We start from the raw sequence: 57671 nt of genomic DNA on the forward strand, positions 1-57671 counted from the left end.
CCACCACCTTTTTCTTATTTTTCGTAAGGTGATGGAGAAGCATGCATGAGAATTATTCAACTTTTAATGATTTTTTTATGATTAAATATTGCTCAATTTCTCTCATAAGCTGGTATAGCTGAGCTCTTGCTTCAAATTCTCCCCTTGTTTGAGGAAGGCTTGCTCCTTTAAACTCCTCCTGTAACTGTCGTAATTTGATGAGAAATAGCTGCGCCGTATTTCCCGGGTGAATACATAAGCTCAATTCTTCGAGAAAATCTGCAATCATATAACGCTGTTCGACAACGGACTCAATCGATGTCACTAACGGCAACACACGTTCAATGATTTCAAACTGTTTTTCACGTGTTTTAAAGTAGTGATAATAATAGTTTTCTGTACGTAAAAAGTGGTTTTCAACATCCCTGAATGCTAAACTTTTCGCTTCTTCAATAAGGCGTGCCGTTTCCGTAATTTCTTTTCCTACCCACTGACTTTCGCTCGTTCGTAAATACGCAACTATCTCTTCAAAGATTTTACGGAAGTTTTGTTCAATTTCTTTTTGATATTGTTTTAGCTTCGTATCAAGGCTTGGCATATATAAATTAACCACGAGAGCCGTTCCAATCCCGATAACAATAAGAGCAATTTCATTCAAGACGATCCCTGCCGTCACATTTTGTTCTGAATAAATATGGAGGATGATAACGGAGCTGGTGACGACTCCTTCATTAATTTTGAGCATAACCGTCGTTGGAATAAAAAGAAGAAGCATTAATCCAATCACTATAGGATGGTAAGTGATTCCTTCAAAAAAGATGAGCGAAAAAACAATCGCCAATAAGCATGCAAAGAACCTTGCGGAGGCACTTTGAAGAGACTTCTTCTTTGAATTTTGAACACATAATATCGTTAAAATGCCTGCAGAAGGAAAGTAATTCAAGTTAAAAAATTGTGCGATCATAATCGCTGCAGCTGTTCCGATTGCTGTCTTTGTAGTCCGATAACCAATTTTAAATTTCATCATGCTATGAACCCCTAATAATTCTATTGTTTTAATTAATTTGTACTGCATTCTTTTATAGCATGAATGAGCACATTATAATGAAAAAAGATGACCTTAAAAAGGTCATCTTTTTTCATTATAACATCTTTTCTAAGAAAATCTTTGCTCTTTCGCTTTTTGGTGTCGAAAAAAATTCCACCGGAGCCGAATCTTCTACTAAACGCCCTTCATCTAAGAACAGTACCCGATCGGCTACCTCTCTGGCAAATCCCATTTCATGCGTCACAATGGCCATGGTCATTCCGGTATGTGCCAATGATTTCATAACTTCCAATACTTCTTTTACCATTTCCGGATCGAGTGCCGATGTTGGTTCATCAAACAAGATCACTTCAGGATTCATTGCAAGTGCCCTTGCAATGGCAACACGCTGTTTTTGTCCCCCTGACAGACGGTTTGGATATTCATTTGCTTTTTCAGCGAGTCCAACTTTCTTCAATAACTCATGTGCCTTTTCCTCAGTTTCCTTCTTTGACACACCTTTTACTGTCATTGGAGCATATGTTAAATTTTCAAGCACCGTCTTATGGGGAAAAAGATGGAAATGTTGAAACACCATTCCAACATTTTGTCTTACCTTCATGATATTTGTTTTTGGATCCGTGATATCTTGATCGCCAATCCAAATATGACCGCTCGTCGGTTCCTCAAGCAAATTCATGCAACGTAAAAATGTGGATTTTCCCGAACCTGAAGGACCAACAATCGCTACAACTTCCCCTTCTTTAATAGTTGTCGAGATGCCTTTTAATACTTCCAGCTTTCCAAACGATTTATAGAGATTCTCAACTTTAATCACTTTTTCTCATTCTCCTCTCGACCGCTTTGCCAAGGAGTGTTAAGCCGATTACCATTATATAATAGATGAGACCGGCTAAAATAAGCGGCTCAAAATAGCGATATGTTTGACCGCCTACAATATAGGCACGGCGCATAATATCCATCGCCCCGATGACTGTCACTACGGCCGATTCTTTTGTAAGAGTAATAAATTCATTCATTAAAGCAGGTAAAATATTTTTCATGGCCTGCGGCAAAATGATATCCTTCATCATTCGCTTATATGGAATTCCCAACGCAAGCGATGCTTCACGCTGCCCCTTATCCACCGCCAAAATACCTGCCCGAATAATTTCCGAAATATACGCCGCGGAGTTCAAACCAAAGGCAAGTACAGCTGCAGGGTATGCATCAATTTCAAAACCGATAAGTTGCGGTAACCCAAAATAAATGATTAATAATTGCAATACTAACGGCGTGCCGCGGAATACAGAAGTATACGCATCTGCAAGCCATGTTAACACCTTCACCCGGCCAATTTTAAATAATGCTAAAATAATCCCGAGTGAAAATCCCAGCAATGCAGCTGCCAGGACAATTTTTATCGTTACCCATATCCCTTCTAAAATATAAGGGATTGAAGGCACGATTTGTGTAAAATCCAAATTCATGCCCGATCCATTCCTCTCTTCTCCGTTAAAAATTCAGCTTATTGCTCTCCGCCAAACCATTTCACGATTAATTTTTCTAACTCGCCATTTTCCTTCATTTCGTTTAACACGCGGTTAAAGTCCTTTGTTAACTTGCTTTCTTTCGGAAACGCGATTGCTGAACCGGCTTCATCCGCACTTGCATCAGAAATATTAAATCCTGTTAATTCTTTTTCTTTTTCAAAGAATCCTTTTGCTACTGTATCTTCAATAATGGCAGCATCAAAGCGGCCAGACTTCATTTCTTGCACTAATTCAGGAATACGGTTGCGGTTTTCAACTTTAAAGTCCACTGTTTTTTTCAATTCTTCTGCTTTACCTTCTTGGATAGATCCTACTTGTACCCCTACCGTTTTTCCTTTTAAATCTTCCACTGTTTTAATGCCGCTGTCTTTCGGTGTGACAATCATATGTTTTGCCGTATAGTAAATATCTGAAAAATCAACGTTCTTTTTGCGTTCTTCTGTTGGTGTCATCCCTGCTAATACAAAGTCAACTTTGCCGGCCTGAATGGCAGGAATAAGCCCGTTAAAATCAATGTCTTGCACTTTCACTTCGTAACCAAGCTCTTTGGCGATAGCTTTGGCCAAGTCAACGTCAAACCCGATGATGTCCTCGCTTTTTGCTGTATCAATATACTCAAATGGCGGGTAATCAGCTGATGTACCCATTGTTAACACTTTTTCCCCTTCTGTTTTTCCACCTTCTCCGGCAGATCCGTTTGCTGAATCATCGCTTGTCCCGCACGCTGCTAACATACCAACAACAAGCATGCTCATCATGAGCAATGATAACCATTTTTTCATATTTATTCCCTCCTTAAACTTTTTTTCTGAAATTAATTAATATTATGAAATAAGTTTGTCACTATTACAAGTAGCACACCAAGTTTTAATATATATTCAACAAAATGTATTTTAACACGTATTTATAAATATGCAAGTATTTTTTTTAATATCAATTAGTTATATACCGTTGTATTAATATTATTATTCTACAAAAATAAAAAATCTTCCTTTCCCACTTCTATTCTCTTCTGCACAAAAAAAGACCGCACAGGAACGGTCTTCTTTCGCATCATTTTAAACTTCTTCACAATATTGATCGAACGCTTTTTGTAGCTTTGTCACAACAGACATCGGGTCATGCCCTTCAATTTCATGGCGCTCTACCATTGTCATCAACTTTCCGTCTTTTAATAAAGCAAAAGATGGAGATGATGGCGGATAGCCTACGAAATACTCACGTGCCCGAGCCGTTGCTTCTTTGTCTTGTCCTGCAAATACTGTTACTAAATGATCTGGACGTTTATCATAATGGACAGAGTGGGCTGCAGCCGGTCTTGCAATTCCTCCTGCGCAACCGCAAACAGAATTTACCATAACAAGAGTTGTACCTTGTTTTTTAAATGCTTCTTCTACCTCTTCTGGTGTTTTGAGCTCCGTATAGCCTGCCGCCACAATTTCTTGGCGCGCTTGTCTTACCACATCATTCATAAATAAATTAAAATCAATGTTCACTTCAATTACCTCCTTCTCCTATGTGTAATCTTATCATACCAAGTATAAGTAACCATTTTCAAACAAACAATCTTTGAAAAAACAGGTTTAAAACCTTTTTTAGCCGGCAATAGTAATAATACATCTAAATCCATACCCCTAAACTCCCTATGAAGAAGGGTTATGCAAATCATTGCATAACCCTTCTTTTTTTATTTACGTTGCTCATACATACGGATTAACTGATCGGCAGCCTCTGAAACCGTTATTTCCTTATTCATCATTTTTCGCTCCAACATCGGCCTTGTTCTTTTTACATTTTCATTTCCATAAAATGAAGCATACAGGTAATCAGAAATCATCGCCCCGAGCCAGTATTTCATTTGGGCAGCTCTCTTTTCCTCCAAGAAGCCGCGCTCTTTGCAATGTGTGATGAACTGTTGGATCATGTTCCATACTTCTTCTATTCCCTCTTTATAAAGAGCCGAACATGTCATCACTTTTGTTTGCCAGCCTTTTGTCGCGGACTGAAGGAAGTGTAAAATCGACTCGTATTCTTGTTTGGTTATCAGTGCTTTCGACAAATTGTCCCCATCTGCCTTATTAATGCAAATTAAGTCGGCCAGCTCCATGATTCCTTTTTTCATTCCTTGAAGCTCATCTCCCGCCCCCGTTAAAGCGAGAAGCAAAAATACATCGACCATATCTTTTACAATCGTTTCTCCTTGGCCAACACCTAAGGTTTCCACGATAATAACATCAAACCCTGCCGCTTCACAGAGGAGAATGGACTCTCTTGTTTTTCGGTGAACCCCTCCGAGCTTTCCTTGAGAGGGAGAGGGCCTAATAAAAGCATTGGGATGACGGGACAACTCCTCCATACGCGTTTTATCTCCAAGAATGCTTCCACCTGTGATTGTGCTGCTCGGATCGATGGCTAAAATGGCTACTTTGTGTCCCAACTCGCATAAATACATCCCAAATGCTTCAATAAATGTGCTTTTTCCTGCTCCCGGCACTCCTGTAATGCCGATTCGTACTGACTTTCCCGTGTACGGAAAAATCAGCTTCAGTACATCTTGCGCTTTTTGAAAATGGCGGGGAGCATTGCTTTCGATTAACGTGATAGCCTGGGCAAGCATCACGCGGTTATGCTGTAAAATACCATCTGCATATTCTTCAACGGTTTTCTCTCTTCTCATCGTGCCACTCCGTTTCTTCATGGCCAAGCCGTTTCTTGATCTCTGTCAGCACTTGTTTAGCAGCAGTCGGAATGACGGTACCCGGACCGAAAATAGCAGATGCACCGTTTTGTAATAAAAACTCGTAATCTTGCTGCGGTATCACCCCGCCAACGACCACCACAATATCTTCACGTCCATGTTTTTTCAATTCTTCGATTAGCTGCGGTAATAATGTCTTATGTCCCGCCGCCAATGAACTCATTCCAATAGCATGAACGTCATTTTCAACAGCCTGAATCGCTGTTTCTTCCGGTGTCTGAAAAAGCGGTCCGATATCAACATCAAATCCTAAATCAGCAAATGCAGTAGAAATGACTTTGGCTCCCCGGTCATGTCCGTCTTGCCCCATTTTTGCAATTAAAATACGAGGACGGCGGCCTTCTTCTTCTAAAAATTGTACCGTCATGTCTTGTACACCTTTTATTTGTTCTTCATACGCGAACTCTGAACTGTAAACGCCGCTAATGGAACGAATGGTAGCTGTATGGCGTTTCGCCACTTTTTCAACCGCCTCAGAGATTTCGCCAAGAGTTGCCCTTGCACGGGCAGCTTCTACCGCTAACTCCAACAAATTCCCCTTGCCTGTCTCTGCCGCTTCCGTGATAGCCTCTAATGTTTCCGCTACCCGTTTATTGTCTCTTGATGCGCGAAGCTCTTTTAGTCGTTTCATTTGTTTTAAGCGAACAGCTGTATTGTCAATATCTAAAATATCGAGCGGTTGCTCATCTTTCACTTGATATTTATTGACACCGATAATTGTCTCGACCCCGGAATCAATTTTTGCTTGACGTCTTGCTGCTGCCTCTTCGATACGCATTTTGGGAATTCCTGTTTCGATGGCCTTTGCCATACCGCCCAGTTGCTCGATTTCCTCCAGATGCTCCCACGCTCGATTCATAAGCTCATTTGTCAACGATTCTACATAATAAGAGCCGCCCCACGGATCAATGACATTACAAATTCCTGTTTCATCTTGCAAATACAGCTGTGTATTACGGGCAATTCTAGCTGAGAAATCAGTTGGAAGGGCAATCGCTTCATCCAATGCGTTCGTATGAAGCGATTGGGTATGGCCAAGTGTAGCCGCCAGTGCCTCTAAACAAGTACGAACTACATTGTTGTACGGATCTTGTTCCGTCAGGCTCCAACCAGACGTTTGGGAGTGTGTTCTCAACGCAAGGGATTTTGGATTTTTGGGAGTGAACTGTTTCATCAGCTTTGCCCACAGCAGACGGGCGGCTCTCATTTTGGCTACTTCCATGAAGTAGTTCATGCCAATCGCCCAGAAAAATGACAATCTCGGAGCAAACGAGTCAATATCAATCCCTGCCTTTAAACCCGTACGAACATATTCGAGACCGTCAGCCAATGTATAAGCAAGTTCCAAGTCGGCAGGGGCTCCCGCTTCCTGCATGTGATAGCCGGAAATACTAATGCTATTAAATTTCGGCATATGTTGGGAGGTATATTCAAAAATGTCCGCAATGATGCGCATTGACATATCCGGCGGATAAATGTAGGTGTTACGCACCATATATTCTTTTAAAATATCATTTTGGATTGTACCTGACAGCTGGTCCTGTTTGACCCCCTGTTCTTCCGCCGTCACAATGTAAAAAGCCATAACAGGCAGCACTGCCCCATTCATTGTCATCGAAACCGACATTTGATCTAATGGAATTCCGTCAAATAAAATTTTCATATCTAAAATGGAGTCAATTGCTACGCCGGCTTTTCCTACGTCCCCCACAACACGAGGATGGTCGGAATCGTAACCGCGATGAGTTGCTAAATCAAAAGCAACCGACAATCCTTTTTGACCCGCAGCCAAATTGCGGCGGTAAAAAGCATTGCTCTCTTCTGCTGTCGAATAGCCGGCATACTGCCGAATCGTCCACGGCCTATTTACATACATTGTAGGATACGGCCCTCGCAAAAATGGCGGCAATCCCGGCAAAAAGTCCATGAAATCGAAAGACTGAGTATCTTCTTTCGTATAAAGAGCCTTTACCTTGATTTGCTCGTTCGTTTGAAACAAATGACCTTCATAGTTATAATGCGGCGTGCTCTCGCAACCAGTGCCCTGTTGTTTATCCTGAAATGAAATCCGATTGAAATCAGGTTTTTGATACATTTAGTTCACCCCCAGCTCATTGACTAACTCGTTTAATACATGGACAGCATTCGTATGCAGTTCGATTATTTCCTTTGCACCAGCACAAATAAAAGCATCACGTTGGTTAGCTGGCTGTTTTCCGGCCACATATACGCGATGATGAGCAGATGCCAACTGCTGAATCACCTCTAATCCCAATTCCTCATAAAGCTCATCTGTTCCACAAAGAACAAACACTTCGCCTTGTTGTTCATTACACCATTGTACTGCTTCATTTGCAGAAGAAAGAGAGGTGCTTTGATCTACTTTAAATCCTCCTGACTGAAAAAATGATCGGGCCAGCTCAATTCGCGGCTTGCAGGCTTTTTCTTGACCGAGCACAACAAGATGAACTGTTAGCGGTTTTTGATGTACTTCCTCCATTTTTTCTACTCTCAATCTTAACTCTTCAAATTCGGCACTCTTTCGCCAATTACGAATAGGCTCCACATATTCCTTCGTGGATGAATCAGCTAATTGGTTCATCAATCCACTTATTGTCGCTCCCTGTAAAACAGCATCAGCAAAAGCCGGGATGGACGGATGTTCGACCTTGATAGAGTTGCGGATCATTGCCTGTAATTGTGTTACACGCTTGTCGTAAAAATCTGTAACATTTAACGGCAGCTGATCATTCAAGCGTTCGGCTGGCTGGACATAATGTGTGATGCCAACTACCCGTTCTATGCGCGTCTGAACATCTTGTTGCCGCTTGACGAGCACATTTGAAAGCTGTTTTTGCACAAACTGCTGCTTCAACGCCTGAAACATGCCGCCTTGTTCTTCGATCTTCTGAAATAATTCCCATGCTTTCTCCGCTATCTCCTTCGTTAAAGCTTCAACATACCAAGAACCTCCAGCCGGATCAATGACTTTCGTCAAATAAGCTTCCTCTTTTAAGATATGCTGTGTGTTACGGGCAATCCGCTGTGAAAATTCATTGGACGGACGGATAAGACCGTCAAATGCTGTAACAGCCAGGCTATCTACTCCTCCTGTAACCGCAGCAAACGCCTCTATCGTCCCTCGAAGCATATTTGTATAGGCGTCATATTTCGTTTTTGTCGTCATGGATGTTTTCGCGTGAATATAAGGCCTGTACTGCCCGCTATCTCCCCCGAAAGCTTTAACCATTTTAGACCACAATAGTTTAAATGCCCGAAGTTTGGCGCTTTCCATAAATAAATGTGAACCGACGGCAAAGGAGAAAGAAATGCGCGGCAATACTTCTTGTAATGATAATCCTTCTCTTAGGCAAACATCTATATATTCAACAGCTGTAGCGATGGCAAAGGCTAACTCTTGAACAGCATGAGCGCCGCCGTTATGATATGCTTCCATATCTACCACAATCGTCTTTAAGTTAGGGGCATTTGATTTAGTCCATTTCACCGCTTCGACCATCTGTTTATACATGTCAGGAAGAGAGAGCGGAGAACAGCCAGCTCCCGCTAAAGAGGCAAGCGGATCCGTTCCAACCGTTCCCGTTATACTTTCCATAGAAAGATGATGTTTGCGAGCATAAGCTGTTATGAATGATAGGAAAGGCAAAACAGTAAAGTTAGTCAAAATATGAAGGGGCGTTTTCTCTAAATCAATATTTTTAAACAAAATCTCTACATCCTGTAAACAACTGACAGGCACTCCGTCCCCTGCACGCTCTACAGGTGCTTGGTCAGAATCTTTCCCTTGTTTTGTTGCCGTATCGAGTTGAATGGCTAACATTGTTTGCCCTCTGCTTAATGCCGAAACAGCCAGCCGATTTGTCTCCTCAATAACAGGATGATTCATTTCTTGAGCAACGTCCCAAGCTTTTTCCACATACCCCGTTTCCCTGCTTCCCCTCACAAGACACCCTTCTCCCGGCAAATCATGAGTATGTATGAATGATTGTGTGTCTTCCGCCAAGTAAAGCGATTTCAAAAATATCTCTTCATAAGTCTTTGTATAAAGTGCTGAAACAGGTTTTCCCTTTAAGGTTCTTTCGACTTCTTTTTCCCACTCTTCGACACTAAGGGCAGTAAATTCGTCAAACGATAACCCGCCTTTTGTTTTCATCCCTTTTCCCCCTTTACCAAAAAATAATCAGAATAGTTTTTAATATTCTATGTTTTTATCTTAATATAAGAGCAATAAGGATATCAACGAGCAATTGCAATGTCCAATCTATACTTTGTCATACAGTAAAAAAAGAGAGTGGACGAGGGGCAGAAAATCCCCTTTCATCCACTCTCCCATATTCTTCTGCCAAGCTTTCTTTTTTTTGCAAAGGGCCATACCGGTTTTAGTATTTTTGACTCATTTGTGCGAAGCGGCTTCATGTCCAGCTGCAGCGGCTAGGGACTCGCGTCACTTCACCTTCTTCCTCAGAAGCAAAAAGCGCTTCTGGTGAAGAAGCTTCCAGCGCGTGTCGTCCCTGGACGAGCCGCTTCCGCTTTTCTTTTTAATAAATGGACGTGTGCTGTGGCGTGATGTTTTCAATAATTTCTTTCACCCGAGCCAAAAATCTTCCGCAAACTAATCCATCTAACACACGGTGATCCAAAGACAGGCACAAGTTGACCATATCTCGTACCGCAATCATTCCATTGTTCATCACAACAGGACGCTTCACGATGGATTCTATTTGCAAAATAGCTGCCTGGGGATAGTTGATAATGCCCATCGATTGGACTGAACCAAACGAACCGGTATTATTTACCGTAAATGTGCCGCCTTGCATATCTTCAGGACGCAGCTTGCTGTTTCTGGCTTTACCCGCCAGTTCAGTAATTTCACGGGCAATTCCTTTTATCGTTTTTTCATCTGCATACTTAATGACCGGAACAAATAATGCATCCTCCGTCGCTACCGCAATGGATATATGAATATCTTTCTTTTGGATGATCGTATCCCCTGCCCACATAGAATTAATTTGCGGGAATTCTTTTAATGCCTGGGCAACAGCTTTCACAAAGAAAGCGAAATACGTCAAATTGAATCCTTCTTTTTTCTTGAATTCATCTTTGACAGCATTGCGGTATTCCACCAAATTTGTAGCGTCTACTTCTACCATGGTCCAGGCATGAGGAATTTCATGTTTACTGCGCAGCATGTTGGCCGCAATGGCTTTTCGAACACCTGAAACAGGGATTTCCGTATCTCTAGCCTGTGATGTTAAAGCAAGAGAAGGAGCAGCCGGTTGTTTGGCAGGCTCTGTTCTTACAGGGGCCTCCGCTCTTTCCACAGGCTTGGCAGGATGGTGTAATGTCGGGATTTGTCCGGATTCGATCAGCTTCAATAAGTCCTTCCTTGTAATCCTTCCCCCTGCTCCCGTTCCTTCTACCAATCCCAAATCAATGGAATGTTCCTGAGCTAAGCGCAGTACAGCAGGAGAATATCGGTGTTTTTGCGAAACGTCCTTTTTTTCTTTCACTGCCGCAGCTGTCGTTTCTTGTTTTTCTGGAGCAGCCGGAGCTTGAGAAGTGCTGTCTGCCACTTCCACTAAACAAATGACTTCTCCAACCGAAAGTGTGTCGCCTTCTTGTGCGACAAGCTCTTTAATAACACCGGAAAAAGAAGATGGAACTTCCGCGTTCACTTTATCTGTCATGACTTCAGCAATCGGATCATATTTGTTTACTTGGTCCCCTGGGGAAACAAGCCATTTACTGATTGTTCCCTCCGTGACACTTTCTCCAAGCTGAGGCATTGTCAATTTTTCAGTCGCCATCCGTAAAACCTCCTTTTGTTAAAACTCTGCTAATTCCCTCATTGCTTTTTCAACTTCATCCGGATTGACCATAAAGAACTTTTCCATTGTAGGAGCATATGGCATGGCTGGAATATCAGGACCGGCTAATCGTTTGATCGGTGCATCCAGATCAAACAAACAATGTTCGGCGATAATGGCAGCCACTTCACTCATGACGCTGCCTTCCTTGTTATCTTCTGTTACCAATAATACTTTTCCAGTCTTGGAAGCCGCTTCGATAATTGCTTCTTTATCTAAAGGGTAAACGGTGCGTAAATCAACAACATGCGCAGAAATTCCATCGGCAGCAAGCTTTTCTGCTGCCTGCAAAGCAAAGTGGACACATAATCCATATGTGATAACCGTGATGTCGTCACCTTGACGCTTTACGTCCGCTTTTCCAATTGGAAGGACATAATCATCTTCCGGTACTTCTCCTTTAATCAATCGATATGCGCGTTTATGCTCGAAGAATAGAACCGGATCATCGTCTCGGATGGCTGCTTTTAACAACCCTTTCACGTCATAAGGGGTAGAAGGCATGACAATTTTCAACCCGGGCTGGCTGGCAAACATCGCTTCAACAGATTGGGAATGGTAAAGGGCTCCGTGTACTCCTCCTCCATACGGCGCACGGATGGTAATCGGACAATTCCAATCGTTATTGGAACGGTAGCGGATTCTCGCTGCCTCCGAGACGATTTGGTTAACAGCCGGCATAATGAAATCAGCAAATTGAATTTCTGCTATCGGTCGCATTCCGTACATCGCCGCACCGATTCCCACTCCGACAATCGCTGATTCAGCCAATGGTGTATCAATGACGCGCTGCTCACCAAATTGTTCATACAAACCATTTGTCGCCTTAAATACCCCTCCTTTTCGCCCGACATCTTCGCCAAGCACAAATACCTTGGAGTCTTTTTCCATTTCTTCGCGTATGGCCATTGTTACGGCATCAATATATGAAATAACCGGCATCTTCTTCTCCCCCTTACTCTCCATATACATGTTTCAACGCGTATTCAGCTTCCGCATACGGCGCACTTTCTGCATAATCGGTCGCTTCGTTTACCGTTTCCGTCACTTTATTGGCCAATTCCGCTTCCTTTTCATCCGTCAAAACCCCTGCCTCTTTCAAATAAGCCGCAAATTTGATAATCGGGTCATTTTTTCTTGCTTCAGAACGTTCCTCTTCCGCACGATAAGCGCGGTCGTCATCATCGCTCGAGTGGGCAGTGAGCCTATAGGAAACCGCTTCGATAAGGGTCGGCCCCTCACCTTTCCGTGCTCGATCAGCCGCTTCTTTGACGGCTTGATACACTTCAAGAGGGTCGGTCCCATCCACTGTAATCCCGGGCATTCCGTATCCAACGGCACGGTCGGACACTTTCTCACAGGCTAATTGCTTCTCTATCGGTACTGAAATCGCATATTTGTTATTCTCACACATAAAAATGACAGGCAGCTTATGGACACCCGCAAAGTTAGCTCCTTCGTGGAAATCTCCCTGGTTTGAAGAGCCTTCGCCAAATGTTACAAAACTCACCAAATCTTTTCCTTCCATCTTACCTGCCAAAGCAATGCCTACTGCATGTGGAACTTGTGTTGTAACAGGCGATGAGCCTGTTACGATACGATTCTTTCTGTGACCAAAGTGTCCCGGCATCTGTCTTCCGCCGGAATTGGGATCCTCGGCTTTGGCAAAACCTGATAGCATTAAGTCTCTTGCCGTCTGACCGAATGTTAAAACCACACCCATGTCCCGGTAATAAGGAAGAACGTAATCTTTCTCTCTATCTAACGCAAAAGCAGCTCCCACTTGGGCTGCTTCCTGCCCCTGGCAGGAAATCACGAACGGGACCTTCCCTGCACGATTCAACAGCCACATGCGTTCATCAAGCTTACGTGCTAATAACATCGTTTCAAACATACTTAATACTTGATCATCGTTTAATCCAAGTGTCTCGTGACGTTTTGTCATAGTCATACCCTCCTTAGGTCGCTTTTAAAAATGGATAGCCTTTCCGTCAACCGCCAATGCTGCTTCTCCAATCGCTTCTGATAAGCTAGGGTGCGGATGAATCGTATGAGCCACTTCCCACGGGGTGGCATCTAACACTTTGGCCAATCCGGCTTCTGAAATCATATCGGTCACGCGGGGCCCGATCATATGGATACCTAAAATATCATCCGATTCGCTATTGGCTATGATTTTTACAAATCCTGCCGCATCACCGTAGATAAGTGCCTTGCCAACTGCCTTAAAAGGAAATTTCCCGACTTTTAACTGATATCCTTTTTCCATTGCTTCTTGTTCCGTCAGTCCTATGCTAGCCACTTCCGGGCTGCTGTAAACACATTTAGAAATAGTTTCATAGTGCAGCGGCAATGGATTGTTGCCAGCAATGTGTTCAACGGCTACAATTCCTTCATGTGAGGCGACATGGGCAAGCTGCATTCCTCCAATCACATCACCAATAGCATAAATATGAGGCTCTTTCGTTTGATAAAAGGCATTCGTTTGAACAAATCCTTTCTCCACCACAATATCTGTATTCTCAATTCCCAAGTTCTCAATATTCGCCTGTCTCCCAACTGAAACTAGCAGTTTATCGGCCTTAAACTCTTTTTTATCCTCGTTTATCTCAGCCTCAATTGAAACTCCCCCTTCTATTTTGAGCGTTTCTGGAAGTACTTGGGCACGTGTAACGATCTTAATTCCTCTTTTCTTTAAAACCTGCTCCATCTCTTTAGAAATCTCTTCATCTTCTGTCGGTAGAATGCGAGGGCTATACTCAATTACGGTTACGTCAACATCAAAATCACGCAGCATTGAGGCCCACTCGATACCAATCACACCACCGCCGACAATAACAATGGATGAGGGGAGTTCAGACATTCGGAGCGCTTCGTCCGAAGTCATGACATATTGACCGTCCACGTTTAATCCTGGCAGCGTTCGAGGCCTTGAGCCTGTCGCAATCAACACGTTTTTTGGTAAAATCATCTCATTCTCTTCCCCATTGTTCATTTCAACAGAAATGGTTCCAGGCATCGGAGAGAAAATAGATGGGCCTAAAATACGTCCTATTCCTTCATATACATCAATTTTCCCTTTCTTCATCAAATGCTGGACACCTTTGTAAAGCTGGTTGACAATGGCTTGTTTCCTCTCCTGCACTTTTGAAAAGTTCAAGCCTACAGAAGGGGCTGTAACCCCGAATTCTTCTGCCTTTTTGGCCGTTACATATACTTCTGCGCTTCTTAGGAGCGCTTTACTCGGAATGCATCCGGCATGGAGACATGTTCCGCCAAGTTTGTTTTTCTCAATGACAGCTACCTTTAACCCAAGTTGGGCAGCACGAATCGCCGCCACATAACCTCCTGTTCCCCCCCCGAGAATGGCTAAGTCATATTCAATCGTCATGACGCAATCCCTCCTTACGGCTAAAATATGGTCGTTTTCACTTTGTTTCCTGTATACTCTTTTGCTTGTTCTTCACCGCGCAATACACGCAAGGCTCCTTCGGCTAATGCCTGTAGCTCGTTTTCTCCTGGATGAATCATCACATCGGCGATCCAATTCACCCGCTCCATGATAAGATGAACGAATTCTTTTGTATAGGCAAGACCGCCTGTCAAAATGATGGCATCCACCTTTCCGTTTACAACGGTGCTTACCGCTCCGATTTCCTTGGCAACTTGATAAGCCATCGCTTCAAAGGCGAGACGGGCTTTTTTATCTCCTTTTCGAATCATCTCTTCTACTTTCCTTGCATTCGACGTTCCTAGATAACCCGCAAGGCCCCCTTGACCGACAAGCATTTTCATCACTTCATCACGGTAATACTTACCGGAAAAGCAGAGGGAAACTAGATCTCCAGCCGGCACCGTTCCTGCACGCTCGGGGCTGAATGGCCCGTCTCCATGCAATCCATTATTTACATCAATGACTTTTCCATGTTTATGTACACCAACTGTAATCCCTCCGCCCATATGGACAACAATCAACTGCAAATCCTCGTACCGCTTATTCAATTGTTTGGCCGCCCTCCTTGCTACAGCTTTTTGATTCAGCGCATGAAAAATACTTTTTCGTTCGATAAGGGGCATGCCGGATAAACGGGCAATCGTTTCTAATTCATCGACTACAACAGGGTCCACGATAAAAGCAGGAATATTAAGGCCCGATGCGATTTCAAATGCAATGACCCCTCCTAGATTAGAAGCATGCTGTCCTGCAAACCCTTCTCTTAAATCATTTAACATCAAGTCGTTTACTTCGTATGTTCCTCCTTCAATGGGCCGCAATAATCCGCCCCGTCCACATACAGCATCCAGCTTTGAGAGATTAATTCCTTCTTGGTCAAGTGCTTCTAGAATGGTTTGCTTACGAAAATCGTGCTGATCAAAAATAGTCTTATATCCACTTAATTCGTCAATGTCATAACGAATGATTCTCTCAAAAATTGGGACTTCATTTTGAAAAACCCCGATTTTTGTAGACGTGGAGCCCGGATTCATCACGAGGATGCGATAATCTTTCGTATCCAACTTTCATCCTCCTAAACATTAAAATACGACGGGAAAATGGGGATGACCCACAACCACAAAAAACACATGATTTTAGGTCACCCATCAAATGAATCGTCCTAAAAACACAGTAGAATCAAGAGTTTTATCGACGGTTCATTTCAGTTTTAAAACAGGATATCTTTTTTAAAAACTTATGGGTCAGCCCCACTTCCGTGACAGGAACTGCCATATAACTCAGCTGTTGCGACGGCGACTCAAAACATGGTGGCTGTTTTGTAAAAATTGACTGCGTGAATTTCTCACTCTCTCGATCCGTTCCTCTGCCAAACGATCAGCTGCAGCATATGTTGGGATATCATCACGTTTCGAAATTTCTAATACCCGTTCGATATTATGATAAATTCCTTCCACCTTTTTCAACGCACGCTCATGATTATAGCCATATAATTCGTCAGCTACGTTAATAACACCTCCGGCATTAATAACGTAATCCGGAGCATACACAATTCCCATTTCATGGATTAAATCCCCATGCCGCGTTTCTTTTAATTGGTTATTGGCTGCACCCGCGATTACCTTTGCTTTTAGCTGCGGAATTGTTGAGTCGTTAATCGTTGCACCTAGTGCACATGGAGCATAAATATCACAACTCACACTGTAAATTTCATTTGGATCCACCACTTTTGCGCCGAATGCTTCAACAGCACGTTGAACGGCTTCTTTGTTAATATCTGTTATAATGAGTTGCGTTCCCTCTCCATGCAAATGTTTGCAAAGGTTGAATGCAACGTTCCCTACTCCCTGCACAGCAACTACTTTTCCTTCCAAAGAGTCTGTTCCAAATGCCGCTTTGGCCGCAGCCTTCATTCCTTTATATACCCCGTATGCCGTGACAGGAGAAGGGTTACCCGAGGAACCGAAAGCGGGTGATACTCCTGTAACATAATCCGTCTCCTGGTAAATAATATCCATATCTTCTACTGTTGTACCTACATCCTCAGCGGTAATGTAACGGCCATTTAACCCTTGAATATAGCGGCCGAATGCCCTAAACATTTCTTCACTTTTATCTTTTCGAGGGTCGCCGATAATAACGGTCTTCCCTCCACCCAGATTCAGTCCTGCAGCTGCATTTTTATAAGTCATTCCTCTTGCCAGGCGAAGAGCATCTTCAATGGCCGCTTCTTCTGATTCATATGTCCACATCCTTGTTCCCCCAAGAGCTGGACCTAGCGTTGTATCATGGATCGCTATAATTGCCTTTAAACCCGATTGTTTGTCTTGGCAAAAGACCAATTGCTCATAATCATATGTCTCCATATATTTAAAAATTTCCATGTTCATTCCTCCCAAATTCGTTTATTGGCGGCTCTTTTTGCTGCGCAAATTGCGAGTGCTATTGAATATAATTTACTCTTTGCTGAATCTGATCTTGATGTGAATACGACAGGAGCCTTAGCCCCGTCAATAAGACCGGCTACACTCGCTTGCCCAAAATAGATCAATGACTTGTATAAGATATTTCCTTCTTCAATTCCAGGCATAAGCAGGATATCCGCATCTCCCGCTACTTCACTTGCTATTCCTTTATGCCGAGCAGCTTCCATCGAAACTGCATTATCTAACGCTAAAGGACCATCCACTATACAGTTTTTTATTTGACCTCTTCTATTCATTTGAGTTAAGGCTGCAGCATCCATTGTTGCCTGCATATTTGGATTGACTACTTCCACTGCCGCAATCGGAGCCACTTTCGGAATTGATATTCCGATGCCTCTCGCTACTTCTACAGCGTTTTGAAGAATTTGTACTTTTTCAGTTAGACCGGGAGCGATGTTCATTGCCGCATCCGTTACGATAATCGGCTTTGAAAAGTGGGGGGCGTCAAATAAAGCGACGTGCGACAATAAGTTTTCCGTTCGTAATCCATATTCTTTATTTAACACCTCTTTTAAAAGGGTTGCGGTTGGTACATTTCCTTTCATCAACACCGTCGCTTCCCTTAAATGAACAGCTCTCACTGCCGCTTTGGCAGCATATTCATTTGATAAGGAGTGGAAAATTTGAACTCGGCCATCTTGGAATAGTTCCGGGGCATACTGCAAGATTGCTTTTTTTATTTTTTCCTGGTTCCCATATAAAATAAATCGACCGAGCTGTTGTTGTAGAGCTGTTAAAACAGCTTCTATCACTTCTTGATCTTCTGCTGCGGCGACAGCAATGACAACATGGGACTGCTGTCTTGCTTCATTCAGTATGGTTTCAAAGAATTTCATCGCTCTACCTCACATTTAGTTTTAATGGTCTGCTCATTTTTATAATCATGCAAGAATAATGCCAATCTTATTATGTGGTTTTTTCGTCATCTCATTAATAAGATAGCATGCAATAAATTGCATGGTGTGCATTTTATTGCATGCTATTATTTTCAGTATTATACTTTTCAAGTTTATAATATAGCGCCCTGATGGAAACACCTAAATGTCTTGCTGTTTTTGTTTTATTTCCGTTATATTTCTCTAAAGTTAGACGAATAATATTTGCTTCATATTTTTCTAATAACTTGGCTAAGCTTTCTCCGTCATCCAAATCCACAGGTTCCATGAAACCGGAACTTGTTTCCTTTGTACGCGCTTCGAGCGGCGGGATATGATGCACTTCAATCAATGTTTCACTGTAATTCATATATATGATGGCTCGTCCTAATATATTTTCCAATTCTCTTACATTTCCCGGCCAGTGATATGTTTGCAATAACCGAAGAGCACCTTTGGTTAACCCTTCCACATTCCGCCCGTAATCTTGATTTATTTTCGCGATTAAATGGTTAGCTAATGCTTCAATATCTTCTTTGCGCTGACGCAGCGATGGAATGAAAATAGGAATTTTATTAAGACGATAGTACAAGTCTTCCCTAATCTTCCCTGATGCCATACCTTTCTCCAAGTTTACGTTAGTGGCCGCAATAATTCGTACATTGATGGAAATCGGCGTTGTCCCTCCGACACGTACAATTTCATGTTCCTGCAGTACCCTCAATAATTTGGCTTGCATGTGAGCGGATAATTCACCGATTTCGTCCAAAAAGATACTTCCATTATTGGCTTCTTCGAATAATCCTCTTTTTCCGCCACGGCGTGCACCGGAAAAGGCTCCTTCTTCATATCCAAACAATTCACTTTCCAACAAAGATTCTGAAAGGGCAGCACAATTAACGCGAACAAATTTGTTATATTTTCGGTCGCTGTCATTATGGATGGCATGGGCAAATAGCTCTTTTCCTGTTCCCGACTCCCCGCGCAGCAATACAGTAGCCGGAGTTTTGGCGGCCAACTTCGCCTGCTCGATGGCAAGCTGAAATTCTTCGGATGTGCCGATGATATCCTCAAAAGAGTATTTTGCTTCTAATGTACGGATGATTTGACGCGCCCGATTCAACTCGTTTGTCAGTGATTGAATTTCGGACATGTCATGAATAACGCCAACACTACCTTTTAATTTTCCGTCAACAATCACAGGAGCTACATTAACAATGACATCCTTCCGTTTTGCCCCAACCTTCATTCGAGCTCCGCGCACCGGCCTTCTCGTTTTCAATACCTTCATATGCATGCTTTCACCCTCGGAAATATCCGTGGCCGCTGGTTTTCCAATTACATCGCCCGCTTTTAAACCCGTTAACCTTGTATAGGCCGGGTTAATCAGAATGCCCCGCCCTTGCTCATCCACTACAGAGATGGCTTCTTCCGACGATTGAATGATGGCTTCAAGCATTGTCTGGATTTCTCTTAAGTTTGTTAGTTCTTCTGCTAAATCAACTACCTCTGTAATGTCCCTAAAAACGGAAAAGGCTCCAAAGAGTTCTCCTTCCTCGTTTAACATCGGAATTCTTGATGTAATAATTTTTTTTCCATTTTCTAATAAAAACGCATGGTTACGATCCACTTTCTTGGTTTTTAAAGTATTAGGCAACTGACTGCTTGGAATACATTCGTGAATGTGCTTTCCGAGAACGTCTTCCTGTCTATGCCCTGTCATTCTTTCTGCACTGCGGTTAAATAATGTAATGATTCCATCCTGATTAATAACAATCATCCCGTCATGTGTCGAATTAAAGATCAGGTCATGTTTGTAAGAATCATCTTTCAGCATACGAATAAGCCCTTCTTTTTCTTCCATTAAAACGGCTGTACTATATACCACAGACCTTGGGATAACCACCATGTTTTCATGCCGCATTCTCTGTACTTCTTCAAACACAACTGGATTTCCCGTTGCTTCTACTACAACATCTACTTCGTTCGTGAAAAAGGAACGCCAGTTAGTTCCCGTCTTAATATTGTGCTGTTTTGCCAGAGCCATGGCAGGAGCAAGTTCGTTGCGGTCCGTTACGGCGAACACCTCGACCGTATCTGTTTCAAGCATGATCTTTAAAATGGCGAGACCGCATTTTCCCGCTCCAATAATTAATGCCTTTTGCATGATACCCCCCCATCATCCTCTAACCTTACGTTTGAATTTTTATATAAATCCCACTTATTTTTTAAGATCAATCCTTGCCTTGGATCTGTTGTATGGCTCTTTTGTTCTCTCATCGTGAATGAGCTTATACGTAACCATTTGACATGGGCAGCTTTGCTCCTGTCAAATGATTTATGTGGATTCACATATAATGATAGCGTTTTAGAAAGTTGCTTGACAAATTTTTTCATTCTTATATGATTCAGTTGAAGGATATTTTTCAGAAAGGATTTACTGACCATGGTTAGGATCATCGCTCTTATCGTCCTCCTTATTCCCGGGGCGTTTGCTGCATACGGAATCAAACTGATGCGTGATATGGTGTTTGGCATATTACAGCCTCCATTCACCTCGCTTTTCCTGCAATTTACGGCAGGCTTCCTTTTATTTCTTCTCGGCCTGGGATTTGTAGCCGGCTTTATTCTGCATCGTGATCGCAAGCGAAACAAAGTTCAAGACCGTTTTCAAAAAGGAGACCGTTATAATTCATAACGGTCTCCTTTTTTGCTTGGTTTTCCTTAAGAGCAATACTAGCCTTTACTTTTTTGAATTCTTTGTGGGAATAGTCGTTTCACACGCTTTGAACTGAACGTGAACGGGTCAAGAATGAACTCCATTTTTTAACATGGGTGTTTGGTTAATGTGACTTTAAAAGTTTTACTCCTCGTTCAGGATAATCGGTAATCACAGCATCACAGCCAAGATCCCTCATTTTTTTCATCACTTCCGCATCGTTTACCGTATACGGACGAACAGCCAATTGTTCACTCCGAGCAGCTTGAACAACAATATCATTTAATGTACGATAATTCGGATGGAGCCCTTTTACCGACAGATGCTTTGCGTAATTCCACGGCTCAAACATTTGCCAAGAATATAAAATAGCTGTTTCAATCGTAGAGTCCAAGCTCAAAACCCTCATGATACTATTATGATTAAACGAAGAAAGAATGACATTCTCTTTCATGTTTAATTTGTATATTAAATCAATGACCTTCATCTCTAAATACGGATATTCAAACACATTATTTTTCAACTCTATGTTTACTTTAAGCGGTAACTCCGCAGCCCACTCTAATACTTCATTTAAAGTCGGAATAGGACAAACCCCATATTTCTTTTTGAATTTATAACTTGCATCCATCTTCCGAATTTGGTCATACGTTAAATCTCTAACGAATCCTTTTGCGTTTGATGTTCGGTCCACCGTTTCATCGTGAATCACAATCAGCTCGTCGTCTTTTGACATATGTACATCCAGTTCAATCCCGTTTGCTCCTACCCTTGCAGCCTCTTGAAATGAAATCATTGTATTTTCAGGAAATGTTCCTGCCGCTCCTCGATGACCAAAAATCTCCAAAAATCTCCCCCCCTTTACTGGCATTCATATTGATGCTTTTAAATTTTTATTGAGAAAATTTCTTTCTTTTTAGACAATCTTTGCTATACTTACATGTACATTTTACTATAGAAAGGAATTGAATACGCTTGAGACCATTACAAATTTCTCCGGAAACAGCCGTCAAATTAGCGGAAGCATTGAATATTCCTCTTGAGCAATTGATGCACATGCCTCAACACATTTTATTACAAAAAATGGCTGAACTTAACAAAAAAGAAGAAGAAAAATAATAAAAGGTTCTGTCCGCACCCGGACAGAACCTTTTATTGATTCTTTCAAGAAGCTTTATGTTCTAAGGTAATTTATCCGCGACCATCGCGATAAACTGAGAGTTTGTCGGTTTAGCCTTAGACATGCTGACTGTATAAGCAATGTTATATCAATGTGTTTATTCTCGATGAACGAAATATGTGACGAAATCCAATCGATTAAATGCGATTTCTTGCGAGTACTGGAGCCTAACGCAAGGAAATAAAAAATAGCCCTCGGCGTACTTCCGAGAGCCTCAAAAAGAAAAACACCTTCGCTTTTCAGGCGCAGGCGTCAAAGTGCGGAATTAAGATTACCTTGTACATTAATTATCGCGCAATTCGTAAGCGGTTTCAACATGTAAAAAATGTAAATGTCTTTGTTGAAAGATGTTTACAGGTGCCATACAGCATAAAATTTTCTATTTGTAGATCAAATTCACATAACAAAAAACACCACCTTTTATTGATTTTTATCAACCAATAAATGACGATGTTTATCATACAATCTGTCTGTTGTTTGTTGGTATAAAAAGAAGTTTGTTGATCACATTACATTTAGTTAATTTTTATCCTTTTTTACAACAAACCCTTGATATACCTTAACCCTAACCATTTCAAGAAGCCTTATGTTCCAAGCGCAATTTATCCGCAACCATTGCGATGAACTCGGAATTGGTCGGTTTTGCTTTGGACATGCTGACTGTATAACCAAAAAGGGAAGAGATGGAATCAATGTTCCCACGGCTCCACGCCACTTCTATCGCATGGCGAATGGCTCTTTCCACACGGCTGGCTGTTGTGTTGTATTTTTTGGCGATATCAGGATACAACACTTTTGTAATCGAGCCTAATAGTTCAATATCTTTATAAACCATTGAAATGGCTTCCCGTAAATATAAATAACCTTTAATATGGGCCGGCACTCCAATTTCATGAATAATGCTTGTAATGTTTGCATCCAGGTTGTTCGCTTTTCCTTCACGCGAAACCTTCACTGTTGATGTCATAGAGCGTTTTACGACCGTGGAAGATTTACCGCTTACTTGTCGAATATGATTAACGAGGTTTTCCATGTCAAATGGCTTTAAAATAAAATAAGCAGCCCCTAAATCGACCGCTTTTTTCGTCACATCTTCTTGACCAAAAGCAGTTAACATAATGACATTCGGATAATTATCTTTTTTCATTTCTTTTACTTGGCTTAATACAGCTAAGCCGTCTAAATGAGGCATAATAATATCAAGAACAAGTACATCAGGATCTTTGTCTCTTAGCATAGATAGACATTCTTGGCCATTGTAAGCAACCCCGATGACTTCCATATCATCCTGTTCCGAAATATAATCTTCCAGAAGCCCAATTAACTCTCTGTTGTCATCCACTAAACATACCTTTATCTTTTTCACAACAGATTCCTCCTCAATCCCTTTAATCCTCACATTTTGTCCTATCTTTATTCTAATTGATGATTTCGACAATGCAACACAATTTCCTTTTATTTTTTTATAAAAAGTAAAATTACGGAAGTTTCTGGTGTTTTCTCTACTTTTCTCCTTTTTTTGACGCAAGTTATACTTTGACAAAGTGAAAAGTATCTTCTCTCCGTATCCTCTAAAATTATTATACACATAAAAAATCGAAAGAAAAAGACGAACTCTGTTAGCTCGCCTTTTTCGTATCACGTTCATAAATATCAATACCCGCTTCATTAAGCATCCATTCAATATGAACACCATACCCTGATGTCGGGTCATTGACAAATACATGTGTCACTGCACCAATTAATTTACCTTCCTGGATAATCGGACTGCCGCTCATCCCTTGAACAATACCGCCTGTTTTCTCAAGCAATTCAGGGTCTGTAATTTTGATGACCATTCCTTTCGTTGCCGGGAACTTCTGGGGAACCGTACTGACGATTTGTACATCAAATTCCTCTACTTGATCGTTGTCGACAACGGTTAAGATTTTAGCCGGCCCTTCTTTTACTTGATGTGATAGAGCAATTGGTATCGGTTTATCCATCGTCCCATTTTGAATACCTTGATTTAATTTCCCGAAGATACCAAAAGGACTATTTCTTGTAATATTACCAATAATGTTTTTGTCCGTTGAAAATCTTGCAAGCTTTTCACCTGGAACTCCATTGCTTCCTTTTTCAATGGAAGTTACGGTTGATTTGACAATTTGGCCGTTCTCCACGACAATCGGTTTTTTCGTATCCATATCAGAAATGACATGCCCTAAAGCACCATATTTTTTAGAAACCGGATCATAAAAAGTCATCGTACCAATTCCCGCTGCTGAATCCCGAATATACAGACCGATGCGATAAGCATATTCCTGTTTGTCTTGAAGCGGAAATAATTTTGTGTGAAATTCTTTTTCATCACGTGTGATGACTAAATTTAGTGGTTTTCCCGTTTTTCCTGCCTCTTGAATGAATGGAGTCACATCACTCATTTTTTCGATTTTTGTTCCATTAATGCTCGTGATCATGTCTCCCACTTGAATGCCGGCTATTTCACCGGGCGACTTTTTCCCCTGCTTAGTATCAACTTGATGGTATCCAACTACCAGTACGCCGCGAGAGTCGAGTCGCACGCCAATGGACTGTCCGCCAGGAATGACCTTAAAATCGGGTAATACTCTGACATCTACTTTTTTGATGGGTAAACCGGCTAATTCGAGCATTAAGTCCTCTTTCCCGAATTGTTGGCCGGATATGGTGAGTTGTGCATGATTATCTTTATCGGTTTTATAAACCTTCTGATTGTGTGGACTTGCCGTCACAGGCAAGGCTGTGGAAACTGTTTCAGTTTGTCCTTCAAATAATACAATACTTTTAGGAATATTGACGTAGTGACGAATACTTGGAAAAAAGCCTAAACTAATGAGCGAAACAAGGAGAATAACGCCTATTATCTTTCTGTATTTATTTAGCATTTCTGTTAATTCACTCTCCTCGCTTCCTACCCCACACCATCCATTTATGGCTACACTTTTAATGTTGCCTTCTTCGTCGTCATTTATAACTGTAAACCATATATAAATCCACCTAAAACCTTTTTAGCTTATCCAGGATGAAGGAGCTGAGAGCTCATGTAAATCATGTTAAAATGGTGAGTTGACGTTAACGCAACGCCCCTTACAGTTTAAGACGTTTGTTTGATTCGAGAGGCGAGCTCCAACAACTCTTTGGCATGTTCTTTCGTTAAATCCGTAATTTCTACACCGGCAATCATTCGACCGATTTCTTTTATCTTTTCTGTGGCAGTAAGCGGCTTGACAGATGTTTTCGTTCGTTCACCGATCACTTCTTTTGAAATGAATAAGTGAGTATCCGCCATGGCGGCGACTTGAGGCAGATGGGAAATGCAAAGCACCTGGGAATCGGAAGAAATATGGTAAATCTTCTCTCCAATTGCTTGCGCTACCCGTCCACTCACCCCTGTATCCACTTCATCAAAAATGATAGAAGTGACACCTTGATGTTTCGAAAAAATGCTCTTTAACGCCAACATAATACGGGACAGCTCTCCACCTGAGGCAACTTTGGCAAGCGGTTTTAACGGTTCTCCCGGGTTTGTCGAAATGTAAAATTCAACAACATCAATCCCGTCTTTGGCAAACTTGACCGGCTCGCCATCCAATACTAAATCGTCAAAGGAACCGGTTCTCTTTGAAAACTCCACATGAAAGACCGTTTTTGCCATATAAAGCTCTTTTAACTCACGATGAATATTCTCCACCAGCGTCTCGGCCAGTTGCTTTCTTAAGTGGGATACATGGTTTGCTTCCACCAATAAATCTTTTGCAACGCTATCCAGCTGTTGTTTAATTTTCGTCACATGAGTATCACGATTTTGAATGGTATCTACTTCATCTTCAATTTCAGCCGCATATGTTAAAATTTCCTCGACTGTCTGACCATATTTGCGCTTTAGATGATTGATTTCATTTAACCGTGTCTCAATAAAGTCAAGGCGCTGAGGGTCATATTCCAATAAATCCAATTGTTGGCGAATTTTATAGGAAATATCCTCCAGCTGATAAAAGCTATTAGAAACCGTTTCGGCGATTTCCTGATATGTAGACTCTAAATTAGAAATTTCTTCCGTGTGATTCATGGCAAGCCCAATCCAGTCCAATCCGCGACGCTCTCCATGCAAAGCATTGTACGCATCCTGAAGAGCATTGTAAATCTTTTCGAAATTGGCGATTTTCATCCGCTCCTCCATAAGTTGATGATCTTCATTCGGCGTTAAATTCGCCGCTCTGATTTCCTCTAATTGGAATTGGATTAAATCTAATCGATGGGCCATCTGCTGTTCATTTTCCGTTAATTTATCCAACTGTTTTTTTAAGCTCATATATTTTTCAAACAGTGCCTGATACTCTGTTAACGCTTGGTCTATCCGCGCCCCGCCGTATTGGTCCAGTAAAGATAAATGACGGTCCTCATTCATTAAGTCCTGATGTTCATGCTGGCCGTGAATATCTATTAATGTTTGTCCAATTTCCCGCAAAGTGGCTAATGTGACCAATTTTCCGTTTACACGGCATACGCTTTTTCCGTTAATCGTAATATCACGACGCAAGACTACCATGCCATCCTGGATTTCAATTCCAAACTGCTGCGCTTTTTCAAGACAAGTATGATTATGTTCGTCTAAGAGAAACAGCCCCTCAATTTCTGCCTTCGCTGTTCCATGACGAACAAACTCCGCAGATCCTCTTCCTCCTACCAACAGGTGGATCGCATCAATAATAATGGACTTCCCGGCTCCTGTTTCCCCTGTCAGGACCGTCAGCCCTTTTTCAAAAGAAACGGCTAAGGATTCAATAATGGCAAAGTTTTTGATTGACAATTCAGCTAACAAAGCAATTCACACCTTTTACAGCATTTCTATAAAACGTTTTGAAATGACTTTTGTATCTTCAGGAGTGCGGCAAATAATTAAGATCGTGTCATCACCGCAAATCGTTCCTAAAATGTCTTCCCAGTCTAAATGATCGATCAATGCTCCGATTGCATTCGCATTTCCAGGGAGCGTTTTCATCACAAGCATATGGCCTGCTGCATCAATTTTAACAAATGCATCCATAAGAGCCCTTTTTAATTTTTGCAAAGGGTTAAAACGTTGATCGGCAGGCAAACTATATTTATAACGTCCATCCATGAGCGGTACTTTTACTAAGTGCAATTCTTTAATATCACGTGAAACAGTCGCCTGAGTCACATTGAAACCCTGCTCTTTTAAAATGTCTACTAATTCATCTTGTGTCTCAATATCGTTATTTGTAATAATCTCACGAATTTTAATATGTCTTTGTCCTTTATTCATTATGACACCCCACACTGTTTGTCAAATGCCTGATATTTTTATGTTACTTAAATCCTGTTTGTAGCGCAATTCATTTTCTTCAATTATTTATTATTCACTACTGTCGCACATTTTAATAAGAACGAAGACTAAGTATGCGACGTCCTTTACATTGACAGGCTAAAACGATTCCATCCTACAAACCATGACACGAAATCAAAGCACTGCCATCTAGAGCAGTGCTTTTTACTGTTTATCAGCTTTTTACTGTTCACCGGCAAAGAGGTTTATTTCTTTTCTTTTAATGTTTCATGAGCCTTTGCCACCACTTCATCCGTTGACATACTTAATCGGTTTTCACCTTGTTCCTTCATTCCTGCCCACTTCAAATGGAGAAGAAACTCGATATTTCCGTCCCCTCCTGTAATGGGAGAAAAAGAGGCATTCATCACATCGTAGCCTTCCTTAAGAGAGAAGTCCACCATATCTTGCAGAACTTGCCGATGAACACGAGGATCACGAACAATCCCTTTTTTCCCTACTTGTTCCCTTCCTGCTTCAAATTGAGGCTTTACCAGCGCCACGACATCACTGCCCGAGACGAGCAGTTTCTTTAACACAGGTAAAATAAGTCTCAATGAAATAAATGAAACATCAATGGAAGCAAAATCCGGCATTCCTTCTTGCAAGTCAGCCGGCGTCACATAGCGGAAATTCGTCCGTTCCATGACGACCACTCTTGGATCTTGGCGCAGTTTCCACGCCAATTGATTATATCCTACATCCAAGGCATAAGACATTTTGGCTCCGTTCTGAAGCGCACAGTCTGTAAAGCCGCCTGTTGAAGCCCCGATGTCTAACAAGATTTTCCCCTCTACGCTAAGATCAAATTCTTTTAATGCTTTCTCCAGCTTAAATCCTCCGCGGCTTACATACGGCATTATCGTTCCCTTAATTGTTAGAGGAATATCGCGGTCCACTTTTTCACCTGGCTTATCCATTCTTTCTTCATTGGAATATACTAAGCCGGCCATCACAGCCCGCTTTGCCTTTTCTCTTGTTTCCGACAAGCCGCGCTCAACTAATAATACATCGACTCTTTCCTTTTTTGTCACCTTACCTCAAGTCCTCTTTGTTTAGATTGCACTAATTGTTCAATGCGTTTAACTACATCGGTTGTGGTTAATTCGATTTCCTCCAGCAATTTGCTGACACTTCCATGCTCAATGAAACGATCTGGGATTCCCATACGGTCAATGATCGTCTGATAGTAACGATGATCAGCCGCAAACTCTAATACCGCACTGCCGAAGCCCCCTTGAAGCACCGCTTCTTCAATCGTTAAAACCGGTCTTTCCGATGCAAAGATTGCATGAAGCATTTCTTCATCTAAAGGCTTGATAAAGCGCGCGTTAACCACTTCCACCGAAATACCTTGTTTTTCCAGGCAGGCTGCTGCTTCTATCGCCATCGGAATCGTTGTACCGAAAGTTAAAATAACAGCATCATCCCCTTCTTTCAGCACTTCCCATTTCCCGATTGGCAGCTGCCTTAATTCTTTATCGAGCGGCACTCCCAATCCGTTGCCTCGTGCATAACGCATCGCGATCGGCCCGTCATTATATTGAAGGGCTGTATACACCATGTGCTGTCCTTCATTTTCATCTTTTGGCATCATCAATACCATATTCGGAATGTGACGCAAAAAGGCTATATCAAATACACCTTGATGTGTTTCTCCATCCGCTCCGACCAACCCGGCTCGATCAATTCCGATAAACACATTTAAATTTTGACGGCAAATATCGTGTACAACTTGATCGTAAGCACGCTGTAAAAAGGTTGAGTAAATGGCTAAAAATGGTTTCATGTTTTGTGTCGCTAAACCAGCTGCCATCGTTGCGGCATGTTGTTCCGCGATGCCCACATCATACATTCGATCGGGAAATTCCTGCTGAAATTTTTCCAATTTCGAACCAACCGGCATCGCAGGTGTAATTGCTACGATGCGTTCATCTTCCCGCGCTAATTTTAATACCGTATCGCTAACTAGCTTACTCCAGCCGATTGGGGCACTTTCCGGTTTAATGAAATCACCGGACTCGATTTTATAGGGGCCTGTTCCATGCCAGGTACCGATTTTATCCGATTCAGCCGGTAAATAGCCTTTTCCTTTTTTCGTAATAACATGCACTAACACAGGGCCTTTTGTCTTTTTGGCATAATGTAAGTTTTCAAATAAATCATCGAAATTATGCCCATCAACAGGACCTAGATAAGTAAAGCCCAGATCCTCAAAGAACATCCCTGTCACAAACATGTATTTCAAGCCGTCTTTTACCCGTTCAGCCGTAAAAGCCAGCTTTCCGCCAACAGCAGGCACCTTTTTCAATAATGTTTCAAGCTCATCTTTTACCCAATGATACTTCCCGGCTGTGCGAAGACGGCCTAATATGCTGTGAAGCGCTCCCACATTCGGTGCAATGGACATTTCATTATCATTTAAAATCACGATCATGTCTTTTTGCTCATGACCAATATGGTTTAACGCTTCAAGGGCCATTCCGCCAGTCAATGCTCCATCACCAATAATCGGAATGATGTATTCTTTTGATTTCTTTAAATCTCTCGCCGTTGCCATTCCCATTGCAGCCGACAAAGAAGTGGAACTATGTCCTGTTTCCCAAACATCATGTTCGCTTTCCGTTCTTTTTGGGAATCCACACAATCCTTTATACTGTCGAAGGGTAGCAAATTCGCATGCGCGCCCTGTGAGGATTTTATGAACATACGACTGGTGACCAACATCCCACAAAAATTTGTCTTTCGGGCTGTTAAACACTTTATGTAAGGCTATCGTTAACTCCACAACCCCCAGGTTCGGCCCGATATGTCCCCCAGTCACGGACAGCTCGTTTATGAGAAATTGGCGGATATCTCCGCTTAACTGAATTAACTCCTCTTTAGACATCTTCTTTAAAAACTGAGGGTTTCTTATCGATGTAAGATCCAAGTGGATCACTCGCTTTCGTACATTAGTTATAAGTTACCTTTATTCATTGTGACAAGTTTTATGCGTATATATCAAAATCGCCATTTTAAAAACTGTAAGTGAAAAAATAGCCGCTAACACAAATGTGATAACGGCCACCGATAAATTCTTCTTTTATAAAACCTATGCACTATTTTCCACAAAATAGCACCTTAATTATAGCATAGTTTCATACTATACTCAATGTAAATTTATAAAATGGACGTTTAGCTATTTCTTTTCTCAATATAGGTACAAATTTTCTCTAGAATCTCATGTTGGATATTCGCATTTCGCAAACATTGTTTTGCTTTTTCAATATGGAAACGCAGCTTTTCTTTTGCCGCTTCCATTCCAAGCAAGGCCGGGTACGTTGTTTTTTCATTTTCCGTATCACTGCCAACCGGTTTACCTAATTGCTCTTCGTTTCCTTCTATATCGAGAATATCATCACGGATTTGGAAGGCTAAACCTAAATGGGTACTAAATTCGCTCAATTGTTCCATCTGCGCTTCAGGCGCATCGGCTAAAATCGCTCCTGCTTTCACACAAAAAGAAAGCAGTTTGCCGGTTTTATTTTTATGAATATACTCCAATTCTTCCAGAGATAGCTTTTTTTGTTCCCCTTCCATATCCGCTACCTGGCCGCCGACCATCCCTTCTGCACCAGCAGCTTTTGACAACTCGATTACTAATCGCAATTTCATGCTGTCCGACACATCGGGATGACGGGCTTGGGCCAATACTTGAAAGCTGTTTGTCAGCAATGCATCGCCGGCCAAAATGGCCATGGCTTCCCCAAACACTTTGTGATTGGTCGGCTTTCCGCGCCGCAAGTCATCATCATCCATACTCGGCAGGTCATCATGAATGAGGGAATACGTATGAATCATCTCTACTGCACAAGCCGCCGGAATTCCAATCTCCTCTTCTTTCCCGAATGCACGTAACGTGGCAAATATTAATAGCGGGCGAATACGCTTTCCTCCAGCTGTTAACGAGTAATTCATGGACTCTATCAAGGTTTTGGGTGAAGATAGACCGGAAACAATCGCTGGAAATTCTTTTTCAACTTTCCCCTTTACCTCCGCTAAATAAGCTTGAAACTCCCCATCATTCACAATTATTCTTCCTCCTGCACTGCAAATGGTTCAAGCTGTCCATCTTCACGTAAAACATGCTCCATTTGTTTCTCGATTTGTTGTAGACGCTCATGACAAAATTTGGAAAGTTCCATTCCTTCTTGGAAGTGCTGAATCGCTTTTTCTAAAGGAACATCCCCTTCTTCCAGTTTTGTCACAATCTCTTCTAATTTTTTCATCGCTTCTTCAAAAGAATATGCTTTTTGATCACTCATTTATAAAACGCTCCTCCACTTTTGCAACTTCACAGTGTAAATCCCCATCAGTTAAACGAACACGAACCATCTCACCTGCGGAAACATGCTTTGTACTCTTCACCAGCTGCTGCTGCTCATTATAAACGAGACTGTATCCTCGCTCCATTGTCTTTAACGGGCTTAATGCATTTAACTTGGAAGCAGTCGAAACAAACAACATTTGATGCTGTTTTAAAATCGCCTGCATGTCTTTCACTAACGCTTTCGTCAAGATTTGATGTTGTTCCGTCAAACGCTTGACCTTCTCTTTTGGATGATTGCGAAGAAGCAAATGGGCAAGTTGCTGATACCTTTCCTTTTTGCTTTCAATATTTCTTCTGCTTTCACGATGCAATCGATCAATTAATTTGTCTAATTCCTGCTCTTTTTGCTCGCACAATTTTTGGGGATAACGAAAAGCATACGATTTTTGCGCACGATTCAATCTTTCTTTATTAAAGGACATAATTTCTCTCATGACACGCATCATCCTGATTTTACGCTGTTCAATGCGCTCCATCACCTCTGTTAAATGAGGTACTGCAAGTTCAGCGGCTCCCGTCGGTGTCGGAGCACGTAAATCCGCTACAAAGTCGGCAATGGTAAAGTCTGTTTCATGCCCAACCGCCGAGATGACGGGGATTTTCGATTCGTAAATCGCGCGGGCAACCATTTCTTCGTTAAACGCCCATAATTCCTCAATGGATCCTCCGCCACGTCCAACAATGAGAACATCTAAATCTTCAAGATGATTGGCCCTTTGGATGGCCTTTACAATGGATGGAGCCGCATTTTCCCCCTGCACTAAAGCCGGTATCAAAATAATATCGGCAACCGGATAGCGTCTTTTCAAGGTCGTAATAATATCTCGAATCGCCGCTCCTGTCGGTGACGTAACCACACCAATGCGATTTGGATAGGAAGGAAGGGGCTGCTTGTGAGCAGGATCGAACAACCCTTCATCTTGTAGTTTTTTCTTTAACTGCTCATAAGCCAAATATAAATTACCAATGCCATCAGGCTGCATTTCTTTTACATACATTTGATAATTTCCACTTGGCTCGTAAACAGAAATTTCCCCACGTATGATCACCTTCATCCCATCTTCAGGCCTAAACGTCAAGGCACGATTATAACCGGCAAACATGACCGCCTGAATGCGGGCATTTTCATCCTTCAATGTAAAATACATATGACCGCGGCTATGTAACTTAAAATTGGAAAGCTCTCCCTTAATCCAAATATCTTGCAAGTGGGGATCCACATCAAATTTCCGCTTAATATATTTTGTTAAAGCTGTAACGGTTAAATATCTAACCTCACTCATCTTTTTCCATCTCCCTTAATAAAGAGATCCGTACATTTCATTTCTGTCACAAAAAAAACAGTACATTTTATTCATTATTTCATGGTTTGCAGCACTTTTGACAAAACACCGTTAATAAATCGGTTCGATTGAGAATCACTGAATTTTTTTGCAAGTTCAATCGCTTCATTTAAACTTACGTTTGTTGGAATCTCTTCTTCATACATCATTTCATACACAGCTAGACGTAAAATCGCGCGATCCACTGCCGCCACACGTTCAAGCGTCCACTTTTCCAGATGCTTGCGCAATGTCGCATCGATTTCCTCTAAATGCTCTATCGTTCCTAATACAACCTTTTGTAAAAACGGATCTATTTCGTCGGTTTGAAGCACATTTCGGATGGCCTCCATCGGCTCGATTTGTCCTAAATCATATTGAAACAAAGCTTGTAAAGCTTTTTCACGCGCTGTACGTCTTTTCATTCCTTACATTCTCCTTTTGTCTAAACTTATCGAAATGTCTAACAAGATAATAGCATAATTTTTCCGCTATCGTACACATTCTGTATTTTGAGACTTTTTACGTTTCTTATATTTATTTCCTTTCCCCGTCTCAAAAAATCATGCCACACTGCTTTTTCTATGGTACAAGGACAGTATTTTACACTCTTCCTCTGAAAGCAGGTGAAATGTCTATTGCACCTGAATAAGCCAAAAATATTGAATATCAGCATTGCTCTTTAGCACAACCAAAGAAAAAAGACTGCTTATTTATATAAGCAAGTCTTTTTTGTCATATAAGAAAATATAAATTGAGCGTTGAAATTGTCCAGTAAGCAGGCTTTCTCCGCTTTTCTTCGTTATTTAGATGGAGTCGACAGATTCTCCCTCTTGCTTTTGTGTGTCGAATTGAACACCAACAATATGGATGTTGACTTCATCAAGCTCTAACGCCGTCATGTTTTTCAAGGCTTGACGAATGTTGTCTTGCACTTTTTGGGCTACAGTCGGGATGGAAACCCCAAATTTCATAAAGCAATATACATCTACTTTAATGCTGTTTTCCGCTAGTTCGACCTTGACGCCTTTACCATGGTTTTTCTTGCCTAGCTTTTCAACAACACCAGCTGCAAAGTTGCCTCGCATCGCTGCTACACCGTCAATTTCAGAGGCAGCAATTCCTGCAATGACTTCAATAACCTCAGGAGCGATCTCTACTTTGCCCAACGTGTTTTGATCTTGCCCCATTTGTAACAAGTTGTTTTCACTCATGGACGACACCTCCTAATACATTATACTATACTACGAATTCATGACATCGTGTAACTCAAGAAACTTTGTATTGAACTCGCCATCAACGAATTTTTCGTGATTCAATAATTTTAAATGGAACGGAATGGTTGTCGCTACCCCTTCGATCACAAATTCGCTTAATGCACGCTTCATTCTTGCCACCGCTTCCTCGCGTGTTGGGGCATGGACAATGAGCTTTGCAATCATAGAGTCGTAATAAGGCGGGATGGAATATCCCGGATAAACAGCTGAATCCACCCGAACTCCGTAACCGCCCGGCGGTAAGTACATATTAATTTTCCCTGGAGATGGCATAAAATTCTTTTCAGGATTTTCAGCGTTAATGCGGCATTCGATCGCCCATCCGGAAAATCGGACATCCTCTTGTTGATAAGCAAGTTTTTCGCCATTTGCTACTTTAATCTGCTCTTTAATCAAATCAATGCCTGTTACCATTTCCGTAACAGGATGCTCTACTTGGATCCTTGTGTTCATCTCCATGAAATAGAACTTCTTCTCACGATAATCATAGATGAATTCTACGGTTCCCGCACCTGTATATTGAACAGCCTGCGCTGCTTTTACAGCCGCTTCGCCCATTTGCTGACGTACAGACTCGTCCAGCGCTGGTGAAGGAGTTTCTTCTAACAGCTTTTGCAAACGGCGCTGAATGGTACAATCGCGTTCTCCTAAGTGAATGGTGTTCCCAAAACTATCAGCCAACACCTGAATTTCGACGTGACGGAAATCTTCAATATATTTTTCGATGTATACCCCCGGGTTTCCAAATGCAGTAGCAGCTTCTTGCTGGGTGATTTGAATTCCTTTTTCAAGCTCCTGTTCGTTCTTTGCTACCCGAATTCCTTTTCCGCCTCCGCCTGCGGTTGCCTTAATGATCACGGGATAACCCATCTCATTTGCGAGAGCCGTTGCAGCTTCGACTGACTCAATGATTCCTTTTGAACCAGGGACGATTGGAACACCTGCTTCCCGCATCGTTTCTCTCGCTACATCTTTCGTCCCCATTTTCGTAATCGCTTCCGGGCTTGGACCGACAAACGTGATGTTACATTCTCTGCACAACTCCGCAAAATCGGCATTTTCAGCCAAAAAGCCATATCCCGGGTGAACCGCGTCACAGCCTGTTGATGTTGCTACACTCATGATATTAGTGAAATTCAAATAGCTGTCTTTAGACGATGTAGGACCGATGCAATACGCTTCATCTGCCAGCTGCACATGAAGAGAATCCCGGTCTGCCTCTGAGTAAACAGCTACAGACTCGATACCGAGTTCTTTACATGCACGTATAATTCGTACCGCAATTTCTCCTCTATTTGCAATCAATAACTTTTTAATCATAACAAAAGCGCTCCTTATTCAGCTTTTACTAAAAATAATGGTTGTCCGTATTCGACAAGCTGACCACTTTGGACAAGCACTTCTACAATTTCTCCGTTTACTTCCGCTTCAATTTCGTTAAATAATTTCATCGCTTCTACAATACATACAACCGAATCTTTCTTCACTTTATCTCCTGCCGTTACATAAGGAGGGGCATCTGGTGAAGGAGAAGCGTAAAACGTCCCAACCATTGGGGAAGTAATTTTATGTAAAGACTCATCTGCTTCTACTTTATTTTCCTTCTTCTCATCCGTTTCAAGAGCTGAAGGTGTCTCTTGCTTTGGTGCCGGTTGATTGATAACCGGTGCTGGCTGCCCAGCTTGCGAAGCCGCTTGTACAACTTGTTCTGCCGCTGGAACTGCGACAACTTGGTTTGTTACAAGTGCTCCCTTCTTCTTCATTTTTACCTTTGTTCCATCTTTTTCATAAACAAATTCTTCAATGGTGGAACAATCCACTAGTTTAATGAGTTCACGAATTTCTTGGATTTTCAACACATCTGACACTCCCTATCTCAAAATGATCATGCTTACATTCATGATACGATATATTTTCATACCAATTCAACATGAGGATTGGTATGAAATAGAAATTTTTGTTGGATTAAGACTAGGTACTATAATAAGAAATTATATTCTCATAACATGTTTATTGTAGCATAAAAAAACCGATTGTTTCTCACAATCGGCAAAAATTTTTATGTTCTCTCGCTCTAATGGACGACAGTTCAATTAATGGAAGGTTCACCTTACTTAACAGGTTCAAATTCTACCGCTACCTGTTTTGAACCCAACTCGCCTCTTACAAGTTGGATGATTTCATTTGCTTGCGCACGCGAGTGATTTTTTGCTTTGACTGTAATGCGAACTTCACCGCCGTCTGCTCTTACGAGTGCATCTTCATACCCTTTTGATTTAATCAATGTTTCAATCACTGCTTCTTTAGCCGCTACATCTGTAAGCTCTTGCATTTTATCCATCGCCTCACTCTTCTGCCGGGCTGACACATCAGTAGAGGCTACAATGTCTTGCAACTCTTCACGCAGTTTATTTCGCTCATCTTCAATCTCCAAACGCAGCGCCGTGAACATCTCATCGCTTTCTACACTGGAAATAACCGCTGAATTTTTTTCAGATTGAGCGGAATCCTCTTGTTTTCCTTTTGGATCAGCATCTTTCGTGATTTCTTTTTGCTCTGTTTGCTCCTGGACAGGCTGTTTTTCCTCTACCGCTATATTTTCATCATTTTTCTTTTCATCTTCTACTAAAGCCATATTTTCTTGCGGTGCCTCTGGTGAAGTAATATAGTAAACAGATAGAACAACGACTAAGCTGAGCATTGTTAATAACCAAACGGTTTGCTTTTTTAATAACATTTTTTATTCCCCCTTAGACTTTTTAGGCAATACAGCCACTCTATGACTTGGAACATCCAATACTCTAGTGACGGCTTCAACGATCCATTTCTTGACCTGAATATTGTCTGCTCCTTTCGCTACAATTAACACACCTCTAATTTTCGGTTTCTCTGTTTTGATAATGACAGGCTTTTCTTGATCGCCGTTTCGGATAATGACAAGCTTTTCATCTGTAGAGCTATCCTCCCCTTTTCTTTTGCCGCCTTCACGATCTGTTTCATCCGTCGATTGATTTTGCGTCACTTTATCTTTCTCGTAAACTCGGGATTCAGTTGCATCCAGATTGACAACAACCTCCACGTCATCCACTCCGGCAATGCTTTGTAACGCCTCTCTTAATTGATTTTCATAGCGGTCCTCGTAATCGACCATCGCTTTTGAATGGGCGGATTCTTTTTGACCGAATACGGGAGTATCTTTCTCTCCGCTTACCGGTACGATTGAGGAAACTTTTTCCGTCATCGAATTAGGCGATGACAGGGTGTTGCTTATGAGCATAAAGGCAGCCCCTACCCCAAGCAGTAAAATCACATACAATAACTTTGGGTTCTTTTTCTCGGATACTGGTTGTTGTGATGACGAAAACAAGCGCCGAATCGATGAAAAAATGCCGTCATCCTTGCGCATCTTTTTTTAACCCCTCCTCCAATGTCACAGCAATTTTTCCTTCTTGAATGCCCCATTTATTGGCCAGAAATGATTTGATTTTCTGCTCGTCTCTATTTTTGCGTTCAGTTTGGATCGGCTTGGAGGTATCAATGGAAACAATCTTAATAGCAGATACAGCTTCTTCCCCTTTTGGGTGAACGGCTACGTGAATGGACGTGATGTCTTCATAGGTGCTGTTTTCATTAGAAGATTCCATATCAATCACAATATCCTCAATTGCTACACCATACTGTTCCATCAACTCCTCTTTTACCTCTGTCTCCATTTGGACAGCCATTTGTTCTAAAATATATGCATGTTGGGAGGCTTGTATTTCTTTTTTCTTTGATTCCATCAAATTTTTTGTATTTTTTTCTTCGGATGATTGAGATAGATTCATAGAAGCAAGCAATTTATCTACATTGACATGAAGAATCTGGAAAACCGGCGTGATCATAATCAGCAGCAACAGCAAGCCGATTACCATCTTGGCATACTTTTGCAAACTAGAATTGGGAAGGAGCATATCAATGATTGTTGCCAGTAAAATAAATAAAATAATATTCGCAATCCATTGTGTAAGCGCTGCCAACTCTATCTCTCCTTTATCGAATCATCATCGTCACATTACTTGCTGTAATAATGACTGTTAAGCATAGAAAAAACATTAATGATACAACGGCAAGTGCCGCAAAAATATAAATAATATTTTTACTAATAATACTTAAGCATGTGATGACAGGCCCGCCTCCTATCGGCTGCAAAAGAGCGGCTGCCAATTTATAAATGATGGCCAGTGACATCACCTTTAAAGCCGGGAATGCCACAATCAGCAAGAGGATGGCGACACCCGCCATTCCAATCGTATTTTTTAGCAGCAAGGATGCCCCCATCACTGTATCTGTCGCATCTGTAAACATCCGCCCCACAACAGGGATAAAATTTCCGGTAATGAATTTGGCTGTTCGAATCGTGATCCCGTCCGCGACGGCTGAAGTGGCTCCCTGTACGGAAATCACTCCCAAGAAGATCGTCAACACCGTTCCAAGCAATCCGATGCTGATATTGCGCAGCAATTGTGCGAGCTGTGTCACTTTATATTGATCGGACAGTGTGCTTACGATGCTTAACAAAGCGGATAAAAACAAGAACGGCATGACGACGTATTGAATGAGCAATCCACTCGTATTCATGAGGAAGATAATGATTGGATGAAAAAATGCAGCCGATAAAATCCCGCCTGACGACGCCATTAGGGCCAGTAATAACGGAATGAGAGCCAAAATGAACTGGACCATCGTTTTAATAGCTTCAGTCGTATAAGAAATGGCTACGTGAAAACTATTTAAAGCAATAATAATGAGCACCATATATACAAGTGCATAGGCCACTTTACTAACCGCCTTCTGATCAAAGGCACTTTGCAGGTTTTGCAAAAACACGCTAAAGACCGTGAGCATCAGCAAAGTTCCAAGAAGTTTGCCATTTGCAATAATCTCATGAAAAAAAAACTTTACAAATCCCGCCAGCCATTCCTGAAGAGAAAAATCCTTTTCCCCCTTTAAGAACTCGTATAAGCTACCTTTTTGACTTTCCGGAAGAAACCCTCCATACTTCGTTAAAATATCATCCCAAAACGATTTAATTCCCTCAATTCCAAGCTTATCGATTTGTTCATTCACAAGATCTTGTTGTGTGGGAGAAGCTTGTACCGTTTGCTCATCAACTGTCTCTTGCTGCGCAGGAGAAGCTTGTACCGTTTGCTCATCAACTGTCTCTTGTTGCGCAGGAGAAGCTTGTACCGTTTGTGGGATAAAAAAAAAGAGAAGAAAAAAGAGAGGGATATAGTACTTCTTGTTAAACGATTTCATGTATTCACCCCACCGCAAAACTTCTATTAATTTGGTAACATCGAAATGATTGTTTCAATAATAACCGTTAAAATCGGGATAGCCATCGATAAGATCAAAATTTTTCCTCCCAGCTCAATTTTGGAAGCAATGGCTCCCTGTCCGGCATCTTTTGTTATTTGAGCACCGAATTCAGCAATATAAGCAATCCCGATGATTTTTAAAATGGTCTCTACATACACCATATTTACTTGTGCATTAACGGAAAGCGTTTCAATCATGCGAATGATTTCATAGATCTGATCTACTAGAAATAGAAAGATGACGCACCCGACAAACACGACGAGCAAAAATGCAAAAGACGGCTTTTGTTCTTTGATGATGAGCGCCAAAAATGTAGCCACTAAACCCAAACCGACAATTTGAATCATTTCAATGGCGCATCCCCCCTTTATCCCTGAAATAGAAAGACAGCCTTGATCTTTTTAAACAAGTCTTCCACAATGGAAGCGACCATGAATAAAATATAAATAAATCCGATTAATGTGACCCAGTTCGCGTAATCTTTCTTTCCCATTTGCTCTAAAACTGTGACAAGAAAGGCAACCACAATGCCGATGCCCGCAATTTGAAAGATTGTATTCATATCTACACTCATCTGTTTTTCCCCCTATTAGCTACATCAGTAGAATGACAAGTAATAGCCCAGATAGAAAACCAAGACTTTTCACCATTTTTTCATATTGTGCTTGTCTTTCTATTGCATCCTTTTCCTCCCTCTCCAAATGCGAAAGAGCAAGTAAAATATGTTTTTGCTGTGAATATCGATCATGTTGGCCAAGAGTCTCGCCAAATTGCTTTAACACTTCCATTTCCCCTTGTTTCAATGCTGTTTGATTCCAGGTCTCTTCAAGGCTTGTTTCCCAGGCGTGTTTTACGCCTTCCTCCTCTTCCTCTAATCTCGATGCAAACCCTTCGAACAGAAAGCATAAAGGTTTAGGCAGCTGGACCGCCAGCAATAACGCGATCTCACGCAATGGTCGATGGCTGTACATGATTTCGGCTTCCAATGACTGCAAAGCGGTCTTTAGCTGCCTAAGCTGTCTCGGCCTTTCACTCAACTGCTTTGCCATCTCAAATCCCATCCATGTAGAAGCGAGTAAAATAAAAACGGCTCCAAACAGCTTCATATCGCTTCCCCCTTGTCTATATAACCATGCAGCATCGGCTGAAATCTCTCATTATAAATTTGTCGTATCGTTCCCGGGCCTCTTTCATTTGATAAAACAACAAACCGCTCAAAGCTCTGGCTATCCAGCAGCGCTTTTAGCGACGGGCGTTTACATAAATCTTCTATGTTATAACCATGAATGGTCATCATAAGACGCACACCCGCATGGATTGCTTCTGATACAGCATCACAATCTTCCTGCCTGCCAACCTCATCTACTATAATGACATCCGGGCTCATCGACCGGATCATCATCATCATGCCTTCTGCCTTTGGACATGCATCAAGCACATCAATCCTTGGGCCAAACGTATGTTGAGGAACACCTTTAACGCATCCTGCAATTTCTGAACGCTCATCGACAACCCCTACCTTAATAGGAGAAATCCCCTTTTGCTCCATTCCAGAGCTGATGATTCTAGCTAAATCACGAATCATTGTCGTTTTTCCCGTTTGAGGCGGACCAAGGATAATTGTATTCAGCCATTTCTCTTCATATAAATAAGAAATAAGCGGGACGGCGATGCCCTTTTTTTCTTTTGCGACCCGAATGTTAAAAGAAGTCACATCTCGAATCACTTTAACCGCTCCGTTTTCCGTGATGACTTTCCCCGCCAGACCGATTCGGTGACCGCCTTCGATGGTGACATAGCCTTTTTTCAGTTCCTCCTCAATCATATAAATAGAAAATTGGCTTAACTTGTTTAAAATAAATTTTGCGTCTTCTTCTGATGCAAGGCACGGATAAAAGTGGGCCTTTCCTTTTACAATGAATTCAAGCGGACGCCCAACACGAATGCGGATTTCCTCTAAAGAGCCGGAATCACCATTTACAAATTTGGAGGAAATGTCAGCAAGATCTTTAGGGAGCATGCGTAAAATTTCGTTCATCATCGAAATCCCCTCACCATTTATCATTATTCTCAATGTATGCAGGCTTGCCTCCTTTATGACTATCAGTTGTCCAGCAAAGCACCTGCTTTATTCACTTAAAAACTCCGATTAAAATAAATACGACTCCCACTATAATCATGACGAGCTTTCCGGCCGATAACTGATCGGCCACCGAGATAAGGCCTATTGAGAATGAAGCCACCATCACAATAGGACCTACCATCGCTAATAGTCCATTAATGAACAGTGCCTTTTTCACATCATTATTCAGAAAGATAAGTATCGCCGCCGTAAACTCGACAGATGCAGAAACCAAACGTAATACAGCCATTGTTAAAACGGTTGAATCCATATGAGACAACAAGCGCTTCATTTGCTCCTCCTACTGTACATTAAAATATTCAGGGAAAAACCCTAGTACAAGCCTATGCCGCTCATCTCCATTTATGAAAGGTCTCTCAAAATAAAAGATCCCTGGGGATGAAATCACCAGGGATCTTTTGTAATTATTTATATTTTCAATCTAAAATATGCACTGCCCCTGCTGCAGTATGAATGTCTTTTTCACTCACCACAAGCAAGCTGCAAAGGGGTCCGCATAAGGATTTAACAAGGCTCGACAAATCCTTGTGCATGAATAAAGGGGCCATGAATGCTCTTTATTCATGGCCCCTTTATTTATATGGATTCAAATGTTAGGCGCGTGATACATAAGAACCGTCTGTTGTATTAATGATTAACACATCGCCTTCGTTTACGAAGAATGGAACTTGAACAACTAAACCAGTTTCCACGGTAGCCGGTTTAGAACCGCCTGAAGCTGTGTCACCTTTAATGCCCGGCTCTGTTTCCGTTACTTTTAACTCAACCGTATTTGGAAGCTCGATACCGATTGTTTCGCCTTGGTACATCATGATGGAAACTTCCATGTTTTCTTTCAAGAATTTTAATTCGTATTCGATTTGTGTTGCAGGAAGCTCGATTTGTTCATAGCTTTCATTATCCATGAATACGTGCTGATCGCCGTTTGCATATAAATATTGCATTCTGCGGTTATCGATTTGTGCTTTCGCTACTTTTTCACCGCCGCGGAATGTTTTCTCTTGGATGGCACCAGTACGCAGGTTACGTAATTTAGAGCGCACGAATGCCGCACCTTTACCTGGTTTTACGTGTTGGAAATCCAATACGCGCCAAATGCCTCCATCTACTTCAATTGTTAAACCTGTACGAAAATCGTTTACTGAAATCATTTAATGAATCCTCCTACATATTATAAAATAATTAGTTCTTTTGTTGAGTAAGTTAACGATTCGTTACCTTCTGCCGTAACGATGGTATCATCTTCAATTCTGACACCGCCGACGTTTGCTATGTAGATTCCTGGTTCTACGGTTACGACCATACCAGGCTCTAAAACCGTATCAGACCTCATCGATAAAGCGGGACCTTCATGCACTTCCATACCTAGCCCATGCCCCGTAGAATGCCCAAAATACTCGCCATATCCTTTTTCGGTAATATAATCACGAGTAAGCGCATCCGCTTCTTTTCCTGTCATCCCTGCTTTAATTCCCTGCATGCCCCGGAGCTGAGCCTGCAGCACAACATCATAAATCGTTTTTAACTGATTGGTTACATCTCCAACTGCAACTGTTCGTGTAATATCCGAACAGTATCCTTTATAGTATGCTCCAAAATCGAGTGTAACAAATTCGCCTTTTTCAATTGCTTTGTTTGTTGCAACTCCATGCGGTAAAGCAGAGCGATATCCCGAGGCTACAATGATGTCAAACGATGAAGACGCGGCCCCTTGCTTGCGCATAAAAAATTCAAGCTCGTTTGATACATCAAGCTCTGTCACACCCGGACGTATAAAGCCTAAAATATGTTCAAACGCTGCATCTGCAATTTTTGCCGCTTCCTTTAATATCTTAATCTCTGAATCATTCTTTATCAAGCGTAACTTTTCCATGATATCGGAAATAGGAACAAGTTGTGCCCGAATATTTGTTTTGTAGGAAGTGAATTCAGCGAATGTTACGTGCTGCTGCTCAAATCCGAGCTTGGTGATTCCTAGTCGTTCCACTTGCTTTGAAATTTCCTCTACGATTAAACCCTTATGCTGAACAATTTCAAATCCTTCTATTTGCTTGCCCGCTTGTTCCACATAACGAAAATCCGTGATAAAAACCGCTTTATCTTCTGAAACTAAGCCAACTCCTGCAGTGCCTGTAAAGTTCGTCATGTAACGACGATTATAACCGCTCGTAATAAGCATTCCATCAATCCCTTGATGTTGGAACGCTTGACGCAGTTTCGTTAATTTTTCCATTTCACTTCTCTCCTTTTCCCTCATTTAACAAAGCAAGTAAGGCCATTTCATATCCATAGAGCCCCAATCCAACAATTTGGCCTTTCGTAACAGGAGCAGTGACCGATTGATGGCGAAACGCTTCTCTTGCATGAACGTTTGAAATATGTACTTCGATAACCGGAACGGAAATGCTTGCGATGGCATCACGAATCGCATAACTATAATGAGTGAATGCGCCAGGATTTAGGATAATCCCATCATATGAATTGTCTGCCTCATGAATTCGATCGATAATGGCTCCTTCATGATTGGATTGAAAGCAATTAATTGTTACACCCTGCTGTCCGCCAATCTCTTGCAACCGATGTTCCAAATCAGCCAGCGTTTGCAAACCATACACACTCGGTTCGCGTGATCCTAAACGATTTAAATTAGGACCATTTATAACCAATATCTTTTTCATCATCGTTTTCCCCTTTGATAAAAGCATAGAAAAAAGAATGTTCATCTTTAGAACATTCTATCATAAAAGCGGACTATTCTCACTACTCAATCGCTCCCTCTGATTGTGTAGCAGCTTCTAGTTCAGCCGCTTCAAAAGAAATGGAATACCCAATAAAGACACCATACAAAATATAGAAGCATATTGTAGTAATAATCGTATTCAATTCCAACTCTCTCACCGTCTTTAGATTAGGGAAAAGTGGATTTAACACATAGAAAACAAGAGCCCAAAGAGCCACTCCATAAATAATGCCTGCCAACATGCTTTTAAACCGTTTTAATGCAGCAAAATAAATAAGTGCAGCAATAATCGAGATAACCCCTATGAGCAGGATACTAATAACCATACCAGGCCATTTGTCTTTCCATGCACCTAATGCCCACGGCTTTAAAATTAAATTTGGGCTAATTTCCGTTAAATTAATAATGTATGCCAAATGGCTAAGGAAGCTCCAAAATAGTCCACCAACAAAACCGATAACGACTACTTTTGTCAGAAATGACATAGACTGCCCTTTCTCTTGTCCGCTTTTCTTTGATTTTGCCATGACCACTCACCTCTAGCCATAGTATGAACCGTAACATCCATTTCTATTTGTTCTTTTCCTTTAGAGTAATTTTTTTATAGAGAGTGGATTTATATGGAATTTTTTTGGTTACAATATATAACATACATCGAACATACATCGACCTAGAGGTTTATTTCGATTTGCTGTAGAATATAACAATAATAAGTTAATTTGTTTAGTTAGGTTGGTGTTACACATGTCTAAAATGCCAAAACCGATATACGGTGGTCAAGCTGTGATTGAAGGCGTGATGTTTGGGGGAAAACATACGTGCGTTACAGCAGTTCGACGAAAAGATCAATCAATCGATTATTTTCATTCCCCGCGCAAATCCAATAAAGTGCTGACTGCTCTAAAAAAAATTCCCTTTTTGAGAGGAATTGCGGCTATTATTGAGGCAAGCGCAAATGGATCGAGACATTTAAACTTTTCATCAGAAAGGTTTGATTTAGATCCAAATGAAGACTATCGTTTGAAGGAAAAGAAAGAATCAAAACTAACGTTAATTCTCGGAATTGCAACGATTGGAGTTATTTCCTTTTTGTTTGGTAAAGTGTTATTTACACTCCTCCCCGTTTTTTTAGCCGAGTTAACAAGACCGGTCTTTTCCTCCGACTTATCCCAAATTTTAATAGAAGGTTTATTCAAACTGCTATTATTGGTTGGATATATTTATGCCATTTCCCACACCCCTTTAATTAAACGGGTGTTTCAATATCACGGTGCGGAACATAAAGTCATTAATGCTTACGAAAACAACCAGGAGTTAACCATAAAAGCCGTTCAAGCACAGTCCAGACTTCATTATCGATGTGGCAGCAGCTTCATTTTATTTACAGTGGTCATTGGAATGTTTGTCTATTTGCTTGTTCCCACAGATCCTTTATGGGTTCGTATTATCAATCGACTTGCTTTAATCCCTGTTGTACTCGGCATTTCATTTGAGGTACTCCAGTTTACAAACAAATTGTGCGATGTACCCGTACTACGTTTTTTAGGTTATCCCGGCCTTTGGCTTCAGCTCCTTACAACAAAAGAACCAGCAGACGATCAGGTAGAAGTAGCTATTGCCTCATTTAAGGAACTGTTAAGAGCAGAAAGCGAGCACAATGCTTCTGCTAATGAAAATAAAGTTGTTTAATGCAAAAGGTCTGTTACGCCTTTTCTCTTCAGTGTAAGGCAAGCACACGACCGAACGATGTGATGCTGTTTCTTTTAACATATCAGGAGGTGAACATGATGAGACGTCCCTTAATCAAATCTTTATTATATGGTGTTATCGTATTAGGAGTAGTGGGCTTTCTCTATAAACTCATCAATGAACCAACAAGCATGCTGCGTACCATTGGTTTTACACTGATGTTCCTTCTCATCATTTATGTCTTTTTCACTTATATTCTTCGGGCGGGACAGCAAGGATCGCAAAACAAAGATTATATCCGTGCGGTCAAACAGTCCAAATCAAGGTTAAGGGAACGAACACAAAAACAAGCCGATGTTCGCAGTTTAAAAAAGAGTAAGCGCCCCAATAAACTTCACACTATTAAAAAGAGAAAAGAAACTCATTTAACCGTAATTGAAGGAAAAAAAGGCAAGAAGAAAAACCGTGCTTTCTTTTAGCAAGAAAATCGAAGGCGACTGCCCATAAGTTTAATATAAACAGGCAAAAACGTTTTTACTGAAAAGACCCGGCAGAAAAATCCTTCATGCTATAGGATTTCCGATGCCGGGTCTTTCTTTTTTAACAGGACCATTGTTCCAAAAAACGGCAAGTTTGCTCCTTTCCCAATTCGATAAGTTCAAGCTTTTTTTCCTCTGAAAGCTGAAACTCTGTTAATAACACTTGATTAACCGGGAGGAAAATAATATTTTTTTCATGGCGTGTAGAAATATGCCTCGCATCATGTGCATCTTTCATCGTCTCGAATAAGGCACCAAATAGATCGATGGCATTTTTTATATGATTTTTTTCCCGCTCTTCTTCTTTTGGATTAAGTTTGATCCCTAACACCGGTCTTACCTTCGGCCTTGTGTCACTATCGAATAACCACATGGGAAAATTGCTCAGCACCCCTCCATCCACCACAATACTCGCCCCTGCTTTCGGACTTTTCAACTTGACCGGCTCAAAGAAATACGGAAGGCTGCAGCTCATCCGAATCGCTTTGGCTACAGAAAATGTATGAGGCGAGATACCGTATTGCGGCAAATCGTCGGGAAGGACCATAATTTTGCCGTTTGTTAAATCAGAGGCGATAATTCTTAAAGAATGATGGGGCAAATCAGCAAACGTATGGATTCCTCTTTCCTTTAGCTTACACTCCAGCCACTTTTCCAGCTTTTCTCCTTTATAAAGACCTAATCTCCAATATAAGCAAAACCATTTCGTCAATCCCGAAGGAAGAAAGGTTCGTCTTTCATCCAGCAAGTCCTCCAGCTCTGTTTCATTCATTATGTTAAAAATTTCATGACTCGTATAACCTGCCACAATAAAAGCCGCAATAACGGCGCCTGCACTCGTCCCGGCTAACTGCCGGAATAAAAGACCTCGTTCCTCAATTGCCTGCAATGCTCCGATGAGCGCAAATCCCTTAATCCCTCCCCCAGAAAACACACCGTCTATATACACATGTGTTCCCTCCTCTGGTAACCGCCTTCCTTTACATTAGTAATCACATGGACTTTCGATTATGCAAAAATGCACATAAAAAAGAAGGGACTAGCGTGCTAATCCCTTCTCTAACGGTGATGTTACGAGGAAGAAGTTTGTTCTTCTTCATTTCGTTTTTGAACATTTCGAAGTTCTTCCAAGCTGTTTGGATTTTCTTCGAAATATTGGACCAAGTCCCCAATACGGTCAATAGAGTTCCAGCTTAAATGATGCTCAATTCCCTCTACATCCCTGTAAATATTGCTCTCATCAACGCCAATGATACGTAAAAACTGTTCTAATAATTCATGACGATATACTAAACGCTTACCAATTTTTTTACCTTTTGATGTTAACACCAGGCCGCGATATTTTTCATAAATCAAATATTCGTCTTTATCAAGCTTTTGCACCATTTTGGTCACTGAGGAGGGATGAACTGCCAATGCTTCTGCGATATCAGATACACGGGCGTATCCTTTATCTTCAATCAGCATATAAATTTGTTCAATGTAATCTTCCATACTTGGCGTAGGCATGACATCTCCTCCAATATTACTCTTTATTTCTATGTCCCGACTTTTTTATCAGTCATTAAATAAATTTCCAATGTTTTGTATTTTTTTCAAAAGACAATCAATGAAATTTTACTATAGAACCATTGAAATGACAAGTTTAACGCTATTTTATCTATGTGAAATACTGAATTTCCGCCTCAGGGAAAAATTGATGTATATATTTCTTCATCGTTGTTTCCAAATCCTGTGCTTCTTCCGTTGGGTAAACGTATTTGCCGATACCGTAGCGTCCCCATTTATATTTGCGCTTTTCTTCATCCATTTCCAGTTTCGTTTTCGGATAATGCTTTTCGATTACCTTTTTTGCCGGTTTTGTAAAGCGATGCTGAATTAATTCAAATGTTAAATTTTGCAAATCAAGCCCCTGTAAGGAATTCGATAAACGCTCAAATAACTCGAAATAACCTTCCTGCCAGTCATCATGCATGTAAATCGGAGCCACGATGAAACCTAACGGATATCCGGCATTTGCAACTTTTCTTGCTGCTTCCAGCCGTTCATCAAATAAAGATGTCCCGGGCTCAAAGTTTTTAATAACATAACGGGAGTTAACACTAAAACGAAAACGTGTTTTGCCATTATGGTTGGCATCAAGTAAATGATCGACAAAATGGTATTTGGTTACAAAGCGCAGGCGCCCATATTCGGTTTGGCCAATAAACTCGATCGCTTTCTTAAGGGAATGGGTTAAATGATCAAGTCCGACGATATCAGACGTACAGGCAGCTTCAAATCGAGTGATTTCGGGAGCGCGTTCATCCATGTATTTTTGCGCCTGCTCAAAAATTTCACCCAAGTTTACGTACGTACGAATATACGGCTTACTGCCGAGTGTTGTTTGCAAATAACAATAATGACAGTGCCCCATGCATCCAGTCGCAAGCGGAATGGCATATTCAGCTGAAGGCTTGGATGTATCGAATTTCAATGTCTTTCTCACTCCCACCACCAGTGTTGATTTTGCTACTCGATACTGCTGAAGCTCCGTCTCTCCTGGAAGCCCCCTTACCTGGTTATGGGAAGTTGTTTCCCTTATCTCAATGTTCATCTTCTCAAATTTTTCTTTCAGTTCACGCCCCAAAGGGTATTCAAGCGCTCGCGGTTCTATATAAACAAGCTGTGGCACAAAAGGTTTCATCCCTTTCGCTCACCTCTCTTTTCAATCAAGATGCATGTTCTTGTTTAGTATGAACGAAAGATTGAATGGCACCTCCCTGCAAATTTTGTATATATCAATTCACATAAAGAATGGGATATGAGCAAAAAACGCCCATATCCCATTCTTTATGCATAAGCGGCTGCCAATCTCCCTTACGGGTTCTTGCCAGCCGCTTATATGAGAACCTTTATAAGTCCATTCAAGATGTAAGAGCAGAAAGGCCATGAACAGCCAAAAAAGTAAACATGAATGTTAAAAATTAATGCGGCTTTATTAAAAAGCCGCCGGCGAGTCCTCGCCAACAGCTTTTCTCGTTTTAATTATAGACCGCATTTCAATTGTGCACCGCAGTTTGTGCATGTATTGCAGCCGCCGATTTCTTTTACTTTTCCTTTACGGCAAACCGGGCACGTATTGCCGACTTCAGAGCCGATCGTCACATCAGTGGAACGCAAATCACTGATTGTTTCCACTAATACAACATGCGGCTTTTCTTTTTTCGTTTCTTTTACTTCCACTTCATCATCAAATGAATTTTCTTCTGCTTTTAGCGTTAAGACCTGGGCGTCACGGCTTCCATCTACATAGACCGTACCGCCTTTTGCTCCGCCTTTGTAAAGACGCTCATACACTTTTTCCACTTGCTCTACCGTATATCCGCGAGGTGCGTTTACCGTTTTGCTGATCGAGCTGTCAATCCAGCGTTGAATCACGCATTGCACGTCCGCATGTGCTTCAGGCGCTAAATCCATCGCTGAAACAAACCAGTTCGGCAAGTTATTCGGATCCGCTTCCGGATGCTGATCCAAATACTCTTGAACGATATCCGCTTTCACTTCAATAAACTTGCCTAAACGTCCGCTTCGGAAATAAGAAAATGAGAAATAAGGCTCTAAACCTGTTGAAACACCGACCATTGTTCCTGTACTCCCCGTAGGAGCAACAGTCAGTAAATGCGAGTTGCGAATACCGTATTGTCTAATATCTTCACGGATATCTTCAGGCATCTTTTTCATGTAGCCAGTGTTCGTGAATGCTTCACGCAAACGAGCTGTTTCTTCTTCTGTCCCACCTGTTAAGAACGGGAAACTTCCTTTTTCTTTCGCAAGCTCAACAGAAGCTCGATAAGCCGTTGTTGCAATCGTTTCAAATACTTTATCGATCAGCTTGTTGCCTTCTTCTGAACCGTATTCTGTTTCACAATAGATAAGCAGGTCATGCAAGCCCATAACGCCAAGGCCGACACGACGCTCACCTAACGCTTGCTTTTTGTTTTCTTCCAGGAAGTAAGGAGTGGCATCGATGACATTGTCTTGCATGCGTACACCCACTTCTACCGTTTGTTTCAGCTTTTCAAAGTTAACCGTTTTGTTTTCCTTATCGGCCATTTCCGCCAAGTTCACCGCTGCAAGGTTACATACGGAAAATGGTGCGAGAGGTTGTTCCAATTTTGTTATCGTACGGCTTTTTATCCGTACTTCTTACACTTCTTTATTCGTGTAAGTTCAGCATATCTTTTCATTACACTTTATTAGCAATATCTTTCATATATTGAAGAAGTTCTTTTCTTCCACGATCTTCGTTGAATATAGCAGTCGAGATTATTCTAAAATCTTTAATGCCATATTGGATTTGTATTTCTTCAAGCAAAGGAGCCAGATTTGTTTTTATTTTATTAAATGGAGTCTGGATTATAATCTCTTTATTGTTGCATGTCCAATCAGTGATATGCTGTTTGATTAGCTCATATCGTTCTTCTCTATTCTGCATTTGCTTTAGCGTAGCTTTACGTATATTAGCACGCCCCCCGCAGGACTGACAGCAGTATACTTGTTGCTTTGAGGTTATAAGGGCTTCAAACTCTTTTTTACATGTAAAGCATATTCTTATCTCTCTAGGTACTTTAATTTTACCTTTTTGAGATAATCCACTTTTTCTGAGCCCTTCAATCATACGTTGGTTTGCTATGCTATCGGAAGCCCATAATCTCTTAGTATGTTCTCCGATTTTCTTCTTAGCATTGGCTTGTGCTTTTTTATCTCTAGACTTTACTTCAACAATTTTCAAAAGATTATTACTTTTGTCATATAAGAAAAAATCCGGCTTATAAATTTTATATCCAAGATCGTAAGTTTGAACTTCATACTGCCATTTAATATTGAGAAAATCAAGGTACTTAACGTATGCATATTCATAAGAGCTTCTCAGATAAACTCCATTGTAAAACCCTGCATATCCTCTATTCACTTAGGGCACCTCGTTTTATCGTATTCAAACCTTGATATTGCTTATTCATGTGTAATGTTGCGGCCTCGTGGGAGAATTATATTCTGCTAAGGCAGGTTCATCTCCTATGCGTTGCCCCTGGCTAAAGCTTTACCTTTAGCCTTCGGTTCGGATTCCCATCACAGGGTTCCCGCTTCATTCCGCAATTTTTAACGTGAGGCAAACTAAGCTACTCTACCACACGGATTCGTCGCAACGACTTGTTGACCGTACGCTTTTGCATTTGTCATGTCGTTCGCGTTATCAATGAAGAAAATACCTGGCTCTGCTGAATAGGTCGCACAAATGTTAATTAAGTTCCAAAGCTCTTTCGCTTTCATTGTGCGGTACGTACGAATGCGGTAGCCAAGTCTCTCCCATTCACGTACATCGCCGATTTTGTGCCATTCTTCATTATAGGCTTTCATTTCTTCTTCATTGTATGTTTCTACGGCCGGGAAGCGAAGTTCATAATCCGTATCGTTTTCAACAGCTTCCATGAACTCTTTTGTCAGGCAAACGGAAATGTTCGCACCCGTTAGAAACTCAGGGTTATGCACGCTGTAGTTGCCGCCTGTTTTTAGCTTTTCTTCTGCATCTTTAATGATTTTGTCGCTGAAACCGCCGTAACCAGGAATATGCTTATAATTGATGATTCCCTGGTACATCGCTTTCTCCTGCTCTGTCAGCGGCGTGAATTTCAGCTTATCTTGAGCGGCTTTTTTAATTTGCTCGTCATTTGTATTTTCAAGCAAGAATCGTAAAATTCTCGGATTTTGCATTTTGGAAATGATGAATTCGATGATGTCCGGATGCCACATGAATACCGTCCTTTTCAGGATACTTTAACTCTGCTTTCAAGCAGACGGATTAGACTATATCATCACCCTCAGCTTTACCTGTTAGGGGCCAGGCGCTTCGAGAAGGAGTATCCTTCCCTACTCTACTCCCTGTGCTTCACATACACGGTTTCGATAGTCTTTGAACCTTCACCTGTACGGTGCTTGGCTGCAGATTGTCCAATACAACTGATTTTTAAAGCATTCACGCTCACTGTTTCCAGTCACGTTGTAGCTCAATTGTCTCTAAGGATTTCCCTGCAATTCACCCGATTTTCTAGTCATTCATTGTCTGAATGACGCGGACTAGCATCTAACTTGCTTTTTAATCCGCCAACATAATCATTTGCGCGCCACGCTATTTGTTACTCACTTTTTTAGTGGGCTAGGTCATTTCTGCCTAGCTCTCATGCTTTCACATGAGTTCAGACTATATCATCAAGGAAGAAAATTTTTCATATTTGCGATTTAGTTTTATATTTCCATACTTATAAAGGTAACTAAACATACTTTGCGCTTCCTTTACACTAGAAATATACAAGTCATAACAGCCTTGTTTTTCATATATTGAATTTACATTTTGACCGATGCCATAAGACTTTAAAAATTGTAAGATGGATTCTAACATTTCTTTTGTCCCCGTAAAACCGACCCTAGTTTTAAGCCAGCCGTTACGTCCATAAACTCTAATATGAAGTTTTACAATCGCATTTATAAGCTCTTCCTTTTCTCGTGCCCTATAACCTCGTTGCCGCCGGCTATAGTTTACTCCTTCCATAATTACCATCATCTCCATTCATTTTTTTACAACTTAACATGTTGGTAATCTCAGGAAGTTTCAATAGTCGTTGAACCTTCATCTTCGTTTCCAAAGACGCTTGGCTGCTGATTGCCCATTGTCACATCTTCATCATTTTTTAGCCATCACGTTTGCCGTTGCCAGCTGCGTTGTGGCTGATGAAGCTTTAGGGTGTTCCAGCAATTCACGAGATTTTAATCCCGCCGTTTGGCACTTATTTAACGGGATCCACCCTGCTCAACAAGGTGCGTTAACTTGGCAATGTCATCAAGCCATGAAACCGAGCCGGATGATTTTCCGTTTACACCGCGTGCCAATGTGTTACGCGGGCGAAGCGTTGATCCGTTCGTACCGACACCGCCGCCGCGGCTCATGATTTCCATGACCTGTTTGCGATGCTCTGAGATGCCTTCACGCGAGTCTTGTACGTACGGCATTACATAGCAGTTAAAGTATGTAACGTCCGTGCCAGCTCCCGCTCCGTACAGAACTCGTCCAGCCGGAATGAAGTTTAAATTAACCAATTCTTGATAAAACTTTTCAAACCATTCCTGGCGTTTCTCTTCTGTCGTTTCCACGGATGCAAGGCCTGTTGCATTCCGTTTGGCGATTTGCTCATAATACACTTCAAGCGGCTTTTCAATCACATCCAACGAGCGTGTGATCACGCCTGTTTCGATTTCTTTTTCATCTGTCAGCGCTCCACGAAATTCGTCTTCAATCAGCACTGTTGCCGTTTTGTTTTCCCAGTTGATTTTTTGAATATAACCGAGACCCCTTGCCGGGAACTTCGGATCTTCTTTCACCGTCAGTACGACGAAGTCTCCCGCAGATAATGTCAGCTTCTCGGTGTCCTTAAAGGAATAACGATCCAACATCACAAGTCGCGATACACCTTTATGTGTTTTGTTCATGTCTGGTGTAATCGGGTGAACTTGCGGAAATAGCTGAATGTCTTTATTCAGCTTTTCTACGTTGATTTTTGGTGATTCATTTAACGCAACAGTCATTCTTACAACTCCCCTAAATTCAACATTTTGTTTCATAATGTCTCCATTTTTCCAAATTATAGAAAAAATATCTAAACATGCGATATCAATAACGTACCACAGCCAAAAACCAAATTCAATATATTGTGTCGCAATTAATTCAACAATACTATATATTGTTTTTGTCAAGAGAAAAATTTTATTTTCCTTATAAAAAAGGATTGACACGTTCCCCCCTAGAACCTCATAGCTTTATGGAACGTTCCCCACCATATGTGATACCCGAAAAAATAGAACCCCAACAGCTTATGACAAAAAGTCGGAATATTCCTTAATTTAAAACACAAAAATAAAAACATAACTGCGTGCTTTAAGCAGCAGTTATGCATTTTTTGCCTCAACATATGGATACTATCTTCTGAAATTCCATTCATCAGATGCATATTTAGTTTTAGCCAAATGCTCCACATACTTTCTTTCTTCAGCAGTTAATGTATATGGTTCCAGTTCGATTGTCAATCCAAGCTCAAAACCTTTTTGAAAAGCTTCTTTCGCTTCTTCCAGTCCAATTGTTCGACCGGCAATCGCATTAATGGCCACCGCTTTTTCACGAAATGCACGCTGCATGCGCTCTTTCACTCGATCGCTTGGGTATTTGAATACACTAAATAGCTTGTCTTCATCTAAATCGAGCAAGATGGAACCGTGCTGCAAGATGACGCCTTTTTGCCTGGTTTGTGCACTGCCGGCAATTTTCCGCCCTTCTACGACAAGCTCATACCAGGACGGTGCATCAAAACAAACGGAAGAACGGGGGTTTTTCAGACTGTTCTTCTCCTCTTCTGTTTTTGGAACAGCAAAATAAGCATCAAGTCCTAATAGCTTAAAGCCTTCAAGCAAACCTTGTGAAATCACCCGATATGCTTCTGTTACCGTTTTGGGCATATCAGGATGTTCTTCGGATACGATCACACTGTATGTAAGTTCATGTTCATGGAGCACTCCACGTCCGCCTGTTGGGCGTCTGACAAAGCCGAGGTTATGTTTTTTGACCATATCAAAATCGATTTCTTTCTCTGCTTTTTGAAAATAACCAATTGATAACGTAGCAGGATTCCAGCCATAAAAACGAATCGTCGGCGGGATTTTCCCTTCACTGTGCCATTCCAGCAGCGCTTCATCGAGCGCCATATTATAGTAAGGATCACAATTTCCCGAATCAATAAATGTCCACTTTTCTTTCATTTGTTTCTCATCCCTAATCATATTGTTAAATTTCATCTAACCATTGTCCCTTAAGCTCTAAAAATTCGAATCCTTGCTTTTTATGAAACGGCCCTTTCGCTAAAATCATTGATTTTTGCTCATTAAGAGAAAGGCCGTTTCAACTATTGTTTAGTGTATCAAAAGATACAGGTGAGGAAAAGAATTACGCCTTTACTTCTATTTTACTTCACTTATATAATAGGCTTATGTGATTTAGACGAAGAAAGGACGATTATAATGGAAATAGCACTGATCTTACTAGGAGCTTTCATCGTATATTCTGTTGCGATGTATTTTTATCAGCGTAAAATTTTAAAAACGTTAACCGAAGAAGAATTTCGTGCTGGATATCGTAAAGCACAAATTATTGATATTCGCGAACCGAATGAATATGAAGGCGGTCACATTTTAGGCGCACGCAATATCCCGTTATCCCAGCTTCGTATGAGAATGGGCGAATTACGGAAAGACCAGCCGATTTATCTGTATTGCCAAAACGGCATTCGTACAGGACGCGCTGCTCAAACGCTTCGCAAAAACGGGTATAAAGAGCTTTATCAATTAAAAGGCGGCTTTAAACAATGGTCGGGTAAAATTAAAACGAAGAAATAAAAAAGATGAAGATGCCAAAAAGCGGTGAGAGCATTCCTCACCGCTTTTCTTGTTGTCTAACTCCGGCTCCGCTTTTCTTATGCCTGATAGCGCAAAATTGGTTTGCGGGCTGCAGTTGTCTCATCCAGACGTTTTACAACCGTTGTATGTGGCGCTTCCTGGACGATTTCCGGATTGTCCTCCGCTTCTTTGGCGATTTGGACCATGGCCTCGATGAACGCGTCCAGCGTCTCTTTGGCTTCGGTCTCTGTCGGCTCGATCATAATACATTCCTCTACATTCAGCGGGAAATAAATAGTTGGCGGATGATAACCGAAGTCCAATAAACGTTTGGCAATATCAAGCGTGCGAACGCCAAGCTTCTTCTGACGTCTGCCTGATAAAACAAATTCATGCTTACAATGACGGTCAAACGGCAAATCATAATACTCTGCAAGTCGTCTCATCATATAGTTCGCATTTAATACCGCATATTCCGTTACAGCCTTCAAGCCGTCAGGACCCATTGAACGAATATACGTATAAGCGCGTACATTAATGCCGAAGTTTCCATAGAACGGCTTCACGCGGCCAATTGATTGTGGACGATCATATTCGAAGTGGAATCCTTCTCCTGTTTTAATCAATACCGGCTTCGGCAAAAACGGAATTAACTCAGCTTTTACCCCTACAGGGCCAGAGCCAGGTCCGCCGCCGCCGTGAGGGCCTGTAAATGTTTTGTGAAGATTTAAATGGACGACATCAAATCCCATATCACCAGGACGCGCTTTGCTTAATACCGCATTTAAGTTCGCACCGTCATAGTAAAGCTTGCCGCCTGCTTCATGGACGATGTGGGCCATTTCTAAAATGTTTTCTTCAAACAACCCAAGCGTGTTCGGGTTTGTTAACATTAACGCAGCCGTATCAGGACCAACCACACGACGTAAATCTTCCAAATCTACTAACCCTTGCTCGTTTGATTTCACTGTTACCGTTTCAAGTCCTGCAACTGTCGCCGATGCAGGGTTCGTACCGTGAGCGGAGTCTGGCACAATAACTTTTGTACGATGTGTATCACCGTTCGCTTCATGATAGGCACGAATCATCATCAGCCCAGTCCATTCACCATGCGCACCAGCGGCCGGTTGTAATGTTACTTCGTCCATGCCCGTAATTTCTTTTAAATGCTCCTGCAAGTCATACATTAGTTCCATGGCGCCTTGCACCGTGGACTCTTCTTGTAATGGATGAACATGGGCAAAACCCGCCATACGAGCGGCTTGTTCGTTTACTTTCGGGTTATATTTCATCGTACAAGATCCCAGCGGATAGAAGCCTGAGTCTACCCCATGATTACGTCTTGATAAAGCTGTATAATGGCGCATAATATCAAGCTCTGATACCTCCGGCAAATTCGGTTCTTCTGTACGAATATAATCGGAAGGAATCAACTCTTCAATGTTGGTTTCAGGCACATCTAGC

At 41.5% G+C, this 57671-nt stretch carries 55 protein-coding genes and 4 pseudogenes (1 of these 59 only partly in view); 5 read left to right on the plus strand and 54 right to left on the minus strand.

Going from position 1 to position 57671, the window contains the following annotated elements:
- Window positions 1-52: 52 nt before the first annotated feature.
- The 16 genes from ACFOU2_RS04635 to ACFOU2_RS04710 all read right to left on the minus strand — a co-directional run bounded on the left by ACFOU2_RS04635 (window position 53) and on the right by ACFOU2_RS04710 (window position 20187).
- The gene (locus ACFOU2_RS04635) at window positions 53-1003 is read right to left on the minus strand and encodes an aromatic acid exporter family protein (protein ID WP_377913580.1); all 951 of its coding nucleotides are present in this window, start codon (window positions 1001-1003) and stop codon (window positions 53-55) included.
- A 118-nt stretch (window positions 1004-1121) separates the two neighbouring features.
- Window positions 1122-1844 carry an amino acid ABC transporter ATP-binding protein gene (locus ACFOU2_RS04640; RefSeq protein WP_377912658.1) on the minus strand — a complete coding sequence of 241 codons (723 nt, stop codon included), beginning with the start codon at window positions 1842-1844 and terminating at the stop codon, window positions 1122-1124.
- Window positions 1837-2496 (minus strand): amino acid ABC transporter permease, encoded by a 660-nt coding sequence (locus tag ACFOU2_RS04645; RefSeq protein WP_377912660.1) that lies wholly within the window; start codon window positions 2494-2496, stop codon window positions 1837-1839. The genes ACFOU2_RS04640 and ACFOU2_RS04645 overlap by 8 nt, the downstream gene beginning before the upstream one ends.
- Window positions 2497-2534: 38 nt before the next feature.
- Window positions 2535-3341: a transporter substrate-binding domain-containing protein gene (locus ACFOU2_RS04650; RefSeq protein ID WP_377912662.1), complete on the minus strand. Its 807-nt coding sequence runs from the start codon at window positions 3339-3341 to the stop codon at window positions 2535-2537.
- Window positions 3342-3617: 276 nt separating this feature from the next.
- Complete coding sequence (locus ACFOU2_RS04655; protein ID WP_377912664.1) at window positions 3618-4055, minus strand: BrxA/BrxB family bacilliredoxin; 438 nt, start codon at window positions 4053-4055, stop codon at window positions 3618-3620.
- A gap of 191 nt (window positions 4056-4246) precedes the next feature.
- Complete coding sequence (gene meaB / locus ACFOU2_RS04660) at window positions 4247-5263, minus strand: methylmalonyl Co-A mutase-associated GTPase MeaB (RefSeq protein ID WP_377912666.1); 1017 nt, start codon at window positions 5261-5263, stop codon at window positions 4247-4249.
- On the minus strand, window positions 5214-7412 hold the full coding sequence (scpA, locus tag ACFOU2_RS04665; RefSeq protein WP_377912668.1) for a methylmalonyl-CoA mutase: 2199 nt from the start codon (window positions 7410-7412) through the stop codon (window positions 5214-5216). The genes meaB and scpA overlap by 50 nt, the downstream gene beginning before the upstream one ends.
- On the minus strand, window positions 7413-9491 hold the full coding sequence (locus ACFOU2_RS04670) for a methylmalonyl-CoA mutase family protein (protein WP_377912670.1): 2079 nt from the start codon (window positions 9489-9491) through the stop codon (window positions 7413-7415).
- Window positions 9492-9876: 385 nt separating this feature from the next.
- Complete coding sequence (locus ACFOU2_RS04675; protein ID WP_377912672.1) at window positions 9877-11145, minus strand: dihydrolipoamide acetyltransferase family protein; 1269 nt, start codon at window positions 11143-11145, stop codon at window positions 9877-9879.
- A gap of 18 nt (window positions 11146-11163) precedes the next feature.
- A complete protein-coding gene (locus tag ACFOU2_RS04680) occupies window positions 11164-12147 on the minus strand; it encodes an alpha-ketoacid dehydrogenase subunit beta (protein ID WP_377912674.1) in 984 nt (327 codons plus the stop codon).
- Between the two features lie 13 nt (window positions 12148-12160).
- A complete protein-coding gene (locus ACFOU2_RS04685) occupies window positions 12161-13150 on the minus strand; it encodes a thiamine pyrophosphate-dependent dehydrogenase E1 component subunit alpha (protein WP_377912676.1) in 990 nt (329 codons plus the stop codon).
- Window positions 13151-13174: 24 nt separating this feature from the next.
- On the minus strand, window positions 13175-14596 hold the full coding sequence (gene lpdA, locus ACFOU2_RS04690; RefSeq protein ID WP_377912678.1) for a dihydrolipoyl dehydrogenase: 1422 nt from the start codon (window positions 14594-14596) through the stop codon (window positions 13175-13177).
- A 20-nt stretch (window positions 14597-14616) separates the two neighbouring features.
- On the minus strand, window positions 14617-15723 hold the full coding sequence (gene buk / locus ACFOU2_RS04695) for a butyrate kinase (protein ID WP_377912680.1): 1107 nt from the start codon (window positions 15721-15723) through the stop codon (window positions 14617-14619).
- A 216-nt stretch (window positions 15724-15939) separates the two neighbouring features.
- Window positions 15940-17043 (minus strand): branched-chain amino acid dehydrogenase, encoded by a 1104-nt coding sequence (bcd, locus tag ACFOU2_RS04700; RefSeq protein ID WP_377912682.1) that lies wholly within the window; start codon window positions 17041-17043, stop codon window positions 15940-15942.
- A gap of 2 nt (window positions 17044-17045) precedes the next feature.
- Complete coding sequence (gene yqiS, locus ACFOU2_RS04705) at window positions 17046-17981, minus strand: phosphate butyryltransferase (RefSeq protein ID WP_377912684.1); 936 nt, start codon at window positions 17979-17981, stop codon at window positions 17046-17048.
- 133 nt (window positions 17982-18114) lie between these two features.
- Window positions 18115-20187, minus strand: coding sequence for a sigma 54-interacting transcriptional regulator (locus ACFOU2_RS04710; RefSeq protein ID WP_377912686.1), 2073 nt, complete (start codon window positions 20185-20187; stop codon window positions 18115-18117).
- Window positions 20188-20466: 279 nt separating this feature from the next.
- On the opposite strand from ACFOU2_RS04710, the gene ACFOU2_RS04715 reads away from it, so the two are divergent.
- Entirely contained in the window at window positions 20467-20718 is a 252-nt protein-coding gene (locus ACFOU2_RS04715) for a DUF2627 domain-containing protein (protein WP_377912688.1), read from the plus strand.
- Window positions 20719-20863: 145 nt separating this feature from the next.
- On the opposite strand, the gene ACFOU2_RS04720 is transcribed toward ACFOU2_RS04715, so the two are convergent.
- Window positions 20864-21586, minus strand: a complete 723-nt coding sequence (locus ACFOU2_RS04720; RefSeq protein ID WP_377912690.1) for a glycerophosphodiester phosphodiesterase — start codon at window positions 21584-21586, stop codon at window positions 20864-20866.
- A gap of 128 nt (window positions 21587-21714) precedes the next feature.
- Between ACFOU2_RS04720 and ACFOU2_RS04725 the strand changes: the two genes are divergently transcribed.
- Window positions 21715-21858 (plus strand): YycC family protein, encoded by a 144-nt coding sequence (locus ACFOU2_RS04725; protein WP_377912692.1) that lies wholly within the window; start codon window positions 21715-21717, stop codon window positions 21856-21858.
- A gap of 45 nt (window positions 21859-21903) precedes the next feature.
- Here the strand turns inward: ACFOU2_RS04725 and ACFOU2_RS04730 are convergent.
- The 27 genes and pseudogenes from ACFOU2_RS04730 to ACFOU2_RS04860 all read right to left on the minus strand — a co-directional run.
- A pseudogene (locus ACFOU2_RS04730) lies at window positions 21904-21995 on the minus strand (hypothetical protein); the annotation flags it as partial.
- Between the two features lie 498 nt (window positions 21996-22493).
- The gene (gene spo0A, locus ACFOU2_RS04735) at window positions 22494-23285 is read right to left on the minus strand and encodes a sporulation transcription factor Spo0A (protein WP_377912694.1); all 792 of its coding nucleotides are present in this window, start codon (window positions 23283-23285) and stop codon (window positions 22494-22496) included.
- A 253-nt stretch (window positions 23286-23538) separates the two neighbouring features.
- The gene (gene spoIVB, locus ACFOU2_RS04740; RefSeq protein ID WP_377912696.1) at window positions 23539-24825 is read right to left on the minus strand and encodes a SpoIVB peptidase; all 1287 of its coding nucleotides are present in this window, start codon (window positions 24823-24825) and stop codon (window positions 23539-23541) included.
- A gap of 209 nt (window positions 24826-25034) precedes the next feature.
- Window positions 25035-26762 (minus strand): DNA repair protein RecN, encoded by a 1728-nt coding sequence (gene recN / locus ACFOU2_RS04745; protein WP_377912698.1) that lies wholly within the window; start codon window positions 26760-26762, stop codon window positions 25035-25037.
- A gap of 15 nt (window positions 26763-26777) precedes the next feature.
- Window positions 26778-27227, minus strand: a complete 450-nt coding sequence (gene ahrC, locus ACFOU2_RS04750) for a transcriptional regulator AhrC/ArgR (RefSeq protein ID WP_377912700.1) — start codon at window positions 27225-27227, stop codon at window positions 26778-26780.
- 266 nt (window positions 27228-27493) lie between these two features.
- Window positions 27494-28321 (minus strand): TlyA family RNA methyltransferase, encoded by an 828-nt coding sequence (locus ACFOU2_RS04755; RefSeq protein ID WP_377912702.1) that lies wholly within the window; start codon window positions 28319-28321, stop codon window positions 27494-27496.
- Window positions 28318-30219 (minus strand): 1-deoxy-D-xylulose-5-phosphate synthase, encoded by a 1902-nt coding sequence (dxs, locus tag ACFOU2_RS04760; RefSeq protein WP_377912704.1) that lies wholly within the window; start codon window positions 30217-30219, stop codon window positions 28318-28320. The genes ACFOU2_RS04755 and dxs overlap by 4 nt, the downstream gene beginning before the upstream one ends.
- A 245-nt stretch (window positions 30220-30464) precedes the next feature.
- Entirely contained in the window at window positions 30465-31358 is an 894-nt protein-coding gene (locus ACFOU2_RS04765) for a polyprenyl synthetase family protein (protein WP_377912706.1), read from the minus strand.
- Window positions 31359-31360: 2 nt separating this feature from the next.
- Window positions 31361-31594, minus strand: a complete 234-nt coding sequence (locus ACFOU2_RS04770; protein ID WP_377912708.1) for an exodeoxyribonuclease VII small subunit — start codon at window positions 31592-31594, stop codon at window positions 31361-31363.
- Window positions 31587-32942 (minus strand): exodeoxyribonuclease VII large subunit, encoded by a 1356-nt coding sequence (gene xseA, locus ACFOU2_RS04775; RefSeq protein WP_377912710.1) that lies wholly within the window; start codon window positions 32940-32942, stop codon window positions 31587-31589. Before xseA ends, ACFOU2_RS04770 begins: the two co-directional genes overlap by 8 nt.
- Window positions 32943-33016: 74 nt before the next feature.
- Complete coding sequence (gene nusB / locus ACFOU2_RS04780; RefSeq protein WP_377912712.1) at window positions 33017-33406, minus strand: transcription antitermination factor NusB; 390 nt, start codon at window positions 33404-33406, stop codon at window positions 33017-33019.
- 381 nt (window positions 33407-33787) lie between these two features.
- The gene (locus ACFOU2_RS04785; protein ID WP_377912714.1) at window positions 33788-34195 is read right to left on the minus strand and encodes an Asp23/Gls24 family envelope stress response protein; all 408 of its coding nucleotides are present in this window, start codon (window positions 34193-34195) and stop codon (window positions 33788-33790) included.
- A gap of 30 nt (window positions 34196-34225) precedes the next feature.
- Window positions 34226-35578: an acetyl-CoA carboxylase biotin carboxylase subunit gene (gene accC / locus ACFOU2_RS04790; protein WP_377912716.1), complete on the minus strand. Its 1353-nt coding sequence runs from the start codon at window positions 35576-35578 to the stop codon at window positions 34226-34228.
- Window positions 35579-35592: 14 nt separating this feature from the next.
- Window positions 35593-36117 carry an acetyl-CoA carboxylase biotin carboxyl carrier protein gene (gene accB, locus ACFOU2_RS04795; RefSeq protein ID WP_377912718.1) on the minus strand — a complete coding sequence of 175 codons (525 nt, stop codon included), beginning with the start codon at window positions 36115-36117 and terminating at the stop codon, window positions 35593-35595.
- 251 nt (window positions 36118-36368) lie between these two features.
- Window positions 36369-36995: a SpoIIIAH-like family protein gene (locus ACFOU2_RS04800; RefSeq protein ID WP_377912720.1), complete on the minus strand. Its 627-nt coding sequence runs from the start codon at window positions 36993-36995 to the stop codon at window positions 36369-36371.
- A gap of 3 nt (window positions 36996-36998) precedes the next feature.
- Window positions 36999-37664: a stage III sporulation protein AG gene (spoIIIAG, locus tag ACFOU2_RS04805; protein ID WP_377912722.1), complete on the minus strand. Its 666-nt coding sequence runs from the start codon at window positions 37662-37664 to the stop codon at window positions 36999-37001.
- Window positions 37651-38277 (minus strand): stage III sporulation protein AF, encoded by a 627-nt coding sequence (gene spoIIIAF / locus ACFOU2_RS04810; protein ID WP_377912724.1) that lies wholly within the window; start codon window positions 38275-38277, stop codon window positions 37651-37653. The genes spoIIIAG and spoIIIAF overlap by 14 nt, the downstream gene beginning before the upstream one ends.
- A gap of 13 nt (window positions 38278-38290) precedes the next feature.
- The gene (gene spoIIIAE, locus ACFOU2_RS04815) at window positions 38291-39556 is read right to left on the minus strand and encodes a stage III sporulation protein AE (protein ID WP_377912726.1); all 1266 of its coding nucleotides are present in this window, start codon (window positions 39554-39556) and stop codon (window positions 38291-38293) included.
- Window positions 39557-39582: 26 nt separating this feature from the next.
- On the minus strand, window positions 39583-39966 hold the full coding sequence (gene spoIIIAD, locus ACFOU2_RS04820) for a stage III sporulation protein AD (RefSeq protein ID WP_377912728.1): 384 nt from the start codon (window positions 39964-39966) through the stop codon (window positions 39583-39585).
- 20 nt (window positions 39967-39986) lie between these two features.
- On the minus strand, window positions 39987-40193 hold the full coding sequence (gene spoIIIAC / locus ACFOU2_RS04825; protein WP_377912730.1) for a stage III sporulation protein AC: 207 nt from the start codon (window positions 40191-40193) through the stop codon (window positions 39987-39989).
- Between the two features lie 19 nt (window positions 40194-40212).
- Window positions 40213-40725, minus strand: a complete 513-nt coding sequence (spoIIIAB, locus tag ACFOU2_RS04830) for a stage III sporulation protein SpoIIIAB (RefSeq protein ID WP_377912732.1) — start codon at window positions 40723-40725, stop codon at window positions 40213-40215.
- A complete protein-coding gene (gene spoIIIAA / locus ACFOU2_RS04835; protein WP_377912734.1) occupies window positions 40722-41657 on the minus strand; it encodes a stage III sporulation protein AA in 936 nt (311 codons plus the stop codon). The genes spoIIIAB and spoIIIAA overlap by 4 nt, the downstream gene beginning before the upstream one ends.
- 94 nt (window positions 41658-41751) lie before the next feature.
- Entirely contained in the window at window positions 41752-42033 is a 282-nt protein-coding gene (locus ACFOU2_RS04840) for a YqhV family protein (protein WP_377912736.1), read from the minus strand.
- A 322-nt stretch (window positions 42034-42355) separates the two neighbouring features.
- Window positions 42356-42913 (minus strand): elongation factor P, encoded by a 558-nt coding sequence (gene efp, locus ACFOU2_RS04845; protein ID WP_377912738.1) that lies wholly within the window; start codon window positions 42911-42913, stop codon window positions 42356-42358.
- Between the two features lie 20 nt (window positions 42914-42933).
- Window positions 42934-43995 (minus strand): M24 family metallopeptidase, encoded by a 1062-nt coding sequence (locus tag ACFOU2_RS04850; protein ID WP_377912740.1) that lies wholly within the window; start codon window positions 43993-43995, stop codon window positions 42934-42936.
- 1 nt (window position 43996) lies between these two features.
- On the minus strand, window positions 43997-44440 hold the full coding sequence (gene aroQ / locus ACFOU2_RS04855) for a type II 3-dehydroquinate dehydratase (protein WP_377912742.1): 444 nt from the start codon (window positions 44438-44440) through the stop codon (window positions 43997-43999).
- Between the two features lie 82 nt (window positions 44441-44522).
- A complete protein-coding gene (locus ACFOU2_RS04860; RefSeq protein ID WP_377912744.1) occupies window positions 44523-45029 on the minus strand; it encodes a YqhR family membrane protein in 507 nt (168 codons plus the stop codon).
- A 217-nt stretch (window positions 45030-45246) separates the two neighbouring features.
- Between ACFOU2_RS04860 and ACFOU2_RS04865 the strand changes: the two genes are divergently transcribed.
- Entirely contained in the window at window positions 45247-46191 is a 945-nt protein-coding gene (locus ACFOU2_RS04865) for a DUF1385 domain-containing protein (protein ID WP_377912746.1), read from the plus strand.
- 95 nt (window positions 46192-46286) lie between these two features.
- Window positions 46287-46670, plus strand: coding sequence for an SA1362 family protein (locus ACFOU2_RS04870; protein WP_377912748.1), 384 nt, complete (start codon window positions 46287-46289; stop codon window positions 46668-46670).
- Between the two features lie 121 nt (window positions 46671-46791).
- Here ACFOU2_RS04870 and ACFOU2_RS04875 read toward each other — a convergent pair whose 3' ends face one another.
- The 9 genes and pseudogenes from ACFOU2_RS04875 to ACFOU2_RS04915 form a co-directional block, all read right to left on the minus strand.
- Window positions 46792-47679, minus strand: coding sequence for a patatin-like phospholipase family protein (locus tag ACFOU2_RS04875; protein WP_377912750.1), 888 nt, complete (start codon window positions 47677-47679; stop codon window positions 46792-46794).
- A gap of 122 nt (window positions 47680-47801) precedes the next feature.
- Window positions 47802-48239, minus strand: coding sequence for a transcriptional regulator MntR (gene mntR / locus ACFOU2_RS04880; RefSeq protein WP_377912752.1), 438 nt, complete (start codon window positions 48237-48239; stop codon window positions 47802-47804).
- 151 nt (window positions 48240-48390) lie between these two features.
- Entirely contained in the window at window positions 48391-49416 is a 1026-nt protein-coding gene (splB, locus tag ACFOU2_RS04885) for a spore photoproduct lyase (protein ID WP_377912754.1), read from the minus strand.
- A 341-nt stretch (window positions 49417-49757) separates the two neighbouring features.
- Window positions 49758-50882 (minus strand): annotated as a pseudogene (locus tag ACFOU2_RS04890) (hypothetical protein); the annotation flags it as partial.
- Between the two features lie 76 nt (window positions 50883-50958).
- The gene (locus ACFOU2_RS04895) at window positions 50959-51684 is read right to left on the minus strand and encodes a restriction endonuclease (protein ID WP_377912756.1); all 726 of its coding nucleotides are present in this window, start codon (window positions 51682-51684) and stop codon (window positions 50959-50961) included.
- A 215-nt stretch (window positions 51685-51899) separates the two neighbouring features.
- Window positions 51900-52544 (minus strand): annotated as a pseudogene (locus ACFOU2_RS04900) (vitamin B12-dependent ribonucleotide reductase); the annotation flags it as partial.
- A gap of 427 nt (window positions 52545-52971) precedes the next feature.
- Window positions 52972-53319, minus strand: a complete 348-nt coding sequence (locus ACFOU2_RS04905; protein WP_377912758.1) for a hypothetical protein — start codon at window positions 53317-53319, stop codon at window positions 52972-52974.
- A gap of 242 nt (window positions 53320-53561) precedes the next feature.
- Window positions 53562-54350 (minus strand): annotated as a pseudogene (locus ACFOU2_RS04910) (ribonucleotide reductase N-terminal alpha domain-containing protein); the annotation flags it as partial.
- Window positions 54351-54740: 390 nt separating this feature from the next.
- Window positions 54741-55574, minus strand: coding sequence for a lipoate--protein ligase family protein (locus ACFOU2_RS04915; RefSeq protein WP_377913582.1), 834 nt, complete (start codon window positions 55572-55574; stop codon window positions 54741-54743).
- Window positions 55575-55832: 258 nt separating this feature from the next.
- Here ACFOU2_RS04915 and ACFOU2_RS04920 point away from each other — a divergent pair, with 258 nt between their 5' ends.
- Entirely contained in the window at window positions 55833-56207 is a 375-nt protein-coding gene (locus ACFOU2_RS04920; protein ID WP_377912760.1) for a rhodanese-like domain-containing protein, read from the plus strand.
- Between the two features lie 77 nt (window positions 56208-56284).
- On the opposite strand, the gene gcvPB is transcribed toward ACFOU2_RS04920, so the two are convergent.
- Window positions 56285-57671, minus strand: the 3' portion of a protein-coding gene (gene gcvPB, locus ACFOU2_RS04925; RefSeq protein ID WP_377912762.1) for an aminomethyl-transferring glycine dehydrogenase subunit GcvPB. It continues 71 nt past the right edge of the window; 1387 of the gene's 1458 nt are visible here — the last part of the coding sequence; its start codon lies off the right edge, out of view; it ends in the stop codon at window positions 56285-56287.

It is taken from the genome of Bacillus songklensis (genome assembly GCF_042649685.1).
Classification (GTDB): domain Bacteria; phylum Bacillota; class Bacilli; order Bacillales; family Bacillaceae_H; genus Bacillus_BA; species Bacillus_BA songklensis.

Bases quoted from the DNA above. Each gene is read 5' to 3' on its own strand.
- ACFOU2_RS04715 (WP_377912688.1), top strand. From the start codon at position 20,467: ATGGTTAGGATCATCGCTCTTATCGTCCTCCTTATTCCCGGGGCGTTT.
- nusB (WP_377912712.1), bottom strand. From the start codon at position 33,406: ATGAAAAGACGTACAGCGCGTGAAAAAGCTTTACAAGCTTTGTTTCAA.
- spoIIIAE (WP_377912726.1), bottom strand. From the start codon at position 39,556: ATGAAATCGTTTAACAAGAAGTACTATATCCCTCTCTTTTTTCTTCTC.
- spoIIIAD (WP_377912728.1), bottom strand. From the start codon at position 39,966: ATGATTCAAATTGTCGGTTTGGGTTTAGTGGCTACATTTTTGGCGCTC.
- splB (WP_377912754.1), bottom strand. From the start codon at position 49,416: ATGAAACCTTTTGTGCCACAGCTTGTTTATATAGAACCGCGAGCGCTT.
- spoIIIAA (WP_377912734.1), bottom strand. From the start codon at position 41,657: ATGAACGAAATTTTACGCATGCTCCCTAAAGATCTTGCTGACATTTCC.
- ACFOU2_RS04710 (WP_377912686.1), bottom strand. From the start codon at position 20,187: ATGCAAAAGGCATTAATTATTGGAGCGGGAAAATGCGGTCTCGCCATT.
- ACFOU2_RS04645 (WP_377912660.1), bottom strand. From the start codon at position 2,496: ATGAATTTGGATTTTACACAAATCGTGCCTTCAATCCCTTATATTTTA.
- ACFOU2_RS04920 (WP_377912760.1), top strand. From the start codon at position 55,833: ATGGAAATAGCACTGATCTTACTAGGAGCTTTCATCGTATATTCTGTT.
- ACFOU2_RS04915 (WP_377913582.1), bottom strand. From the start codon at position 55,574: ATGAAAGAAAAGTGGACATTTATTGATTCGGGAAATTGTGATCCTTAC.
- efp (WP_377912738.1), bottom strand. From the start codon at position 42,913: ATGATTTCAGTAAACGATTTTCGTACAGGTTTAACAATTGAAGTAGAT.
- ACFOU2_RS04770 (WP_377912708.1), bottom strand. From the start codon at position 31,594: ATGAGTGATCAAAAAGCATATTCTTTTGAAGAAGCGATGAAAAAATTA.
- ACFOU2_RS04870 (WP_377912748.1), top strand. From the start codon at position 46,287: ATGATGAGACGTCCCTTAATCAAATCTTTATTATATGGTGTTATCGTA.
- ACFOU2_RS04685 (WP_377912676.1), bottom strand. From the start codon at position 13,150: ATGACAAAACGTCACGAGACACTTGGATTAAACGATGATCAAGTATTA.
- spoIIIAB (WP_377912732.1), bottom strand. From the start codon at position 40,725: ATGAAGCTGTTTGGAGCCGTTTTTATTTTACTCGCTTCTACATGGATG.
- bcd (WP_377912682.1), bottom strand. From the start codon at position 17,043: ATGGAAATTTTTAAATATATGGAGACATATGATTATGAGCAATTGGTC.
- ACFOU2_RS04840 (WP_377912736.1), bottom strand. From the start codon at position 42,033: ATGAAGCGCTTGTTGTCTCATATGGATTCAACCGTTTTAACAATGGCT.
- spoIIIAG (WP_377912722.1), bottom strand. From the start codon at position 37,664: ATGCGCAAGGATGACGGCATTTTTTCATCGATTCGGCGCTTGTTTTCG.
- mntR (WP_377912752.1), bottom strand. From the start codon at position 48,239: ATGCCTACGCCAAGTATGGAAGATTACATTGAACAAATTTATATGCTG.
- ACFOU2_RS04905 (WP_377912758.1), bottom strand. From the start codon at position 53,319: ATGGAAGGAGTAAACTATAGCCGGCGGCAACGAGGTTATAGGGCACGA.
- xseA (WP_377912710.1), bottom strand. From the start codon at position 32,942: ATGAGTGAGGTTAGATATTTAACCGTTACAGCTTTAACAAAATATATT.
- yqiS (WP_377912684.1), bottom strand. From the start codon at position 17,981: ATGAAATTCTTTGAAACCATACTGAATGAAGCAAGACAGCAGTCCCAT.
- ACFOU2_RS04650 (WP_377912662.1), bottom strand. From the start codon at position 3,341: ATGAAAAAATGGTTATCATTGCTCATGATGAGCATGCTTGTTGTTGGT.
- ACFOU2_RS04675 (WP_377912672.1), bottom strand. From the start codon at position 11,145: ATGGCGACTGAAAAATTGACAATGCCTCAGCTTGGAGAAAGTGTCACG.
- aroQ (WP_377912742.1), bottom strand. From the start codon at position 44,440: ATGAAAAAGATATTGGTTATAAATGGTCCTAATTTAAATCGTTTAGGA.
- ACFOU2_RS04865 (WP_377912746.1), top strand. From the start codon at position 45,247: ATGTCTAAAATGCCAAAACCGATATACGGTGGTCAAGCTGTGATTGAA.
- ACFOU2_RS04800 (WP_377912720.1), bottom strand. From the start codon at position 36,995: ATGTTATTAAAAAAGCAAACCGTTTGGTTATTAACAATGCTCAGCTTA.
- spoIVB (WP_377912696.1), bottom strand. From the start codon at position 24,825: ATGCTAAATAAATACAGAAAGATAATAGGCGTTATTCTCCTTGTTTCG.
- scpA (WP_377912668.1), bottom strand. From the start codon at position 7,412: ATGTATCAAAAACCTGATTTCAATCGGATTTCATTTCAGGATAAACAA.
- ACFOU2_RS04670 (WP_377912670.1), bottom strand. From the start codon at position 9,491: ATGAAAACAAAAGGCGGGTTATCGTTTGACGAATTTACTGCCCTTAGT.
- ACFOU2_RS04680 (WP_377912674.1), bottom strand. From the start codon at position 12,147: ATGCCGGTTATTTCATATATTGATGCCGTAACAATGGCCATACGCGAA.
- lpdA (WP_377912678.1), bottom strand. From the start codon at position 14,596: ATGACGATTGAATATGACTTAGCCATTCTCGGGGGGGGAACAGGAGGT.
- accC (WP_377912716.1), bottom strand. From the start codon at position 35,578: ATGATTAAAAAGTTATTGATTGCAAATAGAGGAGAAATTGCGGTACGA.
- ahrC (WP_377912700.1), bottom strand. From the start codon at position 27,227: ATGAATAAAGGACAAAGACATATTAAAATTCGTGAGATTATTACAAAT.
- ACFOU2_RS04785 (WP_377912714.1), bottom strand. From the start codon at position 34,195: ATGAGTGAAAACAACTTGTTACAAATGGGGCAAGATCAAAACACGTTG.
- ACFOU2_RS04635 (WP_377913580.1), bottom strand. From the start codon at position 1,003: ATGAAATTTAAAATTGGTTATCGGACTACAAAGACAGCAATCGGAACA.
- ACFOU2_RS04850 (WP_377912740.1), bottom strand. From the start codon at position 43,995: ATGGAAAAATTAACGAAACTGCGTCAAGCGTTCCAACATCAAGGGATT.
- ACFOU2_RS04860 (WP_377912744.1), bottom strand. From the start codon at position 45,029: ATGGCAAAATCAAAGAAAAGCGGACAAGAGAAAGGGCAGTCTATGTCA.
- spoIIIAC (WP_377912730.1), bottom strand. From the start codon at position 40,193: ATGAGTGTAGATATGAATACAATCTTTCAAATTGCGGGCATCGGCATT.